Origin of the sequence: Microcoleus sp. B9-D4, assembly GCF_036705105.1 — a bacterium.
GTDB lineage: Bacteria > Cyanobacteriota > Cyanobacteriia > Cyanobacteriales > Microcoleaceae > Microcoleus.
On sequence record NZ_JAUBTS010000007.1, the window covers coordinates 57672 to 115342 of the forward strand.

Below are 57671 nucleotides of genomic sequence, written 5' to 3' on the forward strand. Positions count from 1 at the left end.
GGATTGTCAGCAAGCCAGTCACAAGTAGCATCAAAAATATTGTTCTCAATACTCCGCATCATCATAATGTTGAGCATCGAGTAATTAGTAATTAGAATATCCGGCGGACTATCTTGCATATCCCACCGAGACCACATTTCACCGCCATCAAGTAGCGGTTTGTAGTAAGGCAAATCGGGCATATCCTGAAGCCAAGACGGATTGTTTTGGATATCCGTATCTCTCTGTCGGCGCTGCTGTTCTAGTTCCCTTAATTCATTTTTCAGTCGTCTGATACTATCGTCTTTCTGTATGCCTGAAACTGGTGTTTGTCCGGTGTAGCGTCCAAAGGTAATTCTATTTCCCCCTCTGTTTTGATTTAACCACTGGTGTACTGATGGCGCTTCTAGCGCTTTTCTCAGCCGTCGCAACTGGTCTTCAACTAGCGCGTTAAGAGGATAGAGAATCAAGGCACGGAGGGCTTTTGGTCGGGGTGTATGCGCCCATTGAGAGATACGGTCGCCATTAGAATTTACATTGTTATCCCACCAACGATGATTTGATGGCGGTTGGCGATTAGCCCCCCAAGTTTGGGATTCCCTTGCTAACTGTGCCAAAAGCGGTAAGAGGAAACATTCGGTTTTACCGGAACCCGTACCAGTAGTCACGACTAAATCTCGCTGGTTAACCAACACTTCCCGCAGGCTTTCCCATTGGTGTTGGTAAAGCTGGACTCCCGGATCGAAAATCATTTGCCCAAGTTGTGCCAAATTGTGGTATTCGGAGGGCAGTTGATTGGCTGCGGCTGACAAATTCATCCCCGATGATGGATAAATCGGGACAGGCTCAACTAAGGGAGGCTGACTCAAGATACCTGGTTGCTGGAGGAGGCGATCGCGTTCATCAGCCAAAGCGCGGTAACGCAGGGGAAAGGCACTTTTGATATATAGCTGATAAATGCGATCAAGTCTTTGATATGCGCCAACTAAGTCATGCACTGGCAGGTACCTCTTCGCACTTTACATTAAGTTTATCAGTTAGCAGAGAAATTACTTCCATCGGCACGTTCTCGTAGAGCAACCAGGATTTTTGATAAGTTGGGAGTTGTCCAGATGCTAGCACTAGCGCACGTTCGTAAATTTCAGGCCAACGCTGGGAGACAGGTATTGCTAAACGCCAGCTAGCGCGATCGTAACGTGCAATACATTCAAAGCCACTGTGCTGCAATGCTAAAAATCGTAGACCATACCAGTCGCCCTGTCGCCAACTAGCGCTTTCTTGGTCATAAAAGAGTGTATAGCCAGGACGATCGCTCTCCTCTATCCTCCACATCTGGTACATACCTGTTTGATTGGGAGAGATACAGCTAATAAAATCATTACCATCAAAGCGCTTCCACTCGTATATACTCGGCACAATTCCCTGCAAGCTTCTGAGATTCTGCTTCCAAATGTCAAGATTTGGTATAATTTCAGCAAGTCGGCTCGATACTTCCCCAGCGTAAAGGATAGAAAACTGGCTTGTAATTATATTAAAGTCACTCAAATTGAGACGAATGCAAGGCGGTGCGTCTCTTCTTGATTGATGACTGGAAATTATATCTGTATATTTTTCCAACTCCTTCAGCAACTTGATGCTGCGTTGACCGCAAAGAAGAAATTCTGGAGAGTCTGATTTAATCTTAACGAGGGCTGTAGGAGCCATAGACCATCGTGTACCGTCTGAAGAAGACTCAATATGCCCAAGCAACCTAAGCCTCCGTAAAATGCGTTTTGGTTCCTCAAGTCTCAGAGTATCGCAGGCTTTTTTGAAGGATTCCCACGTTCCGCTACCAAGGGTAGATAGCCAGTAGAGAAGGTGTTCGTAACGCTGGGAAAGTGCCTCAATATCTGGTGACGATTGATTGATAGGCGATGAGGCGCTCGCCTCAAATGGGTTATCATAGGTAACTTTCTCTACAGGCTGATAAGGAATAGGGTTCGTGTAATCGTAAACTTCATGGGCTGCCCCAACCATAGATTTTATTTGTTCATAGGTGAAGCTCTTATTGCCGGGAACTGCCGAAGTTTTAAAACAGGGAAATTTGAGCAAATTAGAGTTTACAATTTCTTGAGGTATTTCTCCTAGGGTACTACTTTCAATTGCTAGAAAAAAATAAAAGCTTTTTCTAGAAGTAGCTCCTTTTTCCAGTCGCAGAAGTGGCACATATTGACTGATATTTTGGTGTTGTATGTGTTTGGAAACTTCCTGGATAAGTTGTTTTGGGTTCCCTTTGTATGAAAATCCTCTGTACCAACGTTGAATTTTGGTCATTTTACTTTTGAATTTATTTAACTTTATTGAGCCAATGACTGAAGGACGCTGCCACAAATATTATGACTTGAACCGATCGGCATCACTTCACAACTTGATGGTTCTACTATTGACAGACCACTCCAATCAACAATTCTGACAAAGCGCTCGCTAGATTCACCTCCACAAGTAGCTTTTACGAGATAGTCACCTACACTAGGAAAGTTAACTACAATGGGAATATTTGTACTTTGCTGTAACTTTTCCCAAATTTGGGAATCATCCGATAATCGAGTTACTTGTAACTCAACTGTGGGATGGAAACCAAAGATAGTTACTAGAGGGCTATGTCCCTCTAGCCATGCACCCAATTGAGGTACGCGCAAACCACCTGAAAAGCTAATAGATAAACGGACACTGGGTTGCAAAGCATCTTTAAGTTCTTGACTTTTGATAAAGACTGCATCCCAAGCTTGGGAAACAACCATGCAGGTGTGAATTTCAAACCAGGTAGAATTTTTAAATACTGGTTGTGCTCCACCCTGCCATTTCAATAGCTGCTCATCTTGCAACCGTTGAATATCTGAGAGCAGTTCTTTTTTGTAGAGTAGGATAAATGGCGTACCGAGGGATGGCGTTCCCCAAGAAGCATAGGCTCCTGAATCTGGGTTATCGGGATCTGGAATTAATATCCAAAAGTTACGCTCGGGCAAAATTAGGGAATCCAGGTCTGTAGAACAACTAATTTGGTATCTTGCACCGCGATCCAATTCATTCATATTTATTGGATTTTTTAGAGGGAAATACCATCCAGCGCGTTCGTCCCGAAGCTGGTGAACGTTATCTCTGTACTGAACTTGTACCGATTCTACTGGTCGCCCTTTTAGCTGTTTCGGGTAGAGATAGTAATCAATCTGGCCCAAGAATGGATCTTCAGTGCGATATAAACCTGCAAAAAGGTAGCGGCTCCAGGTGCGTACTCCTTGTTTTAGTGTTACTGGTTTCCCCTCATTTTGCCATTGTTCGTAAACTTCGTGAATTGCTTCGGCAACGGCTTCATAGCGCTGCCTGTTGTCCGTCAGTAACTCTTTTAAGTGTTGGCAAAGCCTCGGCGTCTCGCGGCGGACATGAGTAAATAAAGTTTGGGCATCCCATTGGGCTGTCCATTGCTTTTCGTTAAATATATCTAGAAGTCGGTTTTTATCAGCGTGGCGTAGAAGAGATTGCGAAATTGGATAATTTATATAGGTAGTTGGACCACCGCGACCCCGAACTGCTGAAGGTAAAAATCCCTGTTGCCTTAGCCAAAGATTCCATTCTTTCCATAGCGGTTCTTCAGCAGCGGAACCAGATTCCATGCCCGGTGGACGACGAGCGTCGGACAGACCTAAAATTTTCTGCAATCGCCGGAAGTAGTTTAGTTCTGATATTTTTTCTTCCTCAGCCATCTGATAGGCGGCTAGGACTGTGGCACTGAGAAAGGCAATACTTTTGGGTAAACCGTCAGAATCACACCCTCGCAAGTTGCTCAAATTAACTTGTTGGTCAATGATGACTCTTTTCCTTACGGCAATCAAAAAGTCATCGCGACCGTTGTTGACGCCCGTATCCTTTCCAAATTCTAGACCAATACGCTCGAGTACATCGTCGTCAACGCTTACGTAAAGTTTAGTACCGCGCGGTACGCCACTGGTAAAGTAAGACACTAATGCTTGGTTCCATTCTCTGTAGCTTGCCATTGCTGTTTTCGCTTCTTTGGCTTACCATCTGAGCCGTTTGTTTAAATTATCCCAGGTTTGTGTGACTATTGGTAGTTAATGAGATTCAGCCTGGCGTTGCTGAATACAGGTATAAATTCAAGATTTCGGAATGGGTATAAGCTAAGTAGGGTGAGTTTTGTAACATCAAGCGAAAAGTTGATTCATACCATGAATGAGCAACGCCTAGAAACCATTAACTCGATAGGTTTCGATTACCAGAGTAATCACCAACCCAATACAAATAAAACCCCTCACCTGATTTTATGATTAAAAAGCTCTTCTTACTTCTTGTTTGCTTATTTGTAGTCATGATTGGCTTCGGAGTAAGCCTGCCTGTACTTCCTTTCTACGCCCAACATTTACATATAGCAGTTGTTCCGCGTGAGACGATCGCCATTCACATTACCTTATTAACCAGCATTTACGCCTTCGCTCAGTTAATTACAGCACCGTTTTGGGGGCAATTGTCAGATCGAGTCGGCAGGCGACCCTTAATTTTGATCGGAATTGCCGGTTCCGCGATCGCTCAACTACTATTTGGGTTTGCCTCTTCCCTCGCAATGCTTTATGTTGCTCGAGCAGTCGGTGGGGTTCTAGCCGCTGCGATGCTGCCTGCTGCTGCCGCTTATGTTTCGGATGTAACGACTGAGCGCGATCGCACCCAAGGAATGGCTTGGCTCGGTACAGCAGTGAGTCTTGGAGCAATTGCTGGACCAGCTTTTGGTGGTTTGACAACTCGTGAAGACTTACATTTTACCCTCGGTTTTTTCGATCTCAAAATTGAAAATTATGCTCCTCCCTTTTTTCTAGCTGCGGGTTTGATGTTCTTAACGCTGCTAGTCGCTCTCCGCTGGTTGCCAGAATCGTTACCATCGAGATCCGCAACTGTAGTCCCTCGTCAGCCAGCACTAGATTGGAAAAGGCTGGGTAAACCACTATTACTGCTGTTGGGTTTAGCCACGATCGCCCAGTTTGGACTCACGATGTTTGAAGCCGTTTTTGCATTATATGCTCAAGAAATATTGGGATACGGGCCCGTCCAAACAGGCTTTGTATTTATGATGTGTGGCTCAGTGATGGCAGTCTTTCAAATCATTGCAGTGAGCTTTTTGTCTCGATATATGAATGAGATCGCCCAAGTTGCTCTGGGATTTGCACTCATGGGAAGCGGCATTTTCCTGCTACTAATGGCGCGATCGCTTCCCATTGTGCTGGGAGTTGTCGCTATATTGGCATTCGGTATGGCATTGATTACCCCAAATGTAGCTGCTTTGATTTCAAAACGGGGCGGTCAACACACGGGAACGGTGTTAGGAATTCAAAATGCCGCTAATAGCCTCGGACAAGTTGGGGGATCGATGTTAGGGGGCGTTCTGTTTGCATGGCAGGTAAGCGCCCCTTATAGCTTTGCTGGTGTTTTACTAATGGGAACTGGCTTAATGCTGGGTTGGATGCAGAAACATCAGCATTGATGATTCAGGCACAACACTACCTCACGTCTGGCATCAAGCTTGAGTTAGTGAGAAAAATTCAGGTTCAGGGTTACTGACTAAACTCCCGCTTTGGAACCTCAGAGCGGAACAAAGAAATTGCCGCGACGGTGGCTAACACCTGAACCGCGACAAAAATTCTTAGATTCTTGACTGCTTGTTTGAAGCCTTCTGGGGTGAATAGATTTATATTAGGATGCTGCAACCACCAACAAAGCAGTAAACAGAGCAGTAAAACTGTTAGGGCGACACCGTTTTTCTGATTCCAAAGAACGCCTTGTCTGTTAGTTCTTTTCACAGCATCCTAAATATTTCCCAAAAGGCGATCGCATGGCGATCGCAATAACTGTCTATCTGGAGGGGTTGCTTTGATTTCCTCTCATCCCAGGCATATTGTTCATACCAGGCATATTGTTCATCATATTCTTGCAACAGCTACATCCGCCTTCAGTAGGCTGCTGCGGAGCCTGATTGGTTTGCGCTATTGTTGGAGTAAGACGCTCTTGAGCTACGGGTGCTTCATTGGTAGAGCTAGAAGCTGTAGTTGGGCTAGCAGTCGGGTTGTGAGTGTCTGCAAACGAGGGATTAGCTGTCAAAGCTAACAACGTTAAGCCAGCTATAGTTCCACCGATTACTGTTTTAGCAAGTGTGAGCATACTCATCTTTATCCTCAATTGAGTGATTAATTTCTTAGAACTAAGTCCATACTAAACTCTCCACCAGACTAGAGAGTCAAGGCCTAAATTCAGAAATTCGAGTAAATATGCCTGAAGAATGATGTTGACTTCTCTACTTGACTCTCTACTCGACTAAAGAGTTTAAGATAATAGAACAGAAATTTTGGTAAAGATAATGAAAAAACGGCGTTGCTGATTGACGGTATGAATCAACTTTTCTGGGAAGTTACAAAACTCATTTAAACGCTTTGATTAAAGCCTCAAACTGCACTCGCAGTGACTTATCATGAGGCGAAACGGGCGGGATTTGGCGGTTAATACCTAAAAATTCATAAACTGCCATTTGAGCAACTCGCACCGAATACTCAACCGTGAAGACAACATCATCAGGAATTTCGACAAACTGGCTGATGAAAGCAAGGTTCTTCGAGCTGCGAGGAATCGGCAACGGTCGATCCGTGCCTAAACGAGGCATAAACATACTTGTGATGTACGGCATCCTGCAAGGAATGCAGTTTGCCGATTCCACAGTATCCAGATCGAATCGTAGATGACCGCAGAGTTCTCGCAGAATTTCTTCACCGTTACACTCGCTCATCGGCTTGGGCACAAAATCACCCACGCGATCGGGGAAAAGAGCGTATCCCCAGAAGACCTGTATATCAACAGGTTGATTTATAAAGTGGGGTTGATAGGCGAGCACGATGGACATCAGCCAGTTGGAGTCTTTAAACGTGACAAGCCCACCAGTTCCCGGTTGATTGCTGCTAAATTCAAGCATTTTGTTGAAGAATGCAGGGGTTTTTAGTGTGACTGTAAAAGACTCCCACAGTGACTCGGCAATGCTGTTGTTAAAAGCAGAAGGATTACCGAAATCTGGGCGTTCTGCCGCCAGCTTTTCCCACAAATTCCAACTGTCGCTGTCCTGTTTGGTCAGCTTCTTGGGCGCACTTGTCATAGAACCCAAACTTGAGGCATCAGTCATCGATCCGTTTTGCAGAAAAACCAGGTCGCCGTCTTTAAGCGCGATCGCTTTACTTTCACCCTTCTGCTGATAATGAATGCCTGTCACCACAAACTTGCCTTCTTCGGTGTTGCGATCGAGATCTGTGACCTTGCAATCGACGATGAAATTGACACCTTGATCTGCGAGCCAACTCTGAAGTGGACGAACCAATGAATCGTACTGATTGTAAATGGTTCGCTTCACCCCAGCAAGGGTTTCAATCCGAGAGAATTCGAGCATGAAGCGATGCAAGTAACGGTTGAATTCAACGGCACTGTGCCACGGCTGGAAGGCGAATGTAGTTGCCCACATAAACCAGAATTCAGTCTTGAAGAATTCTGGAGAAAGCCAATCAGTGATACGACTAGCAGCCAATTCGTCTTCATCAGCTTGGCTAAGCTTCAGCAACTCTTGACGATCTTGCATGGAAAAGCCCATTGAACTCACAGGGACTTTTGCTCGGCGGCTGTCAACGAGACGCGCCATAGAATTTGACTTATGCCGTTCATTAAACTCCATAGTTTCGTCAAACACTGTTTTACCGGGCGAACTTAGGGAGGGGATGGACTTGTAAAGATCCCAAGTGCATTCATAATTGTCAGTCGTCAACATCCGTCCCCCCCGCATCGAATAACCGTCTACAGGGTTCCCGGCTCCATCCAAACTCCCGCCCAAGATGGGCTTTACTTCTAGGATAAAAATATTTCTGCCAGGGAGTCCGCCGTCGCGAATTATGAAGGCTGCGGCTGCTAAAGAGCCGATACCACCACCCAACAGATAGGCATTAAATTCCTTGTCCATGTCGATTAATTAGCTCCGCTTTTCGAGATAACCCAACATATGACGGCGAGCCAGATAAAGGATGAATGGTGGTAAAACGATCCACTGAATTACGGCCAGTAAACTCATCCCTAGAATGGGTACTGCCAGCACCGGAACCCCATAGACTTTAGAAACATTAACTCGATAGGTTTCTATTACCAGAGTAATCACCAACCCAATACTGGTAAACAGGAACGCCAGCTTCGAGGTGGGATAAAGCACCCAATTCCGCGAACGAACTAACACACTCACCGCCCAACTACTAAATAGAATGATGACCCCATCGCCGAAGGAGCAGTGAGTCAAATCTTTGATTTTGTCGGCTAAAGAGGGACTTCGGTAGAACTCGTAATAGGGAGCCTGCCAAACTTCGTAAACAAAATTGAGCAAAAAGGCAAAGAGAAACAGGTTGGTTTCTGGTGCCGCTAGAATTTGGACGATTTTCTTGGACACAAACCCTTACTCCTCCAATATATGCAATTAATCATTCAAACGAACGCGACGTAACAACATTGCATTAACTGAAACAACGACCGTCGAAACGCTCATCAATATTGCTCCCAATGCTGGCGTTAATAGAATGCCGAAGGGAGCCCCAATTCCTGCCGCTAAAGGAATTGCAACGACGTTGTACCCAGTTGCCCAAAGCAAGTTCTGAGTCATTTTGTTGTAGGTCGCTTTCGCAAGTTTAAGCGCGTAGGTTGCATCAAGCGGATCGCTTTTAACCAAGATTAAATCAGCCGACTCGATCGCCACATTGGTTCCAGCGCCGATCGCCAGTCCTAAATCCGACTCGGTTAAAGCCGGTGCATCATTGATTCCATCGCCCACAAAGGCGGTTGGCTTCTCAGCTTTGAGCTTACGAATCAATGCAGCTTTATCCTGTGGTAGGACACGAGCATAGTAGCGATCGATCTTCAAATCCCCAGCAACCGCCTTGGCAACGGCTTCGGCATCGCCTGTAATCATGACCACCTGCACGTCCATTTCCTGTAATTTTACAACCGCTTCTCGTGCAGATTCGCGCACTTGATCGGCTAACCCGAATAGGGCGAGAACTTGCTTGTCGTCCATCAGCACGATCGCACTTTCACCACGAGATTCACGTTCTTGTAGTCCTTTTTGCAATGCTGGCGGAAACTGCAATTTCAACTCTTGAACCCATTCGGGTCTGCCAACCCGATAGCGCTGACCGTTTACCACGCCTTCAACGCCCTGACCGGGAACTGCTTTGAAGTCACTGGCTTTTGAAAGCTCGATTTTGCGATGGCTGGCTTCTTCTACGATCGATTGTCCAAGCGGGTGTTCTGATAAAGATTCGAGAGAAGCAGAAATGCCCAAAGCTTTTAACTCATCTATACTATCTGTATAAATTCGTTGCACGCCAAAATGTCCGGTTGTCAATGTCCCCGTCTTATCAAATGCGATTGTTTTAATGTCTTTTGCTCGTTCAAACGCTTCTCGATTTCGTACCAGAATGCCGTTTTTAGCGGACATTGCAGTTGCGTTGACCAGCACTAAGGGGATCGCTAAACCTAACGCATGAGGACAAGCAATCACCAATACAGTAACGGCGCGATTAATTGCAAATGTTAAACCATCTGGTTTAACAGATAGCCAAATGATGAACGCTAGCGTAGCGATCGCGATCGCTGTATAAGTTAGCCAATAGGCCAGTCGATCGGCTAGTGTTTGAAATTTACTTTTAGATGCCTGCGCTTCCTCAACTAAGCGCATAATTTGGCTCAAGGTTGTTTGATCTCCGGTGCGAGTGACTTTGATTGTCAAAGCGCCTTCTCCATTGACCGCTCCGGCGATCGCCTCATCATTGGCTTTTTTGACCACCGGGCGCGACTCCCCAGTGAGAAAAGCTTCGTTGACGTTGGAAGTACCCTCGATGACCTCACCATCAATTGGGACTTGTTCACCGGGACGAATCAGAATTAGATCGCCCTCAACTAATGCGCTTACTTGGACATCTTCTATCTGCCCATTCGCCTGCTTCTTGTGAGCGACAGAAGGCACTAACTTGGCAAGTTCTTGTAGAGCATTGCTGGCTCCCAGCACAGAAGCCATTTCCATCCAGTGACCGAGCAGCATGATATCGACTAAGGTTGCCAGTTCCCAATAGAAAGAATCTCCCGCCAATCCAAGAGTCACTGCCACACTGTAGACAAACGCCACGGTGATTGCTAGAGCAACCAGAGTCATCATGCCAATTTTACTGCGGAGTTCGTAGTAAGCTCCCTTCAGAAAAACCCAGCCACCATAGAAATAAATAATCGTTGAGAAAATGGGAATCACCCAATTCGCACCTGAAAACTGGATGGCTTGATAACTAAACCAATCCTGAAACATGGGCGCAAAATAGAGGACGGGCAGCGTTAGCAAGAGGCAAATAAAGAAGCGTCGTTTGAAAATCTCTGGGCTGTGTCCAGCGTGTTTGTCGTGACCTGCGTGTTGAGCGTGATTAGGCTGTTTACCGTGAGCACTATGATTGCTGTGTGGGTCAGGCAGATTCCTTTCAACTTGCTGTTTGTGTTCGTGGTGCCCAGCGTGTCCCGGCTTGGGTTGGGTTTGTCCATGTTGATGGCGATCGTGGTTCATAAATTAATCCTCCTAATTTAATGTGATGCCCTGGTTGGCAGATTTACAGAGAAGGAAGCTAGGGCGAAATTTTAGAGAGGCGATCGCCGAATTAAAATCAGCCTTCTAAAATAAGTTTGTCCAAATTTTTCGATTTCACTGACTGCTAACTCCATCAGTCGTGCGTCCGCTCATTTCATTCTCGTGAATGCGGTAGATTGCAATCACCTCTGCTCGTCCCCAAGCATCGATCCAGGTTCGATTGATCGCAGGCGAAAGTGTTGGATTCTGCGTTTTGACAAATTGCATCACCCGATCGATGTCTTGCTGCTCAGTGAGGCGTTCAGCGCGACCATTCACAACAACGCTGCGCCAGTGCACCAGATCGTGAACTTCTTCGATCTGTAAGCAAACTTTTGGATTTGCATCCATATACTCAGTCTTCATTCCCACCGTTGTGAAGATATATATTTCTGAGTCTTTGAGGTAATAGTGCATAGGCACAATATATGGATACCCTTCGCCTATGCAGCCGAGGTGTCCATATCCTACTTTATGTAGCAGTTCGTGTATTTCTTTTTGTCCCATTTCATCGATATCTAACATTACTGTTCTCCACTGCTAATTTCAAAATCATCGATCGCTACTAAAACTCTCTGATATACAAAACCTTCCCCAATGCCAGAATGCGCGCGATCGGAGGTAATTGTATGCAACAGTCCTTGCATACCCACTTTGACTGTAAGAAAACAATCTGAGGAACTTATGAGGAGTTAAGAAAAGTTTGAGGTTGAGAATGTTAATAATGAATTAAGACTTCGTTTATTGGAGAATAGCCCTAGAGTCTCCCGCCGAAAAAATACAAGCACACCCAGCAACTTTAGACTGATGCAAGGCTTCGGATGCGGCTTGATAAAGAGAAGGCAAATCCGTTCCATTATCTGGATATTGAGCAATTCCAGCGCTAAATGTGATCCGAAATTGAGTTTGCTCGGGAGCAACAAATTTTCTGTGGTGGAGCGTTGCTAATAATTGAGTGAGTCTTTGAATACCATCTGCCTTAATCATGCTAGATAAGGCAACCACAAATTCATCGCTCTCCCAGCGAGCAACGACTGCATTTTGCCTAAAAGTTTGCCGGAGCAATTGTCCCCACTGACGCATCACCATGTCGCCAGTATTGTACCCGTGACGATCGTTGATCTGTTTGAGATTGTCTAAGTCCAGAACTGCTAGACAGAGCGGCTGCTCCTGTTGATTTGCAAGTTGAAGGTATTTGTTTAAGTCTTGGGTTGACTTATTGCGGTTAGAGAGTTTGGTCAAATAATCTGTCTCAGCAGCATTCTGAAGGAGTTTGATCCGTTCTAGGCGATTGATGATGCGACTGACCAATTCTGGCCCTACGATCGGCTTGCTCACAAAGTCATCTGCACCCACTGAAAACATTTGATTGACGATCGCAGCATCGGTATGCGCCGTCAAAAAAATGATCGGCAAGCGCCCCCAGCGCGAATTGTTGCGGATAATTTTGCAAAGCTCAACGCCACTCACAGCAGGCATTTTCACATCTAAAATTAGCAGATCCGGTGAGCATGATTTCAACGTTTCCCAAAATCGTTGAGGATCGTTCAGCGTTGTTACGCTCAATCCCCAGGGTTCTAGGAACTCCTTCAGAGTTACAAGAATCTGGGGATCAGCATCGACGACCATCACCCGTTGCTTTGCTGTCTCTGCTTGTTGTGCCGCTTGTGCGATCGCTTTCAGCACTTGAGCCGGGGGCAAGGGTTTGTGTAAAAAACTATGTCCGCCGAGTTGGGCAACTTCTAGGCGATCGGTTAATTGATCGTGACTGGTAAAAACTAGAACTGGCACAGAAGGAGTTTGATGACTGAGCTTTGCCAGCAGCCTTAAACTCTCTGTTGTGGGATGAGTAATATCGGGATCGAGTAGCACAACGGTAGGCGCATCCTGCTCAATTTTCGTTTCGGCTTCGGAAAGTGTTGTGGCGATCGCGCTCCGAAATCCCCAGTCCACCGCTTCATTCATCAACTGTTGGGCCAGTTGGCGATCGGGATCGACGATCAATAACAAAGGACGCTCATCCGCAAACAAAGACTCTTCCGGCTCGCTCCCTTTTGTGGTTAAGTCGTTTGATGCGCGGTCAATTTCTGGACGTTTGGATAAGGCGCTGAGGGTTTGTGGTTGAATCGGTTGAGTCGCTTCATGAGACGTGAGTTGAGCCGTCTTGGTTGAATCAGCGATCGCTTCCAAGGGTTTAAGCCGATAACCCAGTCCATAAACCGTTTCAATCAAATCTGTGGGAGCGCCGACCCCTCTAAGTTTCTGTCGTAGCCCTTTAATATGAGTTCTCACGGCATCTTCGCTAGGAGTGTCTCCATAAGCCCAGATTTGATCCAAAATTACGCTGTAGGTAAATACTTGACGACCATTCCGCAAAAAGAACTCTAGGATCGAAAACTCCTTGGGACTCAAGGATAGAAGTTGCCCTGCGTAAGTAACTTCACGACTTGTTGGGTCGAGCCGCAAATTACCCTTCTCCAGCACAGATTGAAAAGTCGTGCCTGTGCGACGCAGCAAGGCTCGAATTCGAGCAATCAATAACTCCTGATCGAGCGGTTTCACCATGTACCCATCGGCACCTGCATCTAGCCCGATCGCTTGATCGTGACCACTGCCTCGCCCTGTTACCACCAGAATTGGCATTTTATAGTCGTGCGCTCTGACTCTACGACAGAGACTTATTCCGTCTAAACGAGGGAGCGTAATATCTATCAGCAGTAAATCATAGTTATAAACAACAATCAGTTCCCAAGCTGCCTCACCATCGTTAGCAACTTCAACCACGTAATTTTGGTTGGAGAGAATGCAAGTAAGTAGGTCGGCAATTGCCTCATCATCTTCTACCACCAAAATTTTCATCAGTCTAACTCCTTTACAGGCTGGTTGCGGTGTCAGGTGAGCGGAATCCTCCAATAATGATGGGAAAGAATGAAATCAGGATGAAATGAATTGCTCATCGCCAAAAAGCTGGAAAAATCTTCCTAAAGACGTAAACCTTGAATCGCTCATAGGTTTCTCATAGTCTGAGCGTAGCTTGAGAGATATAAGAACTTAGTCATCCCCTAACCAAGGTGAAGGGCATAACAATCCGTTCTTCGTTGTGTTGATTCTTTAGGAGCTTAAAACCATGACTACTACTACTACTAAATCTCATCAATCTCTGCTAGAAACCTGCATTCAGAATTGCCTCGACTGTCTTCGTGAGTGTGAGCAATGCGGAACCGCTTGCTTAACCAGTGACATGGTGCAGATGATGGCTCAATGTATTCAGCTATGCCGCGATTGCGCTGATACCTGTGCTCTCTGCGCTCGGTTCATGGCTCGTAATTCTGACCTGCACGCTCAAATGTGTGCGGTTTGTGCAGAAGCGTGCGATCGCTGTGCGACTGAGTGTGAGAAGCACGACCACGATCAGTGTAAAAAGTGCGCTCAAGCCTGCCGTCGTTGTGCTGAATCTTGCCGTCAGATGGCTAAAGCAACAGCATAAAACCTATTTATTTACCGCGTTGGCTGTTGCATGAGCGATCGCGCTCAACCATTATCCTACGCAACAGCCATCAGTGCAGAATCAGTACCCGCTTTAGCTGAGTTTTATCAAATGGAGCCATGCAAAATTGTTTTTATTGCTCCGATAAACTTCTCCGACACATCCAAGGTGGATCTATCCACTGGTTTTGTCGAAGTTGCTGGCAAAAAATGCCCGTTCCTACATCAAAAGCTGGACAAGCAAAAAGTTCTCTCTCTAGCTTTACATCGCTCATAAGTTTCTCACAATCTAAGCGTAGTTTAAAAAGTATAAGAACGTGATCATCCCTTAGCCAAGGTAAGTTTATGAATAAGAAGTTTTTGGTGTACAGCTTAGTCGGGTTACTTAGTAGTGGTGCTATTACTGGATTTGTCCTTATCAACAGCGAACAAGTTCAGTCATTACCTGCACCAAGAAATCCTCAACAACCCAGATCAGTCCGAGTCGATCAGCATTTTATCGAAATGATGATCCCTCATCACCAAGACGCGATCGCAATGGCTGATCTTGCTTTTAGTCGCGCCAAACGCCCAGAAGTTAAAAAATTAGCCCAAGCGATTAAAAAAGACCAAACTCGTGAAATTCAAGAGATGCGTAGCTGGTACAAACAGTGGTTCGGCAAAGAAGTCCCTGCACCTTCAATGAATGACATGGGCATGATGGGAGAGCACCACAACCAAGGGCAGGGCACAGGCTCAGGCATGATGGGTGAGGGCATGATGAGCATGAAAACTGACCTCGACGCGCTCAAGAAAGCCCCGGACTTTGACAAAGAATTTGTGCGACAAATGATTCCCCATCATCAAATGGCGGTGAAGATGGCGAAGATGGCATCTGAGCGTGCTTCTCATCCAGAAATCCGTACTTTGGCTCAGTCAATCATCACATCTCAGAGCGCTGAAATCGCACAGATGCAAGGATGGTAACAAGCCTGGAATCGCGAGTTGTTCTATTCACAAGGAGGTCTTTATGCACCAACATGGTTCATCAAATCAGTCCCAGCCCGATCGTCAGCCAACTCGTCTCAGCTTGCCAATTAAGGTTGTGCTGTATGTCTCGATCGGGATTATTGCGTACTTTTTGATTACAGAACATTGGGCGCATTTAGCGGGCTTTTTACCGTTCTCTTTACTGTTCATCTGTATATTCATGCACCTATTTATGCACGGAGCACATGGGGGACATGGAGGCGGTAACAGTGGCAATAGCCAATCTCGCTGAAGGAAATTATTCGGACTCTGTAAATAAATCTATTTCAAGGAGATCGAACCATGAGAGATATGAGTAACGTTCCTGCTTACGGACTGTGGGGATTAGTGATTATTAATTCCCTGATATTTATTATCTTTGCCTTTAGTTTCACCAAGCCGCGTAACCCAAGAGATTGGCGATCGTTCGGGGCGTTCTCAGCATTCATTGTGGCATTGTTCACAGAAATGTATGGGTTCCCCTTAACGCTTTACTTATTCTCAGGCTGGCTGCAAACCCGCTATCCAGGATTGAACATTTTTTCCCATGATGCTGGGCATCTGTGGTGGACATTCCTGGGGTGGAAAGGCGATCCTCATTGGAATCCGATTCACCTTCTGAGTAATGTACTAATTTTTGGTGGACTGATTTATTTAGGAAATGCTTGGGAAGTTCTCTACAAAGCTCAACGAAGTCATACATTGGCGGTTTCAGGGCCATATTCAACCATTCGCCATCCGCAGTATGTCGGCTTCATTGTCATCATGTTGGGCTTTTTGCTGGAATGGCCTACTCTCGTGACGTTGCTCATGTTCCCCATTTTGGTCGCGATGTATATCCGATTAGCTCACCAAGAAGAACGGGATGCCTTAGCAGAATTTGGTGAGGAGTATGCCCGTTATGCCGCACTGACACCTGCATTTGTCCCCTGGGGTCATCGCAACACTCAGAAAAAACTAGCTCATTCACAGGAGTCTCACCATGATCCATAGTATTCACCCGAACGAAGAAACCCGTATACGTAGTCATTCAGCGCTGAAGCTAAGTGTGCGATCGCTATTTCTTGCCACAGCGATTATTACAGGAATTGCTTATTTGATTTGCATTCTGTTTCTAACAGTGGCACCTGAGATAACGATGGGATTCTTTAGCTATGTTCTTCACGCTAATTTATCTGGTATTACCCGAAGCATTACCTGGGGAAGCTTTATTGTAGGTCTTGTGGTTTGGTCTGTGGGTACTGGTCTGTACGCTGCTTTCGTTGCTCGCCTCTACAATAAGCTTCCGGTGAGATAGAAAACAATGGTGTTCCTACCTTTTTTTGGGGACTAGGAACTGTGATTATCTTCGTGCAATTTTTTCCTTTTCAAAGCTGAGTGTTCATTTTAACAGGTAGAAAAATATGAGTGATCTAATTGTGATTGGCTTTCCTGATGAATTTAAGGCAGATGAAGTGTTGCTCGATCTCAGAAAAATGGAGCGGGAATATCTGATCGATCTAGAAGATGCAGCGATCGTGGTCAAAAAGAAAGATGGCAAAGTCAAGATTAAACAAACTCAAGAACTCGTCACCGGTGGCGCGTTAAGTGGCGGCTTCTGGGGACTGTTAATCGGCTTGATGTTTTTTGAACCCATACTGGGAATTTTGGGTGCAGCAGTGGGTGCGCTTTCCGGTGCCTTAACGGATATCGGCATTGATGATAATTTCATTCAAGAACTAGGCAACACGATCGAACCTGGAACCTCTGCCATTTTTGTTTTGGTGAGAAAGTCTACACCTGACAAGGTTTTGGACGACTTGAGCAAATTTGAGGGAAAAGTCCTACGAACTTCGTTATCTCACGAAGATGAGGCACAACTTCAGGCAGTTCTTACGAAAACCGAAGCAGGGTAAGTCGTAGCTCCAAGAAATCTCGAAGTTACCACTTATCATTCTGAAAGGAGATTCTATGTTTCACAAAATTCTAGTGGCGATCGATCAATCCGATCTGACCGATCATGTTGTTGAAATCGCGATCGCTCAGGCAAAAACGACCGGAGGCAGTTTGCTCCTGCTCCATATTATCCATATGCAGGAGAAAGGGTTTCCCCAGATCGAAGGACTTATCAGCGGAAGTTACAATCCTGAGTATTTTAATACAGAAGTACAGTTCTACGAACAGCATTGGAAAACCTACAAACAGATGGGCTTGAAGTTACTGCAAGCCTCTAGTGAACGGGCGATCGCAGCGGGTGTAGGTGCAGAATCTATGCAAAAAACTGGCGACTTTGTGGATAACCCCGGTGAAACCATCTGTGCGATCGCCCAAGACTGGGAAGCGGATCTGATCGTCATCGGGCATCGGGGACTGTCCGGTGTCAAAGAGTTAATTCAGGGGAGCGTCAGTAACTATGTGTTTCACCATGCACCCTGTTCTGTTTTGAGTGTGCAACATCCCATCACGATAAAAACTGAAAAAACTGAACCTACTCTCGCTCACACATAGGTCAGAGACTTACAGCAAATGGAAGAAAAATCGAATCAAGCCAACCTCATGTTGGTGCATATTATGTCACCCGGTGAGAAGGGTGTCCAGACATTAGCAGCAGCTACTAGCATTATTACTCCATATCAATGAGGTTTCACAATGGAATGGACGGTTGGATGGTGGCAGGTTTCAGTTCAACGAGTTTATCCAACAACTACACAACTGTCTCAAACCTATAACAAAGCTGCCATCTGGTGGCATCAACTTGTTCGTCTTCTGGGTTATCGTCATGCTTATCGAGAGCTATGGCGATCGCTAAAAAACGCTGATATTTTGCTTGACTGGCAAGATAACCTGAACATTTGTGATTGTGGTATTGGCACAGCGGACTTCAGTCTGGCATTTGCTCAAACTATTAATCCAACAATACAGATTACTGGAGTCGATGTCTCATCGGAGATGCTCAAAATAGCCGATCAACAACTCAGTCAGGCAAATATTCGTCATCAAATCTGTCAAAGTGATGTGAATACGTTGCCATTTGCAGACCATTCTTTTGATGGTGTCATGAGTGCCTATATGCTTGAACATTTACTGAATCCAGCACAGGGATTACAAGAAATGGTCAGAGTTTTGCGTCCGGGCGCACCATTAGTTCTTGTGGTGACTCGATCGGGACTACTCGGCTCACTCATTCAGTGGCATTGGGGCACTCGATGTTTCACCCAGGAAAAACTCTCAGCGCTGATACGTGAAGCCGGGTTAAATCGCGTTCAGTTTTTCTCGTTCCCAATAGGATTAGCTCGCTTCACCAGTATGGCTTGTATCGGCTTTAAGAAATCATGATATTTCTAAAAATCTGGTGTTTGGCGATCGCCTTTCCCCTGATCTATTTTATGCGGCTCAAATCTGTCAGTGAAACTATCCTTGAACTGGATGCAGGCTTCCTAATTATTATTAGCTTTGTGGTACTCGTACTCACCCAACAAGCATAAGTGTACAGATTACTGCCCGCACAGTGAAGCTGAACTGGTTGAAAAGTGGAGAAAAGCATTGCTGATTGTCCAAAACGTTTTTCTTGACTGAACCACACAAAAATAAGGATTTGACATTATGAAACTCCAATTAAAAGTTCCCAATATGACCTGTGGTGGTTGTGTAAACACCATTACTAAAGCGATTAGAACAGTCGATGCTAAAGCTACCGTTCAGGGCGATCCAAAAACCAAGATTGTATCAGTGGAAACTCAAGCCTCAGAAGCTGCAATCAAGGATGTAATTACGGCGGCTGGCTACCAAGTGGCTTAACAAAGTTCTGAAGGGACAAGACAAGCTTATTGACGTATTCAGAAATGAGAGCGATATGCCCATTAAAACCACTTACCAACATCCCCTAACCCGCCGAAACTTTCTTCGAGGGACTGGATTTGCAGGCGGACTTGTCATCGGAAGCGGAATTCACAGCCTGCTATCGAGTTGTTCGCCTCAATCTTCCACCACAGAAATGGCTCAGGGGAACACCGTAGCCCGTGGGCCGAATGCAAAATTTATTCCCGATATTGAAATCAACCTGAAGGCTGCACCGACAACGGTTCCAATCTTGCCGGGACAAATGACCCAAGTTTGGTCTTACGCAGCACAACTGGTCAAGGGCGACCCAAACAGCTTACAAACCATTCCCGATAGTTATTTAGGCCCCATTATTCGCGTTCGCAAAGGTCAGCGCGTGCGGGTCAACTTCCAAAATAACCTTCCTCAAGGGCAAGCCAGCATTGTGCATTGGCATGGATTGATTTTACCAGAGGAGATGGATGGACATCCTCGCTTTGCGATTCAGCCAGGACAGACCTATATCTACGAGTTTGAGGTGATTAATCGGGCAGGTATGAACTGGTTTCATCCTCATCCAGACGGGCTTACAGGGCAGCAAGCCTATGCTGGCTTGGCGGGGCTATTTATAGTGACGGATCAAGAAGAAGCGACCCTTAATCTACCCACCGGGGCTTATGAGATACCGATTGTGCTGCAAGATCGTACCTTAGATGCCAATAATCAACTCCTCTATCTCGGCAGCAAAATAGGTACCCCCCGTAATAGCAACATGGGTGGGATGCAACAGGATAACTCAGGTCAATCCAGCAATGACATGAGCAGCATGATGGGCTTTTTGGGTCAAAAGATATTCGTGAATGGTAAGCCCAACTTCACACTTTCTGCGGCGACACGAGTCTACCGCCTTCGCCTCTTAAATGGATCTAATTCACGTATCTACAAGCTTGCGTGGAGCAGTGGCGATCCACTGACCATCATTGGCACTGATGGTAGCTTACTGCCTCGACCTACCGAACGAAAGTATGTCATGTTAGCGCCAGGTGAGCGGATTGATGTTTGGGCAGATTTCAGTAAGTTGAAAGTTGGTACAGAAGTATCTCTAAATAGTCTGGCTTTTTCAGGAGCAGAAAATGTAGGAGGTAGCAGCATGAGCGGCATGATGAGTTCTGACAATGCCCCGGAACTTGGTTCAGCGATGATGCTATTCAACGTCAAGATTGAGCGCAAAGAAAAAGAAACTCTGCGACTCCCCACTCAACTAGCAGCCCTACCACTATTGCGTCCAGAAGATGCCGTTAATGCCACCCAGCCACGACCTATTGAGCTTTCTCTCAAAGGTATGAAATGGGTGATTAATGGGCAGCCCTTTGAAATGAATACTGCATTACCGCAAGAAACCGTAAAGCTAAATTCGATCGAACAGTGGGAGATTATCAATAAACTCAACCCCGGAGCCATGATGGATGCGAAGGGGATGGCGCACCCTATCCATCTACACGGCGTGCAGTTTCAAGTTATTAGTCGGGAAGTGCTGCCAGAACTTGCCGCAGGATGGCAAACTGTCAAGGATGGCTATGTAGACGAGGGCTTGAAGGATACTGTAATGGTAATGCCGGGTGAGCGAGTGAAGCTGCTCATGAAATTTGAGAAATACAGCGGCTTATATACATACCACTGTCATACCTTAGAGCACGAAGACGCTGGCATGATGAGAAATTATCGAGTCAAGGAATAATCAGGCATCTATCAGGCTAGTTAACCCGCTGTAATTGGTTCTAACTTCAATTTCAAAGCCTTTCACTGGATGTCTAATTCTGAGGCTACAGGCGCTACAGCGATCTTGTAAAGATGTTTATTGTTCGAGGGACTCTCTTATGAAACCGGATTACCTGATTATCGGCAGTGGTTTATCAGCATTGACCTTTGGTGCTTTGATGGCAAACTCCGGCAAGACTGTGCAAATCCTCGAAGCTCACGAGCATCCAGGGGGATTTGGGCATACGTTTACAATGGCTAAAAAGTATACATTCAATGCTCAATTTCACTACGTCTGGAACTGTGGTGAAGGGCAAACTGTCAATCAAGTGCTCAAAAAACTGGGCTTGGATAAGGAAGTAACTTTTGAACGTTATGACCCGGACGGCTTTGACCATATGCGAATGCCAGGGTATGCGATTGATATTCCGTCAGAGCCAGAAGAACTGATCCAGCGATTATCGGCTCTATTTCCGGCACATGGCGATCGCATTCGCCAATTCGTTAACGAAGTAGAAAAGACTGGCGTAGGCTTGAAAATAATTGCTCCTCCAATTAAGCCGATTAAATTACTCAAACACCCAAGTGAAGCATTATGTGCTTTCCAGCATCTCAACAGCACACTTCAAGATGTATTTGACAAGTTTCAGCTACCCCAAGCCGCTCAAACCCTATTGGCTCTGCAATGGCTTGATTTTTTATTACCTCCAAATCAACTCTCGTTTTATGCTTGGGTGGCATTGTTCCGAGGCTATCAAGCAGGTGCATTTTACCCAACCCAGCATTTTGAGGATGTGATTAATTCCTTAGTCAAGGTGATTGAATCACATGGGGGAGAGGTGTTGCTAAACCATGAAATCACGAATTTTAGAGTCACAGACAGAACGGTTACGGGAGTTCAGGCAATGGATCTCACCAATAATCAAACCTCCGAATTTACGGGTGATACGGTGATTTGCAATATTGACCCTCAAAGAGCCGCCAAGATGATCGGTGAGGAAAAGTTCTCCAAAACTGTGCGTCGAAAACTTAACTATGAATATTCGGCATCTAACTACATGGCGTATTGCGTCGTCAAGGATATCGACCTGCGAGACTATGGATTTGGCAAGTGGAACCTCGCCCATAGCGGGCATCAAGACCTGAATGAATCCTTCGCACAGATGTACGATCGCCATGACTTTTCTAATCCTAGTTTTGCGATCACAACGCCTACTTTACTGACGGAAGCGAGTCGAGATTGCCCAGAAGATTGCCAAATTGTGGAATTTCTCACAGTTGCCAATTACGGCTATTTCAAGCAATTGCGGGAGAGCGATCGCAAAGCTTACAACCAGAAGAAGCAAGAAATCTTGGATTCCATCCTGGATGTTGTGGAAAAACACTATGTGCCGAACTTTAGAAAGCACATGGTCTTCCATATTACGGGCAGCCCGACCACCAATGAACGCTTTTGCTGGTGTCCCAGTGGGAATTCTTACGGCTCCATTCTGACACCGCGCAATGTGGGTCTAGGGCGACTGAATCATGAAACCTCACTCAAGCAGTTCTATTTCTGTAATGCCTCATCTGGCTATCCAGGCTTTGCTGGCACAGTTTGGACGGGAGCATTGCTCTATCAACGATTATCGGGCGACGTGCTTTTAGACGACTAAACAGATGATGTCTACGACGAACTACGCCTACGCGCATTATCCATTTCATAAACTTAGAGGTCAATTATGAGAATCGCTGTTATTGGTGGCGGAGCTAGCGGCATGGCTACAGCCTACCTGCTTGATAAAGAAGGGCATCATGTCACCGTGTTTGAGCGGCAGCCCATGTTAGGAGGGCACATTCGGACATTGAACAAGAACGTGCAGCCGAACCAGTCCGATTGCGATGAAATTTTGGAAAGTGGAGTGCTCGAATTCCCGACTGTCTTTTACAACTTCATCGCGCTGATGCAAGAACTAGGGGTAGAACTAGAACCCGTCGATATTGGTTCAGCCATGTTTCTTAAAGATGGCAGCCACTTTCTATCGGCAGTCACGATCGAGAAGAACTTTGTAGGTGTCCACGGGCTGATCGAACAGTTACGCCTCGATACCATCTATGCCCGTTCTGCGGGATTATGGCTGAGAACGAAATTTGCTAACTTGCAAAATTTGTCCAATCGTCCGCTGTCGGAATATTTGCCAGGCTCCGGTAGCCGCGATACCTGGCTAAAGTTGTTGGTTATGTATAGCTATTCAATCCCATTTGAACTGATTGATGATTTTCCAGCAGAGTTGGCGATTCCGATGTTACGCGACTATCTCGCAGTCAACTGGGTCAGGGTTAAGGGCGGCGTGTATGCTTACATTGAAAAAATCCTGGAACGCTTTAAGGGTGAGATTTTGCTGAATGTAGAGATTGACCGTATTTCCAGAAGCTCGGATGCTGTGAAAATTGTGCGCTCGACGGGTGAAATTCAGGAGTTTGATAAAGTCGTGTTTGCTACGCCCCCTGACCAGGTGATGGCGCTGTTAGCTGACCCGACCGACGCTGAAACTAAACAGTTTTCCGGCTGGAAAGCCCACTATGCAACGACCTTAGTTCATAGAGATATTTCCATGTACGCCCGACATGGCGTTACACAACCCTCAGAATTTGATTTCTTCCAAAAGCCAGACAGTCGCTGGGGCTATAACGCCTGCCTAAATCAGCTTTGCGGTATCTCGTCGCCACAGCATAATTTTTTATCGTTCCAACTAGAGGAGTTGATTGCACCCGATCGCATCATTCACACTCAGGAACATCACACCCCACTCTACACCACGGAGTCGTTCCGCTATCGGGATGAAGTAGTTGCCACCAATGGCGAGAACAATACCTACCATGCGGGAGCCTACCTTGGCGATGGCTTGCATGAAGGAGCGATCGCTTCTGCCTTTCGAGTCGCTCAACTGATTGGGTCAAGCCTTGAGTCAGCTCCTTGACCCAAAACAAGGAACTAAATTTTTATTGAAGTGAGTAACTATGCGTTTCTCAATTCTGCCGACTCCTGCCAATTCTGAACTTTCGATCGCACAAGTCCGGGCGGCTCATCAGGCAGAGCTAGACGCGATCGCGCATTATTGTCGCCTAACGAGTTACCTTGCGGCGGCTCAAAATGCGCTCGATCTAAATGTTGATCTTTATGGCTCGCTCGATTGGGCATATCGAGAGATGGCCTTGCTTAATCAGGGTATGAAAAAATAACTTTAAAATCGAGAAGCTTTGTGATACTGGTTTCTATGATTTGCATATTTAGCCTTTCATACCGTAAATCAGCAACGCCCGATTAAAAAGTTTCTTTTTTCCAGAAAGTTGAAGTTGAGTCAGGACTTCAGGCCAATTCGAGGCGTGTGGCTCCAGTTCAGACCGATCGCATCCGACTCAACATCACTCAACACTTTTGCTTCCATCCCGTACAAATCATTCAGCACCGCCTTGACGTTCGGAAACGCAAAATACTCTGTCAGCTTGCCAATGCGATAATTAAAAGCTTTGTACCGGTGCTTGAAGTACAGCTCCACATTCCCCCGGTGTTCCCACAGTCCCAGCAAATTGACGGTCACATCCGAGTAATGCGCTTTCACATCCCGCTGCACTTCCGCGATGCGTTCCTCGATCGATCGAGTTGTTACCCCAATTTTATAGAAGCAGCTTTCGTCAGCTTTTACCTCAAGGAAGTAGAGCGAGTTCACCAGAATCCGACGAAGCTGTGCTCGATAAATCAGCAAATCAGCCCGCCGTTCATCCAAACAAGATAAACCCGCAGCTTCAGCAATCTCTACAGAGCCTTCCAACGAAGCCAGCTCCGACAGCAGCAAAGGTTCCTGGACTTTGTTGAACAGCGCCAGGGGAAGCGCGCCAACGGGGATTTTACCCAAGTCGGTAAAGTGATAAGTGCGATCGCCCGACGACTCCACCAATCCTTTGAGTTCCCACCGAAAGTTTACCAAGTCTTTGGGAATGGCGTAATTTTGTGCGCCGTACTCTTTCCACAGCACTTTCAATTGCTCTAATTCCTCACCTTTAAGTCGCACGTTGAAGTTATCGTAGAGGGGAAGCGATGGAAACGCTTTGGTTTTAATCCGCTGCGAAACGGGCTTGCAAGTTTCCCCGGTGTGCGCGAAGTGATGTTCTTTCACGGAACCCTTTTTCGCTGTGAGGGAGCCTCCGCAGTAGAGGCAAGCGAGGTTAGTTTTTCCGCGCACAACCTCATCAATGCTCGCCAGTTCTCCGCTGGGAGCAACACCAAATTTAAGCCACATAGTCAAAAGTTCTCCTAAAAGCAGGTTTTCGTAGATGCACCTGCTCCACACGATCGAGAATTGTAACAAATCCAGGGGTGAGAACTTCTGGCGGGCGTGAGTAAAGCGATCAGCACTCGATGCTGTTGATGCGTGACTTTAATCCTTGCATCCACCAAAATCTAAAATCTAAAATCTAAAATCTAAAATTGCTCGTCACCAATCGGGAATTTCTTCAGTCCGAGGCTGATAGGTATTGTGAGAGTTGCTCTCTCGCTAACGGCACAGCGGGCAATTCATGCTCTAATCCGCTACTTGGTTCAAGACGGGACTGGACAAAATTAGCCCGTTCCTTCGCTGACCGTCATACAGCGCGATCGCACAAATTTGTCTGGTAAGCACGATTATGCTTTGCTTCGGCTGCTGTGGGGTAATGCTTTGAGACGAAACAACCGGGGCCGCCACCAACAAGACGTTACCGAAATGCTTGCCTCTATGTTTTGAATGTTTTTACTGGCTTGGATCAGTAATTCGTTGATTAGAGCTTGTTTTTGCCTGCGAGCAAGTCCTAGATTTTGCGGCATTGGCGACGATAGAGTATTGGCTGTCAGTGGTTTTACGTTTGAGGTGGCTAGAGAAGTTCTAAAAACTCTCCAGGAGAAGTATCCGGGGCTTTTGAGCGATCGGGAGCCAAACCGGTTAATTTTTGTCAAGGAGTCGCAGGCAGGAGATTATAAGCTGGTAGAGTTCGATGTGGAAAATTAGTAGCTGCTTGGGCTGAGGGTAAGTTTGTAGTACCGGTGTGGTTAGATGTGATTTATGGGCGGTTGCGTGAGAGAGTGAAGGTGTAAAGTGCGATCGCTTAAACTGGTAGAGTTTGATTGGGAGAGTGCGATCGCATCCTTAGATGAAGGTAAAGCTGTGATTCCTGTGTGGTTGGATGTTATTTATCAGAGGTTAATTAGTAGAGTGGGTGATTAATACTAAAGTCGCACGATATTGTATATTGTGATCATCACTTGCTTTTAATGAAAGTGTGTTGACTCTAAATAAACTTCTATGAACTCTATTTAAATATTATTGCAACAGTGAATAATATCCTTCTACTCTTGAAGAAAATCAATCAATATCATAACAAGGTGATGGTTGAAATGCGAAATTATACATACTTTAATGCAGCGTAAAAAACGGAATGTCACAGTCTGGACTACTTGAACTAGCACATAAAAACCTTCACTGGCCGACTCCACAACAAATTTTGGAGCCATCTGGTGCTGGACCTAGTATTTATGCACGAAAGGCTAAGGAAAAATTAGGAAGGACTATAAGCAGACTTCCAGATGGTGATGGTGTACAAATAGGAGTGCTGGCCGCAAATCCTCAAGGTGACTCAACAGAAGCCCCCATTGCTTTGGTGTGCGATTTTCCTAGAGAAGTATCAGAGGACACACTGAGAAAAACTTATAGACTTGCTTGGAGTTTTTCTCGTACACCATCATTAATCACAATAGAACCTAACCGATTAAGAATTTGGACGTGCTACGAAGAACCACCAAAAGCAGAAGATGCTATCAAGCCAGTAATTCATGTTTCCAGACAGGAACTTGAATTATTGAATCAGCCTTCTCTTTCTGCTCAAGCTGCTCAAACTTTGCGTTTACACTGGGCTGATTTATTATCAGGTCAATTTTTCCAAGAACATAGCGAACGATTTAAACGAAGCCAGGCTGCTGACCAAATGCTATTGAAAAACCTGAAAAGTGTTCGGGAGAGACTTCAAGAAGAACAACTTGACGATAACACTATTCATGATTTACTAGCAAGAATTATATTTATTCAATTCCTTTTTGATCGCCAAGATTCTGAAGGAGATCCCACTCTAAATACAAACTTACTGGATTATTTATATAGAATTGAAGAATTATCAGTTAAATATTCTAGCTTGCCTCACATACTAACAAATCATAGGGATAGTTATAAATTTTTCCGTTGGCTCAATGGTAAGTTTAATGGTGATTTATTCCCAGGTAAAGCATCTACAGCAGAAGAACGTGAAGCTGAATGGAAAACAGAAGAAAACAAAGTTAAAAAAACTCACTTAAATATACTTGCTTATTTTGTCAGTGGTCGTGTAGACATTGAAAGTGGACAAATGAGTCTATGGCCCTACTATCACTTTGACGTTATACCTTTAGATTTTATTAGCAGTATATATGAAGAATTTGTGAGTAAAGAATCTGGTAAAGGAGTTCATTACACACCAGAACATATAGTTGATTTTGTACTAGATGGTGTTTTACCTTGGGATAGTCAAGAATGGGATATTAAGATTCTTGATCCTGCTTGTGGTTCAGGAATTTTTCTGGTTAAAGCATTCCAGCGCTTAATTTATAGATGGGAACAAGCTCATCTTAATAGGACAATTCAGCCAAGTGATTTAAAGTCTTTACTAGAAAATAGTTTATTCGGAGTTGATGTAGATGCTCAAGCGGTAAGAGTAGCATCTTTTAGTCTTTATTTAACCATGCTTGATAAAGTTGAACCTCAATACTATTGGGAAAATGAGTTTCGCTTTCCAAGATTGCGTGAATGCCAATTAGTTACTGCTGATTTTTTTGAAGAAAATAAAGAAGGTTTTCGTTCTGTCCAAGATGCTGGTAAATATGATTTAGTTATTGGTAATGCACCGTGGGGTAAAAATTCTGAAAAGAAATCTTTATACATAGATTCTTGGAAAAAAAATCACACTCAATGGACTACTAGCACTTATGGTAATATTGGGCTTTTCTTTTTACCAAAAGCTGCTGCTTTGACAAAGGAAAGTGGACAAATATCAATGATACAGCCTGCTATGCCACTGCTTTTTAATCAAAGTGGCCCTGCTAGGGAATTCCGTAACACTCTCTTTTCAGAGTTCAAAATTGAAGAGATAGTTAACTTGTCTGCATTACGTTTTGGAATTTTCAAAGATGCTATTTCTCCAGCTTGTATTATCACAATGTCAGTCACACCTCCTGACGGTGAGCCTTTGACATACATTTGTCCTAAGCCAGTAATGACTAATGAAGATGACTATCATATAGTAATTGAGCCACATGATATTAATACAATTGACCCACAAGAGGCAATCGCAAACCCATTAGTTTGGACAGCTTTAATGTGGGGAGGGAGACGTGATCTCTCCTTGGTAAGAAGATTGAATCAAGAATTAAGTATTGAAAAGCTTAAAGCTCGTGGCATTGCTGAAACCCGTCAAGGGGTAACAAAAGGTAATAGAAAAAAATTGCAAGATAATTTAAGAAATAAACGAATTCTGAGAGAAATTGATTTCCTGGACAAAAGTTTTCTCTACCTAAATGCGGAACAACTTCCTATTAATGATGATCCATATATTGACTCCGGTACAGGTTTGAGTAGCCTATCTGCATTTCAACTGCCACAAATGATTTTAAAGCTCAGTTGGCAGAAAAAGAGCGCCAGATTCCGTTCAGTAATAATTGATACTGATAATACAAATGAAGGAATTATCTGCTCTAAAAGTTATGTAAGCATACATATTCCTGAAAAGCATATTTCACAATTGAATGCTGCTTGTCTAGCATACAACAGTAAGTTAGCTGTCTACTATCTACTACTTTCTAGTGGTCGTTTTGCCTCTTATATCCCAGAAGTTAATGTAGATGATTTACTGCGTGTGCCAATACCTGAATTATCGGTAGGAGAATTGCATAATATAAAAACAGTTGAGGATATAGATGAGCGCATACGACAAGCTTTTGAATTTAAAGATAGTGAATGGGTGCTAATTAATGATCTATTCAATTATACTCTGCAAGACTTTCAAGGAGATAGTGCTTCTCCAGGAAGACAAAGAACCCTTCGTAGAAATAATAGTCAATCTCAAAATAATAGTGAACCTGAACTTACAGCATACTGCGAGTATTTTTTGCGAGTTATTAAAGCAGGATTTGGACAAGATAAACAAGTTTGCGCCACCATATTTCAGGAAATAACTAACACTCTTCTTCCTATTCGTTTAGTTGCCATTTATCTTAATAGACCTGACTGTGAAGGAGTACATATCGAACCTATTGATTCCCCTGATTTACTGGAACTATTGCAGAAATTAAATCAGTTGTATCTGAAGAGAGGAAATATAGAAGACGGTAGCATCTTTTATCAGCGAGTTGCCAGGATTTATGATTCTGTCGAATTGAGTGGGGTGAAAATTCCTACTATTTATTTGATCAAACCTGACAAAATTCGTTATTGGACTCGCTCTATGGCTTTAAGAGATGCTGATCAAGTAGCAGCAGATATTATGACTTAGATATATAGTCATATTAATTAACTAATTGAAACGCAAAATTATTAGTGGTATAGGAGTTAAATTATGGTTAAAAGACGGCAGACAATTTCAGAATTAAGATGGCCAGATACAGATGAATTCATGGCCATTTCCAAGCACTGGTGTGAAACGGCATCAACTAATATACTTACTTTCGTGTGGGAAGGATATGATTTATTAGTAAAGGAGGTATTATCAGAAATTGATTGTAGTCAAGCTAAAGATGACATTGAACGAGACATCACTCAATTGCTTGAGCCAGAAATTCGCAAAGTTATGACAGGGGATGAGCCATATTATGTTCAACATGGTTCTTATGAAAGGGAGACTCGTCAACCTGCGCCAGCACAACCAAAAGAGTATGACATTGCATTTATTCTTAGTGCTAATAGAAGGATTATATGGCCTTTAGAAGCTAAAGTATTAAAAACAGATGGGGATGTAGGAGAATATATAAAAGAAATAAATGAAAATTTTATCCCCTGCCTATATGCACCCTTTTCTTATCAAGGAGGAATGCTGGGCTATCTTTTTTCCGGTGATTCAAACAAAGCTTTTACGAATATTGCAACCAAAGTACCATGTACATTAAGCGATCATCCAAATTTTCTAAACCGTGACCACAAAACCTCAGATCACCAAAGGATAGTTCCCGCCGAAAAAGAAAAATCATATCCTGCGGAATTTTGCTGTCACCATTTACTATTAAAAATAATTGCTTCAGTTCCTACTAATACATCTTCAGTATAGATCCAAAACTCGCAATTACTTCATCAGTATCTATACTAGATTAACTAAGTTTAGCTTGTAAAGTAATTGCAAAACAGCTTCATCTAAATTGGCAGATTTATCCTCAGCATTACTAAATATTTATTCTTTTAATATTTCTCTAGGCTTCTGATACTTTGCCCTCTCAGCAAATGTCATAAAACACCTCGGACACCACCCATCAACCCACAATGCTGGAATCTTAAACCTCGCCACACAGTGGGGACATTCTGACAGCAAGCGTAACTGATGCCGTAGCTTGCGGGGCGGAACGCCATCGCACCCCTGCATCCTTTTAAACTGCTAGATGAATTATTTTCTATTCTTGAAGAAGTTTCTACACGGGCTGCTGCATAAGGCACAGCAGTAAAACCTGGGGCGTTACAAATAATCTGGGTTGAAGCCCAATTGTGATGGTACTGAAACCTGGCTTTTGGTGTTAAGGAACGCGGGAAGTGGCAGTTTTCCTCGCTCTTGAATGTTTAAACCGAAGACAGCCAGCGTTCTTCTTGCCAGTATCGAGAATAACCGCCGTTGCTAAAACCAACACCCACCGGATTTTTAGTATCGCAGTCTAAAAAAGTGTACGTCCAAGTTCACCCCCACCCTGCCACTTTTCCTGAGTCGGAGCAAAAACGCGCCACAGTCCAATCCCTCCACCGCCCACAAGGAGCAACACGAGCAATAACCAAGGGGACGATCGCCGACAAGAAGCAGACTCTGAATGGATTTGAAGATTGGTGTTTGAAGAAGGTTGTAATTCCGATGATTCCAGAGTTTACTCATGATTTATCGCCAAGGAGTTTTGCTATCAGCCACCAGTAGTTAGCTGATAGCAAAATGTTTATAAATCAAGCATTTGAAACAAAAATCTGTTTCTCGGCTTCAGAAACAAAAAATGCGAGTATAACTATTCCACCTTTACCCAAAAATCAGCCGTGACAATTTGACCATTACGATTGAACTGCCCCCAAAGCTTATATTTTCCTGGTTGGGGGAAACTGGTCATAAAGTGAACCTCCCCTGCTGGAGTATCTTTCAAGGCATGAGCATGAATATAGTCGGCTTTTGTCAACGGTGATGACTGCTTGAGGATAACTAAGTGTCCTCTTTCCCCTAAATAGGGCTGTAAATCCTTCAGCGGTTGGTTGCTACTAGCATCTTGCAAATTGAAAATTAAGTTAACTCCTTGTCCAGCTTTTATTTGACGTTGAGAAAACGTGAGGTTAGCCTTAGTATTTCCCGAAGTTTTGGTGGTAGCCATGTCAACTTTGGACAGAGCTAAAGCTTGACCCGGAACTTGCATTTTTAAGACAGAAACTTGTTCTGATTTTTCGGCTGGTTTGTAATCACTGAACAACGTGTAACCACCTGAGCCGGGAAAATCCGTTTGAACTTCAAAGCGTCCATTTCCTTTATAGGTGGGGTGAATATGATTGAAATATTGGAGGTCATCGCTAACGACAATCAGGTGCATTAATTGTTCTTGGAATTTATCAAAATCAGCAATAGACTTTCCCTCTTTGTTTTGGACTTCAATTACCAAAGGTACGGGAGTTTTGGGCGCGATATTGGAGGGAACTGTCAGCTTAGCGATAGCATTCGCAGGTTCGGCATCTGAATGTCCCGAATGACCACCATCATGATGTTGTTCTCCAGCGTCATGGGTTTTGGAATCCTCCATATTATGACCCTCATGAAGATTTTTATTAGCTCCTGATGTCTGGGAATTATCCATTACATGACCCTCATGAGAACTTGTATTTGCCACTTGTGAGGCAGAAGAAGTTGATGTTTCGCCAGATTTCGTGCTTGAGGGTGAGGAGCAAGCTTGAGCTAGGATGAGAGTTGAAGTGATAGCAATTGCAGTTAAAAATGGGTTCATTGTTTTCTCCAGTTAGTAAACTTGAGGTTGTCGATTTATCAGGGGTTCAGACTTTGCTGTTCTCGTTTGGAGTTTTTAGTTAAGGGCATTCTTGTAAATGAATCCTCTAAACTACTGATAAACTCCAGAGTTAAGATGAATATTTAGGATTGGCGGCTAGCCAAAAGCTAACCGCTGGCAGGAAAAAAAACTAAAAGGTTTACACGGATGGATAGCCAGCCGCAGCTATTGCTTCTTTGATTGCTGTTTCGGAGGCTTGAGTTTCTATGCTGACAAGTTTGGTTTTTGGATTGGCTTGAACCGAGGCAGTAGAATCAAGTGTTTGAATAACTTTGGTGATAGCATTCACGCAAGCAGAACAAGCCAGTTTAGGAACAGTTAGTTGCAGTACCATAGCCTTCAATTTCTAATCGATGGTGATTGATGGGTGAACTTTGTTGAGTAAATCAATCGTGAACTTACTCAACCTACTAATAACAGCTTAAATTCTCTATTCGACTGGAGAGTCAAGGGGGTAGCGAAAAAATATTGACAAATTTTTCCAGAATAAATCGACATATAAGTAGGTAGGCGGGAAAAATTATCTTTATGTAACGAAAAGCCTAGTGTAGTGATTGGATTTAAATTTAACACGTTGGGTACGGTAGTTTTTTCTTTCTCCTCTATCTAACTTCTACTCCCTGAATTACGGCGTAGGCAAGCTCTAGCTCATTGTCAAATATTTGCCCTGCTAATTCATCTTTTTTAATGTGTTGCAACTCTAATATTTAGGCAGGCAGAAAATATATAAACCCTGATTTTTTCACTTTGACCATAACTGTTGGACTTGCCTTAATCAGTGTATGGGGCCGTTGTCTTGAGCGATATTATTTTTTGATAAAAAACCAGTGTGTCAACTTCTATAACCTCCGTTGACACACCGATCGAAACAATTAAGTTATAGAAGAATTTACTTTTTTTGAATCAGAGGACAAATGATGGAATCAACCTTTTCTAGTAAGGTGGGCGAACCTGAAAGTAATCCTTCCAACTCTAGTTTGAGGATAAGTAGTTGCTGCATTTGTAGATCGATAGCGAGCAGTTTATCTTGCAACTGGACTTTGATGTGTTCACAAGGCAACTCTCCCCCATCGTGAACCGTCAATAATTCTTGAATCTCGGCTAAAGTTAATCCCAAAGTTTGGGCGCGTTTAATAAACCTTAGCCGAGTCAAAATATCAGAATTAAATAATCTATATTTCCCTTCGGTTCTGCCTGATGCCTTGATTAAACCGAGTTCCTCATAGTAGCGAATGGTTTTGATCGGTACGCCGCTTTCCTTCGCAACTAAACCAATGAGTTTTTGCTTTTCTTGAACTAACATACTCATTTCCTCTACTGAATCCAACTCTAAGCTTATGATAAACTATCCAGTGGGATGGAGAGTCAAGAGGGGCTAGAAATTTTTTTGAATGCCTGAGTGGCGATCGCCTGAATGTCGCAACTTTGGGTAGCAGTAGGCGTTTGGACAAACCATTCGAGCGATCGCACTTGGTTGACGGTCAGTTATTTAAGGCTTGAGCAGCCATTTCATCTGGGTCAGAGACGTTAGCGGCTTGCACTTCTATGGTACCGCGAAACATATTCATGCCACAACTAAAAGTGTGGTTTCCTACGTCTTCGGGAGTGAATTCAATGGTTGTTACTTGATTCAAAGACAAATCGGTAGCAATGCCAAAATCGGGAATCAGCACTTTCGCTAAACAAGCACTAGAAGTTTCACGTAAAAAGTGGAGTTGAACGGGTTTACCTGCTTTAACTACCAGATGATTGGGCGTGTAGCCTTTGTTAACAATGATACTCACTTTCTGGATGCCCTGGTCAACAGTTGGATTGATTTGCATAGCTTCAGCGTCAATTATTGTTTCAGGCTGATGTGTTGACATGGATGAATTGAACTGGGATTCTGTTAGTGTTTGAGGTTCCTCGAACCCCGTTGATTCAAGTTGTGGGTCTTCGGTGGCGATAATTTCGCCTCGAAACATATTCATGCCACAGCTAAAGACATAACTGCCAGCTTTTTTAGGTGTGAATTCAACAGAGGTTACTTGATTCAGATGCAAATCTGCTGCAATATGAAAATCTGGAATTAAGACTTGTTCCAAACAACTGCTAGGATCTTGGCGGTGAAAGTTAAGACGCACGGGTTGTCCAGCTTGCACAACAATGCGGCTGGGTTCATAGCCACCATCAACGGTGACGGTTACTTCTTGAATTCCTCCACTGGCTGTAACTGCTTTCTGAGATTTGGGTTTGCTAAGGAGAAACCACCAAAGTTCTAAACTAATTAACCCGATTCCAGCCAAAGTAACTAAAATCTTGTTACTTAAGGGTTGTTCAATGCGCTGAAACTGACTTTTTTGCTGTGTTTGAGTTTGGTGTGTTTCATGGGTATTTTGCGCTATTCCTTCACCAGATAACATTCCTAGTACAACCCCCAGACTAGCAATAGTACCGATAATTGTTGTTTTGCCGATCATTTGAAAACCTCCTAAAAAATACACAAGATTATGGGAGTAAGAGCGGGTTTTGAACAAAGGTATTTAGTGAATTTCCTTCGTGATTGACTAAACCCGCGCTATCGTTCGATGTTTCATTCATCAGAGTGCAAAAATAGGCTACGTTAACACTCCAAAAATTGAACCGGAAATTACCCCAAGCAGAAATCCAAATCCTGCTAATGTTCCTAGAAATGTAAGTTGCTTGTTCATCATTATTCCCTCTTAAGCACGAATCAAATTAGCCAACATTTTTGGGTCGAAAGTTACGGAGACGCAACGCATTTGTTACTACAGAAACGGAACTAAATGCCATTGCTGCCCCGGCAATAATTGGATTGAGGAGCCATCCAAAAATCGGGAAAAGAATTCCGGCGGCGATCGGAATGCCTGCCACATTGTAGACAAAGGCAAAAAACAGATTTTGTTTGATGTTTTGGATCGTAGCGCGAGACAGTTGGATGGCAGTAACAATGCCTTGTAAGTCACCAGAAATTAGAGTGATATCGCTAGCTGCGATCGCGACATCTGTTCCTGTGCCAATTGCCATGCCTACGTCAGCTTGAGCAAGTGCAGGTGCATCATTGATTCCATCCCCCACCATTGCGACAATTTTTCCCTCTGCCTGAAGATTTTCGATTTGAGCGACTTTTTGATCGGGACGAACTTCTGCAATAACTCGTTTGATGCCGACTTCCTGCGCTATGACTTCTGCCGTGCGACGGTTATCACCTGTTAGCATTACCACTTCTAATCCCATCTTTTGTAAAGTGCGAATTGCGACAACAGAAGATGGTTTTACGGCATCGGCAATGCCCATAATTCCTTCTACTTTGCCATTTATGGCAATCCAGATAACCGTCTTACCGAGATATTCCAATCGATCCCACGGTGGCTGCAAACTACTGGTATCAATTCCCAATTCGTTCATCCAACGATGAGTTCCAATTTGCACCGATTGATTGGATACATACCCTTGCACACCACTGCCTGCGTGAGCCTCGAACTCCCGTGAATCCGTCAACTCCACTCCTTGAGATTGGGCATATTGCACCACCGCTTCTGCCAGAGGATGTTCTGAATTCCGTTCGACGGATGCAGCGAGGCGCAGAAGTTTTAGCTCGTTACCATTGGCGGTACCATTAACCGTTATAAAGTCCGTTACAGTGGGTTTACCTTGGGTAATCGTGCCTGTTTTGTCTAAAACAACAGTTTGCAGTTTGTGCGCCAGTTCTAAACTATCTGCACCTTTAATCAAAATTCCGTTTTCTGCCCCTTTACCTGTACCCACCATGATCGAGGTTGGCGTGGCTAAGCCAAGCGCACAGGGACAAGCAATAATCAGCACGCCCACGGTGGTAATCAATGCCATTGTGACGTTGCCCATGATGTTGTACCAAATGATGAAGGTAGCGATCGCAATGGCAATCACAACAGGGACAAACCATCCCGTAACGCGATCGGCTAATCGCTGAATCGGTGCCTTGGAGCCTTGCGCTTGCTGCACCAGTTTAACGATTTGCGCCAAAAACGTATCTTTACCCACTCGTGTGGCTCGGAATTTGAAGCTTCCAGTCTTGTTAATAGTCGCTCCAATCACTTCATCACCAGGCTGCTTTTTCACGGGTACACTTTCACCCGTCACCATTGCCTCATCAATCGTTGAGGAGCCATCAATAATCTCGCCATCCACGGGAATCTTTTCACCCGGACGAACTAGAATGACATCTTCCAACACTACCTCAGCGATGGGAATGTCCACTTCTCGTCCATTACGAATTACCCGCGCCGTTTTTGCCTGCAAACCCATAAGAGAACGAATTGCTTCTGAGGTTTGTCCCTTAGCGCGGTTTTCCAACAGTCGTCCTAGCAAGAGCAATGCAATAATTACAGATGCCGCTTCAAAGTACACATCTGGTTTAAGACCCTGACTGATAAACCACTGGGGAGAGAAGGTGGGAAATAGAGAATAGAGGTAAGCTGCCCCTGTCCCGATCGCTACTAGCGTATCCATTGTCGCGGTATGACGCTTCAAGGCTTTCCAGGCATTGATGTAGAAAGACCTACCCGCCCAAAACAATACTGGAGTAGTGAGTACAAGTTGTAGCCAGGGATGGTGCAGCCACATGGGAATCAAGGGAATAGGCAATCCCGTCATCGCAGGCAGCGAGCCAATCACGATAACGGCGCTGATAATACCGCTAACCCACACCTTGCGGGTCAAGTCCTGATTTTCACTTTGCCGCGCCTGCCGTTCTGCATCATCTTCTGGGGCAAGTACATCATCTTGCATCGGCAGAGCAGAATATCCAGCCGCATCCACGGCATCCTGAATCGCTGCTACATCAGTTTGGCTGGGATTATAGGTAACGCTGGCTTGTTCAGCTCCAAAATTAACATTGCACGTCTCAACTCCCGGAACTGAGCGGATTGCCTCTTCGATGTTACTTGCACAAGAGGCACAACTCATGCCTCGCAGTTTCATAGTGGCGTTTTCCATACAAAATCTCCTTATTTTCATCCTTAAAATGGGTCTGAGAAATCTTTAGTGACAGGTAACGGGATAACCTGCCACTGTAATTGCCTCTGTAATGGCGGCTTCAGATGCTTGAGTTTGGATATTGACCAGTTTGGTTTTGGGATCTGCCTGAACATTTGCGGCGGCATCTACTGTCTTGATGGCTTTGGTAATGGTTTCGCCACAAGCTGAACACGCCATGTTAGGGACTTTTAGCTGTAGTGTCATGGTTGTATTTTTCCTTTCCTTTGAGGGGTTAATCCTATCTTGCAGTATCCAGTCCACTGGAGTGTCAAGGGGGAATGAAAAGAAATTTTTGAGAACCTCTAAAAAGGAGAAATCAACACCCTGGACACCATGATCTGCTGTCTCTTGAATCCCTAGGGCGTGTTTTCAAAGTCGGTGTATCCTAGATTGGGGCGCCGATCGCACGCAGGGAGTCATGCTTCCCTTCAATCAAGGCCAAGTGTGGACCTGTCCCTTCTGCGCCAATACGGTTCAGTTAAGGGCTATGCAGTGCTTAAAACAATAAATACAGGAGGATTCATTATTATTCCAGTACCTCTGTGTTTAACTTGTTTAGAGCGAAATTTTGAGACAGGCTTTTTCACAACTCTTGGGTTGTTTCTATGAACCATTTCAGGTAGAAGTTGGTCAAGTATCTCTAAAGTTAACCAATTCAAAAGAAGAGAATTTCTTGTGGTTGTAACCGCTGGAATTTTGGCAGAGCACGACGAATCACTCGTAATGTTCCAGTAAAAGACAGACGCAATGGTGAAACACCGGCACTGCTTGCAGCTTGAAAAATTAATGACCGTACAGCTCTTCGGTCCTAGTAGTAAACCATAAATTTCTTGTACCACTTCTTTCGGTCTTTGAGAACGAATATGAGTTTTTCTTCCCAATAAATGTACTTTGACTTCATCAATAGTATTCTCGACTTCCCAACGTTGATGATATTCACAAGCAAGTGACTGGGCTGGAAATTTTTCAGCGTCCAACAAGCTCGTAATTAAACGATATCTAATTTGTGTGACTGGGTGTTCGGGAGCCTCAATTGTGTACTCAATTACTCTTACCTGTATGGGCTTAAATCTTTTTTTTCTTAGTTTGCCTGATGGATAAATCTTTCCTCAAATATGAACCATCATCTAATAGTGTTTGGTTTAAGAATTTAACGTTGGATGGAATTCGCACTCTTCTACTCACAACCTTTACTGACTGTAGCTTCTACCATCGCATAAGAATGTAAGCCTCTATCCCACATCAATAGCATTCCTGGCGTTACTGAGCGTAACAACTTTAACGCTCTTACTCTTTCTCCCATTTTATATGGACACATTAAGGCATCAAATATTAAATGTGTTCCTGCCTCTACCGCAATCGCAGATTACTAGAAAATAGTCTGCAATAACAGCCAACTATTTAATCCTACTATAATACTAGCCACTAACCAAGCTAAGGCTTTCAGCCAAAATGGATTCACAAACTCTCCCATTAAGTTGCGGTTTGAGGTAAACATTACCAAGGGAATTACTGCAAAGGGTAATTGCAAACTGAGAATCACTTGACTGAAAACCAGTAAATTAGTTGTACTGCCTTCACCAAACAAGATAATTACGATCAAAGCCGGCACAATTGCAATCAGTCGAGTCAGCAAGCGCCGCAACCAAGGTCGCAGCCGAAAATTTAGAAACCCTTCCATCACAATCTGTCCTGCTAAAGTTGCTGTCAAGGTTGAGTTCTGCCCCGAAGCCAATAAAGCAAAGGCAAAAATTGCACTAGCAGAACCCACACCCAGTACCGGAGAAAGCAGTTTGTAAGCATCTTGAATTTCTGCTACTTCTTGATACCCGGAAAAATGAAAGCTTGCAGCCGACAATATCAGAATTGCTGAATTAATAAACAAAGCTATTGACAGCGCTACGGTGGAATCAATTGTGCCAAATTTAATTGCTTCCCATTTTTTATCAGCAGTTTCTTCCCAAGAGCGAGTTTGCACGATCGACGAATGCAAGTAAAGATTGTGCGGCATCACAGTTGCCCCCAAAATACCCACCGCAATATAAAGCATTGCCTGATTTTGCAAAATCTCTAGGCTGGGAACATAACCGAGTAAAACTCCTCCGGCATCAGGTTTTGCAAAAATCATTTCTGCAATAAAACAACCGCCAATAATTGCAATAATCGTAATCACCAAAGCTTCGATATAACGAAAGCCTTTTCCTTGTAAAAATAATACCATTATTACATCTAGCGCAGTGATGCACACTCCCCAAACTAAGGGAATACCAAATAGCAATTGCAGTCCGATCGCACTTCCAACAAGTTCAGCTAAATCGCAAGCAGAAATAGCAATTTCACAAAGTATCCACAGCAAAAAACTGACTCGCGGACTGAAATAATCTCGACAAGCTTGTGCCAAATCTCGTCCCGTTGCCACTCCCAAACGCACGCAGAGTGATTGCAGCAAAATTGCCATCAAATTAGATAGCAAAATCACACTTAATAGCGCATAGCCAAACTTGGCTCCCCCCGCTAAGTCAGTCGCCCAGTTTCCGGGGTCCATGTAACCCACTGAAACCAAATATCCCGGCCCTGCGTAGGCCAGCATTTTACGCCAGAAACCTTTGCTGTTGGGAACGGGGACGCTGCGGTGGACTTCAGGAAGGCTGGGTCTGTTTTCGGGGTGAGTCATTGGTTTTATTGTTAAATAATTTTCATATTATTTTCATAATCTCACAAATTCTGTTAAATTTCATCAGTCGTATTGCTCAAAATCCGCCAAAGTTGCAAGAAATATGAAGTTGTGTATTTTTTATCTAACACTCCAGGTAATGTGAATGCAGCAACAGAATGTGTGATATGCTCTGAATATCAAATCGGTTCTGGTGAGGAACAGCCACCAGAGGTAACGGGGAAAGTTCGGTGTAAGTCCGGCACTGTCCCGCAACTGTGAAGGAGACAAGTTCTCCAAGTCAGGATGCCCGCCGATGCCCAAATTTACTTTATTCATCTGCGAGGTACATGATGACTACTCAATCTTCTTCTTCTTCGGTTTGGCAACAAACGGCACGGTTGACGCTTTCAACACCCGTGCAAGCGACGCTCTACATCTCCCTATGCGCTTTGACTGTCTGGACTGTTTACTTTACAACTTATCCCGCCGTCCATAACAAGGTACACTCTCTGCGCCACCACACTTTGATGGTTAGTTGTCACTAAACAAGATTGTTTTTATTTGAGATATTGCAGTGCGATTCGTTTAACCTGTTGGGGCGGGTAAACCTGCGAGCTTTCTCAGAGTGCAGACAGGTTAAATAAACCCGCCCCCACCCCGCGCGAGATTCCTTAAAAGTCCAGAATTAAAATGTCAAAATTAAAGTTTTCTGCGCTCATCAGTGCTGTCTGCATGATGAGTATCTTTTTCTATGGTTGGGTAGGGTTTTCGCAGTCTCCACAATCAACTGTGCGACTGACTTCTGAACCCCCAATCAGCCAGATTTTACCCTTTGAAGCCGAGGCAACTACACCTTTATCTCCAGTGTCGTTAAAGCTGCAAGCTTTAGATGCAGCGGGGATTCCTTTAGAGAATGCTCGAATTAGTTTGACAATTTTAACTCCGCCTAAAAATCATTGGTTTACCACCGATTTTCCGATCGTGGAGGGAACAAAGTTGCTGGATATAGAGGCTGTTGCAGCTAAAGGTGAGTTACAAATCCAGCAAATGCTGCCCATTAGGGGAAATTATCAATTGTTAGCAAAGGTGACTCCGATCGCAGAAAATGCTTTTACTCCTATTCAGCAAACTTTAACACTATCCGTGCCGGAAAACGGGGTGAAGTATCGCAATTTTGGGATTTTAGCTGTGATTTTGTTGGTTGTTGGGCTAGGTGGCGGCTTGGCGATTGGAGGAAAGCCCAAAATCCAAGCAGGAGAAATAGCGCCTGAAAGAGTGCGATTGCTGTTAAGTGGGGCGATAATAATTGCGATCGCTACCTTGTTATATGTTAATGTCAGTGCTGAAATTGCCCAGTCTGAGATGTCGATGCCAATGTCTCACATGACAGAATCTAAACCGACAGAAAAAACTAGCCCCATTGTGCAATCTCAGGGTTTACAGGTGCGACTTTCTGGAGATGTTAGTGCGACAGTAGGGAAAGCTGCTAATTTACAAGTTCAAGTCACCGATACCAAAACAAATCAGCCAGTCACAGATGTATTGTTCAATGTTAAAGTCACCCAACTCGAAAATGATTGGATTGCTTTTGCCTACAAAGGTGTCCCGGATGCAGCCGGAAAACTGATATGGCAAGAGCAGTTTTTTGATGGCGCACCTCACAAAGTAGAGGTAGAAGTTTCTCCCCAACCCAACGGGGCCCGTCAGTTTTCACCATTCCAGGTTTTACAAAGTATTGAAGTTGAGGGAGTCGCGCCTCCTCTTTCAGTGCGGTTGACTGTTTTAGCTTACTTTACAGGCATTGTAATCGCGGGGATGGCGATCGGATTTGGATTGCAGCGCCGTTTGCTTGGGCTGCGGGTGAGAGTAGGGCGCATTTAACCGGATTTCGGATAATTTAATTTAAGTGCGATCGACTATGATTAAGTCGATCGCCAGAAATCACTCTTGTCAACGTTCCTGATTTGAGAGCTCTTTAAATTCGCGAGTTCCCTGATAGCCAGATAAATCCGCTAACTCCTGCAAAGATTTTTGCCCTTGGTAAAACTTACCGTTAATTTCCCAAGTGGGAGTCCCTTGAATCTTCGCAGCTTCGCAAAGATCCCGCCGAGCATTTTTCCCTTGAGGATTGCACTCAATATAATTGATAATGCCCGCCGCTTCTTTGCCGAAACTTGCTTTCTGTGCTTGACAATGATCGCAGGTAAAAGAGCCGTACATTTTAGCACCCACTATTTTTAAATGCTGCGCTAAAGCAATTTCTGAAGTACCGGAAGATGTCGTAGTCTTGATGCTAGTCTCGTTAGCTGTACCGAGATTATTCACATCGGCATAAAGAGCCAGAGAGGAAATCAGCACTAACATAGACACCACAATTCCTATAAAAAATAGTTGCCCGATATCATCCCATTCGCGACCTATTAATGCTAAGACAAACAAGCTAGTTGCAAACAAAGCAGATGCAATACAGTAAATACAAGCTGCTTTAATATCAACAGCCAGTACATACATCAGATAGCCGCTGAAAATCGTCATAGCTGTGCTACCAGCAAACAGAAATAGTCCCGTCCAAGACTCTAACTTAGAGCGGAGACTCTTCTGTTCTGCGGGATTGACCAATAGGGGAGCTACGGCAAAAACTATCATGCTCAAATAGCCCAAAAAACCGAACAAAGAAAGAGGCAAACCAAAGACATAGGCATAAGGACTCGAAAGCACGATATCGCAGCCTTCGATCGGACAAACTGCCGTTCCGTTGGATAACTTAACCACTGTTAGATAAGCAGTGATCGCAGCCCCTATCGAGGCAATTCCTGCCGTGAGCGGACGAGAATAGCGGTGAATCCAAGGCATGGAACGTTGACGACGCATAATATTTTTTCCTGTGCTGGATATTTCCCAAGACTAAATTGTATTACCAACCATTTTACACTTTGATGAAATAAGCCACAATTCCTAGAAGGATTAATACTGCTCCGGTTAATCCTTGTTCGTGAGCCTCGAAAAAATGCAGCTTTTCTTCTAAAGCATTAACTCCTTTCATTCCCAAGTCTACTAGCAAAACCATTCCCAAAACTGTCACAACTAAGTAGACCACAGAAACTACAAGTATGCCGCTCAAACCAATCGTTCCTGCTGAAAAAAAATAGGCTTCTATTTCGATGCAAGGCGAGAAAAACATTCCTGTTCCTAAAACAGCTAGGATTTGAAATTGCGATCGCTTGGTAGTTAAATTAACTGTTTCCGCGTGATGGTGGTGGTGCCTGCGAGAACTATCTAACTCTGCCAAAAGATAGATAATTCCTAAAACTAATAAAACTAAAGGCGCAATTATTTCAGCGGCCTCTACATAGGTAGCAGCGAACTTGTAACCGAATAAGCCGACGACAATTCCAATTAGGATAATGCTGAGGGTATGAGCAACTCCTGTAATTACTGTAGCCCGCAAAGTTTCGCTGCGAGACCAATTTTCAGTTTTACCAATCGCAATTAAAGGCATCCAGTGGTTGGGAATTAATGCGTGAATAATACTAAGAGCTAGACTTCCCAACAGAATTTTGAGCATACTTTCCATTTGCTTTCCTCTACAAATTGCTACAAGGAGGAAGGAATTGCCCGCCCTCCTGGAGTTGTCAGCCGACTACTTTAAAACTCTAGTCGCATTGAAAATAGCTGCTAAAGCCACCCCAACATCAGCAAAAACTGCTTCCCACATTGTCGCTAAACCAAAAACACCCAAACCAATAAATATCGCTTTAATTGACAGGGCAAAAATGATATTTTGCCAAACAATATTGTGAGTTTTTCTGGCAATTTGGATGGCTTCAGCCACCTTGGAGGGTGCATCTGACATAATTACAACATCGGCAGTTTCGATCGCCGCATCCGAACCCAAACCTCCCATTGCTATGCCCACATCAGCTCTAGCAAGTACGGGTGCATCATTAATTCCATCCCCGACGAAGATAATTTTATCGCCTTTTTTAGATTGGGAGATCAGTTTTTCGATCGCCTCTACTTTTCCTTCAGGTAATAACTCAGCTAAGTAGGAATCTAAACCGAGCTTTTTCGCAACACTCTCAGCTACAGCTTGATTATCTCCTGTGAGCATCACGATTCGCTCAACACCCAGTTTCTTGAGGTCGCGAATAGCCTGTACAGCGTCTTCCTTAAGCTCGTCAGCAATCAAAATATACCCAGCGTAGCGGTTGTCTACCCCTAAATGTACGATCGTACCTTCAGCATTGCAGACATCGTGAGGGATATTTTCTCGGTGCAGCAAACGGTCATTTCCGGCAAGCACAATTTGATTATTTACTTTCGCCCGAATGCCGTGCCCCGCTATTTCTTCGTAATCTTTCACATCCGATGAATCTATTTTTCCGCCGTAAGCTTCCATAATAGATTTCGCGACTGGGTGATTGGATTGAGATTCTACTTTAGCCGCTATTGCCATCAACTCTGTTTGGGAAAAACCATTTTTAGGCACAATTTGTGCTACTTTAAAAACTCCTTTTGTCAAAGTTCCTGTTTTATCCAAAACAACTGTCTTGACTGCTGTCAGAGTATCTAGAAAAGTCGAGCCTTTAACCAAAATCCCGCGCTTGGCTGCACCGCCAATTCCCCCAAAGTATCCCAGAGGAATGCTAATCACCAATCCGCAAGGGCAGGAAATAACTAACAAGACTAGGGCGCGGTAAACCCACAAAAATCTGTCTGCATTAGTTGCTCCTGAAATGAACAAAGGCGGAATTAAAGCCACTGCTAGCGATGCAAAGACTACAAAGGGCGTGTAGTAACTGGCAAATTTGCTGATCATCTTCTCAGTCTCAGCTTTTTTGCTTCTGGCATTTTCTACTAATTCCAGAATTCGGGAGATTGAAGATTCACCGAAGAGTTTAGTAACTTTGACGGTGAGAACTCCTGTCTGGTTAATTGTTCCTGCTAAAACTGTTTCTCCAACTTTCACGGTTCGAGGTACTGATTCTCCAGTTAGTGCAGACGTGTCAAGCTGAGAATTGCCGTCTATAATTTCACCGTCTAAGGGAATTTTTTCTCCCGGTTTGACAAGGATGATATCGCCGATGACTACTGTTTCTGGTGCAACTTTTTTAATGTCGCCGTTGTCCTTGAGGTTGGCATAATCTGGGCGAATTTCTAAAAGCGATTTGATCGATTGACGCGATCGCCCTACAGCAAATTCTTGAAAAAGTTCTCCGATTTTGAAAAACAACATCACCCCGACTGCTTCAGGGAGTTTGTGAATGGCTACAGCGCCGAGTGTTGCTATAGTCATTAAGAAATTTTCATCAAAAAATCGACCTCGCAGAATGTTGCGACCCGCACTGGTTAAAACATTCCATCCGCTTAAAAGATAGGCTGGGATGAAAACCAGATATTCACCTATAGAATAGGGCGTGTTGTGCAGTTTTTCTTCAAAAATTAAACCGCCAACAAATAGGACAACAACCGATATCACAGGAATCAATTCTTGCTTCAGGTTAAAATCTCCGTTCCCGTGGTTGTGGCTGTGGTCATGGTTATGATTCTCATTACTGAGATCGGGGCGATCGTCGTGACTGCAACTACAGCAGCCGGAATCTGATGCTTTTGTCTTTTTCATGATGCCTCCTAGATGGAAAAACATAATTAACTTATGAACATATATTCATACTATATCTCCAAAGCTAACAATTTGGTAAATTATTGAGTTAAAAGTTTGGCTGCTAGTTAGCTCAAGTTTGCGGTCACAAGTTGCGATCGAGAGTAAGAATTATTATCGTTTTGCTCATGTTAAGTAAAAATTATTGACTCATATTATTTGCTTGCCTGTGTCACATCCCATTGCTTGGTTTACCATTGCTGCATTTTTGACGCTTTGACTATCCACGATGGCTTCAGACGGACTCACCGCTCGGTTGTGGCTAACTTTAACCCAGGCTCTAAGTCGGTCATGTAGCCTCAGCAAAGTTCCGTCTTTACGCCAGGTGCAGAAGTAGCGATAGACGCTCTGCCAAAGTGGGAAGTCTCCCGATAAGTCACGCCAAGTACAGCCTTGGGTTAACAGGTAAAAGATTGCATTCAGGACATTCCACACCTCAACCTTGGGTGACGATCCCTAGATGTTGGAGGTGAAATAAAAGGTTCAATCAACTCCCATTGTTCCAAAGTAAAGTTGCTGGAGTACATTTTACTCATAGCTATTTTTGGTACTGTTTCTATGTCTCGGCGATGAAAAAACTAAAACGAAGCGAGAAACGTTCAAATCGTTGCTGCAAAACCTGTTAAGCGGTATTACTACAGCCGTTGTTGCTTCATTCTGTCACGTTGTGTATCTCGAATAATACTGATTCCACCCCAAACGACTAGGCTTGCGATTCCCAATCCAACAATTAAATCAGGAAACCGAGAATTAAATAGAGTGACTAGGAAACCTGCGACGATCACACTAAAATTTGCAATTACATCATTCTGCGTAAATATCCAACTTGCCCGCATATGTACCTCACCCTTACGATGCTTTGAGAGAAGGTACAAACCATAACTGTTAGCAATCAGGGCCAAAAAAGCCATTGCCATCATCCAACCTGATTCCGGTGAACTTCCCCAAACAAACCGTCGAATCACATCGACGACAACCATCACGGCTAACGTGATCTGAAAAATACCACTTAGAGTCGCTGCACGATTCTTGTGATGCGCCGATTTGCCAACTGCATACAGCGACATCGTGTAAACTGAAGCATCTGCAAACATATCTAATGAGTCTGCAACTAAGGCAGTTGAATCCGCTAAAACTCCTGCCACAATTCCGACGACAAACATTGTGCCATTGATAAGTAACAGAATTCGCAACGTTTTACGCTCGGCTGCGTTCTTGGCTTCCATGTGACATCCACAGTCTGACATCGTGCCTCCTGTTTAGCTTGTTGTTATTCGTTCTCTGAGCAGTTGTAGCGGGTACATTCATAAACTCCTTTTGCTACATCAGCCAGTAACTCTTCAACCATTTCCAAAATCTCAGCAACTCGTGCATCGGCGAGTTGATAACTGGTGTACCGTCCTTGCTGCAGGGTGTTTACCAGACCGCAATCACGGAGACAGCCCAAGTGGTTTGAGGTGTTAGATTGCGATAGCCCGGTTGCTTCAACAATTTCACTCACGGTCATTGGACGCGATCGCAGCACGTCCAAAATCGCCAATCGTGATGGATCGGAAAACCCACGAAAGAGTTTTGCTTTCAAGCGAGTGGACTGGGATTGAGCAGAGACAATCATATGCTTAGCTTCAATACAAAGCTCTTTTATATCATCATATCAGCAACTAATGATATGTCAACACCTGAAAGCTTATTTATACCCTTACGTGAGCAGCGTCGCAGTTCCCACATCCGCTATTGCCCAAGCCGGAGCATCGTTAATCCCATCTCCCAGCATCGCTACAATTTTCCCTGGTGCTTGCAGTGTTTAGATTTGAGCTGCTTTTGGGTCTAGTCCAACTTCAGCAAAAACGCGCTGGATACCAGCAGAAGGGGCCATCGACTCAACTCATGCCTTGGAGTTTGACTGTGAGGTGATCCATATATGCACTCTGAAATTGGGAATGGGTAATATTCTGACTTCTGTCTTCAAGCGCCTGGATAGCCAACAGATGCGATCGCTTCCCTAACTTCATTTTCCGGTTTCACAGTTTGAATTGTCACCAACTTCGTCTTGAGATCGGCTTAAACAACGGCGGCTGAGTCAACTGCTTGGACTTCTCTAGTCCACTGGAGAGTTAATGGGGGATTGCGAAATTAATCAGGAATTATGGAAAAAGTGGTTTGACAGCCTACCCATAGGGTAAGGCGCGCACTGTGTACCCTACATAATTAGGTTATGAGTCCTGTAAATCTTAAATTTGAGTTCGATCGACGGCACAGCAATAATTTTTTACAATTCCCAGTCGAAAATTTCATCCTAATTTCATTTATATGTGGAAAGCTGAAGATAAATAGTCGTTTTAAGCATATAAAATCGATGAAGCCAATTTCATTAAAAACAGGCTTTGTAGCCCTGATATTGACCGCCACAGCCGCTTTAACCAGCGGAGTGCTTGCAGCTTGTTCAAAAGCCTCTTCCAGCGAAACTCAAGCCCCAAATGTTACGGCTGCAACCGAAGCAAACAACAAGCAAGACATGGCACAAGGCGGCGGCATGGGTGGCATGAATCATGGCATGAATCACAATATGTCAATGGATTTAGGCCCGGCTGATGCCGAGTACGATTTGCGATTTATTGATGGCATGACACTGCACCATCAAGGTGCAGTAAACATGGCAAAAGAGGTACTCAATAAATCCAAACGCCCGGAAATGAAAAAAATAGCAAATGAGATGATTGCCGCTCAGAACCGCGAAATCAATCAAATGAAAGAGTGGCGAAAAGCTTGGTATGCCAAAGCCAGCAGTACGCCAATGGCTTATCACGCTCCAATGAGTCACACGATGGCAATGACTCCCGAACAAATGCAAAGCATGATGATGAGCATGGATTTAGGGGCCGCTGACGACCAATTTGACTTGCGATTTCTCAATGCGATGATTCCCCACCACGAAGGAGCTTTAGTGATGGCCCAAGATGCTTTGAAGAAGTCGAAGCGGCCGGAAATAAACAAATTGTCCCAAGAGATTGTGACTTCGCAAAAGCAAGAAATCGAGCAAATGAAAGAGTGGCGACAAGCTTGGTACAAACAGTAACACCATATTTCACCCGGATTTCATTTTTATCTGCAAAACTGATCTTTGAGTTCAGATTCTCCCCTACTCAATCATGCAATACTACCGCCGTGTCCGCTCCTCAGCACCGATAGTTCACTTTTCGGGAATACTCCTGACTCTTTTGTTATTCATCGAGTCCACCCCCGTTTTTGCCCACGCGGGACACGGAGATGAATTTAAGCACAGTGGCGAAACAACTGAAACTCCTACTGCTATTTCTGTCGATGCCGAAACAGCAAAACGATTAGGAATTAAAGTCTCCCCTGCCGCTCGCCAGCGACTAGATATCGGCATCAAAACCACAGGACAAATTGAAACTTTACCCAACGAAAAAGTAGAAGTTACGGCTCCGGTTGCTGGCAAAGTAGTAGAGTTGCTGGTTAAGCCTGGGGACAAAGTATCAAAAGGTCAACTGGTTGCGGTTTTATCGAGTTCAGAATTAGGACAATTGCGGGTTGAATCTCTCTCGAAACGTGCCGAAGCTGAGGCAGATTTGCAGCAAGCACAAGGAGATCTAAAACTAGCACGAGAAAATTACGATCGCCAACTTCAAATATCCGCAGCAGAAATCGCCCAAGCCAAAACCCAATTGACGGCGGTAACTAAGCAGTACCAGCAAGAACAAGAATTAGTAAACAAGCGTTCAGTTGTGCAAGCCGCTAAAGAAAACTATCAGCGCCAAGTTGAAATAGCGCAAGCCGAAATAGCGCGGGCAGAAACTGAATTAACTGTGGCAAAAGAACAGTTCGAGCGCGACAAAGAATTAGTGGCATCTGGGGCGATCGCGCGGCGCACAATGCTGGAATCGCAAGCGCACTTCGCCGAAGCACAAGCCACTGTTGCTAAGGCAAAAAGCCGTCCTGAAGTTATCAAAGCCCAAACCGAAATTAAACAAGCCGAAGTAGACCTCCCAATGCGGGAATTGCGGGAATCTCAAGGCAGAGTAGCAGAAGCCAAAGCTCAACTTACCAGAGCTCAGAGTCGCCGGGAAGTCCTAGAAGCCGAGAACCAACTCAAACGCGGCAAAACAGCCGTCGAAGTCGCTCAGTCGCGCATTCGCTTGGCTGACGCAGCCTATCAAGCCCGGCTGCAACAATTAGGAACTGTTGCCAACGATCGAGGACTCGTTACCGTAGTTGCTTCGATTTCGGGGACGGTAGCCGATCGCGAAATCACTCCAGGAGAGTCAGTAAACGCTGAAAAACCGTTGATGAGTCTCTTAAATGACAGCCGTGTTTTTGCCACCGCCAATATTTACGAAAAAGACCTAAATAAAGTAAAACAGGGTCAGGTAGTCAGGGTAAAAGTCGCTAATTTACCCGATCGCACTTTCAATGGAAAAATCGCCTTAATTGGGTCATCCGTGTCAGGAGAAACGCGGGTTGTGCCTGTGAAAGCAGAACTAGATAATATTAACGGCGAATTAAAGCCAGGACTATTTGCTGAGTTGGAGATTTTAACCAACAAAACTGCCACAAATATTTTAGCAATTCCGAGTGCGGCGGTAGTGGATGTTAGCGGTAAAAAAACCGTTTACCTCCAAAATGGCAATGCTTATCAAGCTGTTGAAATTGAACTCGGTCAAACTGCCGGAGATTTAGTTGAAGTTAAGAGTGGTTTATTTGAGGGAGATTTGATAGTAACGCAGCGAGCACCTCAACTTTACGCACAATCTTTGCGGGGCGGCAGCAAGCCCTCAAAAGACGAGGCAAAGAAAGAGGCAACTCCAAAGGCAACAGAGGTTAATTTTAATAATTTACCCGTGTCTTTCTGGTGGACGGGAATAGGGGGAGCAGTTGCGATCGTATCCCTGACTTTCACAGCCGGCGTGTTGTTGGGAAATCGGCGCAAATTGCCAGCATTAGCAGCGGATTCTGGAAACAATGCCGGAAACAATAGTTTTTCCGACTCTGCATCGCCGTTGCACAATGAACTGCTGTTACACAATAACAACCATCACGTTAAAGCTCAAGAGAAAGAAGTCAAGAGTTTGAAGTAAACAATTGCGTGAATATAGCAATTTAGTTTGCAGAAGTATCTATCTATAGCCTTTCTCAGTAAAATGAGGTGCTCATAGGGCATAGGGCATAGGCATAAGACTCGCCCCCATACCTCACCACGCTTGAGAACCGCTATATTAACTCCAAAATAATAAAATGTTCAGCACTATTCTCAGATGGGTAATTAACCGCCGCTGGCTAGTTGTTATCGCTACCATTATTGTTAGTCTTTGGACATTGTATATCATCCCCCAAATGTCCCTTGATGTCTTTCCTCCTTTTGCACCCCCGCAAGTCGAAATTCAGACGGAAGCACCGGGGCTGGCGCCGGAAGAAATCGAGTCTTTAGTAACACTGCCGATCGAAAGTGCAATTAACGGAACTCCTGGGGTGACAGCAGTGCGATCGTCTTCCGCTGTAGGGCTTTCTGCCGTTAAGGTAATCTTTGATTGGGGAACTGAAATTTACCAAGCCCGCCAGTTGATAACAGAAAGGTTGCAGCAAGCTCAAAGCAAGCTTCCCGCAGGAGTAGAAGCACCACAAATTTCTCCGACAACTTCACCGGTAGGCCTTGTTATTACCTATGCTTTTACCTCGGAAACTACTCCTTTGATGGAAGTGCGCCGTCTGGTTGATTGGCAAGTCACAAATCGCCTTCTAGCTGTGACTGGCGTTGCTCAAGTGGTGGCTTACGGCGGCGATCAGAGGCAGTATCAAGTATTAGTAGAACCTGCAAAGTTGAAAGCTTTTAATGTGTCGTTGCAGGAAGTTGCCGAAGCGACAGCGGCTGCGAATGTTAACGCGCCGGGGGGGTATTTAATTACGCCGGATCGAGAAACTTTAATCCGGGGGGTGGGGCGGATTGCGTCTGTGGAAGATTTGCAGCAATCTGCGATCGCCTCTCGCAACGGAACACCCGTCAGAATTGCTGATGTCGCTGATGTCAAGATTGGTGCTGCAATCAAGCGGGGAGATGGCAGTTTTAACGGCAAAAAAGCTGTGATTGTGATGGTAAACAGACAGCCAGTTGCTGATACTCCGACGGTAACTAAAGCGGTTGAGGCAGCAATGGCTGAGGTGCAGCAAGCTCTGCCAAAAGATATTAAAGTTACTGTGACTTTTCGACAGGAAGAATATATTAATTCCTCGGTGGAGAATGTGCGATCGGCTTTAGTTGAAGGCAGCATCATTGTTACCATCATCCTGATCCCGTTTTTGATGAATTGGCGCACTCTCGCGGTTGTTTTGCTGGATTTCTTTCTGACTTGGCTGTTCGCGCTGCTGGCGATGTATTGGCTGGGGCTGGGGCTGAATACGATGACTTTAGGGGGTTTGTCGGTGGCGATCGGCACTGCGATCGACGATGCGATCGTCTATGCCGAAAATACCTACCGCAACTTGAGAGAAAATAGGTCTTCTCTTAATCCGCGTCCGGTAATGGATGTGATTTTTGACGGCAGTCAAGAGGTGCGCGATTCGTTAATTGGAGCGACTGTTATTGGGATTGTTGTGTTTTCTCCTATTTTTACTTTGCCCGGTGTAGAAGGTCGAATTTTTACGCCGATGGGGATTACTTATTTGGTAGTTGTGGTGATTTCTAGTCTGGAATCGCTGTTAATATCTCCAGCCCTTTGTGCTATCTTGTTGCCTGCCAAACGCATGAGTTCCGAGGAACCTTGGCTGCCGAGATTTTGCAAGCGTATCTATCATTTTTTTATAGAATTGTCAATGCGCTATTCGGCGATAATTTTAGCTTTAGCTGCTGCTAGTATGGTGGCTGCATTAATTATTTTGCCATCTTTTGGACGGGTGTTTTTACCCGAGTTTCAGGAGCAAACTTTGGTAAATACTATTCTGCTTTATCCGGGGGTGTCTTTGGAAACAACAGATAGCGCGGCTTTTGCGATCGAAGATGCACTTAAGGATGATACCAGGTTTGAATACGTGCAAGTGCGATCGGGCAGAGCTCCGGGAGATGCTGATGCTGCGGGAGTCAATTTAGCTCACATTGATATCGGTTTGAGCGAGGAGGGCATGGAACACAGGCCGAAAACTTTGGAGGCGTTGCGGCAGGAATTTGCTAAATTGCCGGGAGTTGCACCAAATATCGGCGGTTTTATTTCTCACCGGATGGATGAGGTTTTATCTGGTGTCAGAAGTCAGATTGCTGTCAAAATCTTTGGCCCGGATTTGGATCAGCTTCGCAGCATCGGTGCCAAAGTTGAAGAGCAAATGAAAACTGTTGAAGGAATTGTAGACTTGCAACTCGAACCCCAGGTGCCAGTGCAACAAATTCAAATTAATTTTAACCGTCAAGCTGCGGGTAGATACGGTTTAAAAATTGGAGAGCTTTCTGAATTAATTGAGACAGCTTTAAACGGCAAAGTTGTTTCTCAAGTTTTGGAGGTGCAGCAAACTTTTGACTTAGTTGTTTGGTTGCAGCCTGAAGCCCGAAATAACTTAGAAACTATTCAGAATTTGTTGGTTGATACTCCAAGTGGCAACAAGATTCCCCTCGCCCAAGTTGCTACTGTAAAATACGGTACTGGCCCAAATACGATTAACCGCGAGAATGTTTCTCGGTTGATTGTGGCAGCGGCTAATGCTAAAGGTCGAGATTTGCGATCGGTTGTGAATGAAATTCAAGCTAAAGTCAAACGAGAGGTACAGTTGCCTTTTGGCTATTTTATCCAGTACGGCGGTCAATTTGAAGCAGAACAAAGAGCTTCCCAAAATATTATGATATTTAGTGCGATCTCTTTTCTTGTAATTACAGTATTGATGTACTTGTCCGTCAAGTCAATTCCTTCAACTGCGATGATTATGATTAATTTACCGCTCGGATTAGTGGGAGGAGTAATTTCTGTAGCTTTGACTGGCGGCATCATCTCTGTAGCTTCTTTAGTGGGTTTTGTCACTTTATTTGGCGTTGCCACCCGCAATGGCTTGTTATTAGTAGACAACTACAACACTAAATTTGCCGAGGGAATGCCTTTTAAGGAAGCAATTATTAAAGGCTCGATGGAACGGCTCAATGCTATTTTGATGACGGCTTCAACTTCAGCTTTAGGTTTAGCACCTTTAGTCTTAGAAGGCGGCCCCGGAAAGGAAATTTTGCAACCTTTGTCAGTAGTAGTTTTAGGAGGATTGTTTACTTCTACTGCCTTGACTCTGTTAGTTTTGCCAGCTTTGTATGCTAAATTTGGTAAAATTTTACGACCTCAACAACCTCAGCCAGTTATTGAAGACGGGAAGGTAATTAAAGCTGAAATAGCGAACTGATCAATCCTACTTAACTCCCTCAATCAAAGTGCAAAGTTCCTCGCTATCGGGATTGTCTGAAGTTCGATTTGTCCAAAGTTTTTTATAAGCTTCCAACTCAGCTTTGAACGCACTCATGCGCTGAATTTCCTCCTCAAAGAAATCTATTTTGCGACTTAATAAGTCTTGCACTAGCGGACAAGCTGTTATTCCTTGACGGCGAGAGGCCAAAATTTGCTGAATTTCTTGAAGAGAAAAGTTGAGTCTTTGAGCTTTCTTGATAAATTGCACTTGTCTGGCAGCATCGGCTGTGTAGTAACGATAACCGCTACTGTTGCGTAAGGCAGGTTCCAGTAACCCTAGGCTTTCATAGTATCGCAGGGTGCCTACAGTAACACCAGTTTGCTTTGCTAGTTTTCCTATTTTTAGTAGGTGCTGTTCTAGGCATTCTGTTTCAAATTTTGTCATAGCAGTTCTAGGTAAATTGGAACCCTATCATTATAGCGATAGCCAGTTTCACTTTTTTGTGCTGTTTATACTTACCCAATTTGGGCGGATAAAATATTTTATTTTGTCCATAATTCTAGTGACTCAAAAAGCAGCAGTAACTCTGTTTTGAGTTACTGCTGCTGTCGGATATTCTCTTGCTTATCCCTGAAATATAAAAACCACTTATACCTGCGCTCTTTCCTATAATTTTTTAAATCAATGAACCTGACTTATTTCACCCCAATTTCATTCTGGCGTTGCAAGCTTGTAATTAGGCAAAGATGCCCTCTGGCTAATTGATGAGCATAATCTCGCGCTCAAATGCTGAAATTTCTCGCAGGCAAGGAAGATAGATGACCATGACTAACTACCGTGTATTTTGAAGGATCTAATTTTCCACCTATAGCGCTTTTGTCTCTACTCAGAAGCTATACATGGGAATTTAGAAATTAGATGCGTTTACCCTGATTGTGGCGTTGCAAGCTTGTAATTAGGCAAAGAGGGCTTCTGGCTTATTGATAAGCATGATCTCGCGCTCGGATACTAAAGTTTTCCGCAGGCAAGCAAGATAGATGACCAGGACTAACTACCGTGTATTTTGAAGGATCTAAATCAATGATTCAACTTCTACAAACAGCGCTGAAATCATCCCTAGCTGGCGATATCACCCAGGCAATTGGAAAGGTTCCCATTGTTCGTCTCAATCGCGTGAGCGAACTCTGTCAGCATCACGAATTTTATCTCAAATTAGAATCCTGTAATCCCGGTGGCAGCATTAAAGAGAAAAATGCTGTATGTCTGGTTCAACACGCAGAACGTACCAGGTTACTCGCCCCCGGCGGCACAATTGTTGAATCTAGTTCGGGTAATTTCGGCATTGGTTTAGCAATGATTGGTGCAGCGCGAGGCTATCGCGTGATGATTGTCATCGATGGTAAAACACCGCCCCCGATTCGGCGAATGCTGGCTGCCTATGGAGCAGAATTGGTAGATGTCCCCCTGAGTGCGGCAGATGCCAATGGATCGATGCAAGTTGCGAGGATGAAAAAAGCCAAAGAACTCGCCGAAACCATTCCTGGTGCCTGGTATCCTTGCCAGCACCGCAATCCCGAAAACCCAACTGCCCACGAGCAATTTACTGCTCGCGAAATCGAACAGGCTTTTCCCGTAGCACCAGATGTTATCGTTATTGGCGTTAGTACGGCGGGACAATTGGCGGGAATTAGCCGATATTTTAAACAGCGTCATCCCCAAACTCGAATTGTCGGCGTAGATGTGGCAGGTTCGGCTATTTTTGGCACGCCGTCTCACCCCTATAAAATGACAGGATTGGGGTTATCTTTTGTACCGCCCAATTTTGATCCAATGGCACTGGATGCAGCGTATTCTGTGAACGATCGCATTGCCTTTTCTGTTTGTCATGCCCTGGCACGTCGAGAAGGCTTGTTGTTAGGAGCATCCACAGGCGCTATCGTTGCCGCTGCCCTAGCTTACAGCCAGCAGCATCGCCATTCTCAACGCATGGTACTGTTGAACCCGGATCGGGGCGATCGCTATCTCGAAACAGTCTACAATCCAGAATGGCTGTCCGAGCAAGGGATTGAAATCTTGGAACAAAAAGCCCTCACCGCTACAATTAACGCCCTTCAAAGCGTCCCTCTTACCCTCGTGCGACAGCAACAACCTGTATAAACAATGACCTTAAAGGCTTCTCCAAGTCCGTCTAAAATCGGTCTGCTAGATTTATGGCGGCAATTTATTCCCCTCTCCCTCAGCGATGTGGCAATGGCTTTTGGCGATCCGATGATGACGGCTGCCCTAGCTCATTTACCCGATGCACGGGTGAATTTGGCAGCCGTGGGCATTGCCAAAGCCCTCGCGGTCTTTTTTGAAAGTCCGATTATTATGATTCTGCACGCCTCGAATGCCCTTGCACCGAATGGGCGATCGCGTCGCGCCTTGTGGCGATTTACGCTTTTAGCAGGCGGCGGACTGAGTGCGTTACTGTTGCTGCTGACGCTGCCGTTTATTTTCGCCACGCTGGGGGGGACGCTGTTAGGAATTCCACCCCAATTGCGGCAGACGGTGCAGACTGTGTTGACGTTAATGTTTCTCTGGCCTTTGGCGATCGCGTGGCGGCGTTATTTTCAAGGATTGCTCATCCACACAGGTCATTCTCAGGCGGTTGCCAAAGCTAGCATGGTTCGTTTGTTAATTGTAGCCCTAACGTTATGGGGCGGATTTGTGTTGAAAATGTCAGGCGCAGTGCTGGCGGGGACTGCTTTGATCGCGGGGGTTCTCTCAGAGGCGCTGGTTGTAACCATTGCGGCGCACCGGCTAGGAGCCACTCGTCTGCCTCGACCCATTGATTCTGAGTTAAAGCTACCCACCAATCTCAAAAGTGTGTGGAATTTCTACTGGCCTTTAGGCTCTTCAATGTTAGTAGTCTGGGGTGGACGTGCTGTCCTGGTGGGAATTATTGCCCGCGCCCAAGACGCTAATATTGCATTGGCGGCTTGGCCTGCGGCTTGGGGATTGGTTTTGGTGATTGCCAATGCGACTCGCATGGTGCAACAGGTGATTATCAAAAATCGAGATCGAGTGAGCGATCGCCAATTAATTGCATTTGCTCTCAGTGTGGGTGGATTTTGTTCGCTACTGTTGTTTTTAGGTAGTACAACGCCATTTGGGTTGCAGGTTGTGCAAAGTTTTATCGGCAACGATGAAGCCCTGGTTGAGAGTATCCGTCCCGTATTGCTGTTGTGCGCGTTTGTACCCCTTCTGGTGGCGGTGCAAAATGCTACTCAAGGTTTTTTGGTCGGGGCAGGTCAAACCAAAGGTCTGAATTATGCAACTTGGATTGGCACGACTATATTGCTTTTAGTTGCGTTCGGTGCAGTTCAGCTTGGGGCATCGGGTGCAATTGCGGCTGCGAGCGCGATGATTATTTCTTTAACAATAGAAGTATCCTGTCTCGCGTTCAATTTACGCAAACAATTATAGCAACCGCCAAGGCTGCGCCGGACGCAAGGCGTAAGACATCCTCGATCGCATGGAGTAAACCATCAAAATTTTGAGAGATCGCTAATCAGTATTTACTTCTTGGCATCATCATTAGTTTCTCCATCGCCGTCCCTTTAATTGTCGATTACAGTTGGCGGGGTTGTCACCCCGCCAGGGTGTTATACTATCTCAGCACTTACTTGTGTGCACACTATATGTAGTGTGCACACAAGCAAGATCGCACTATTCGAGAAGCAGGGTAAAAGAGCAATTAGAAAACTAGCTACCAGATTTGATGTGAGTAAGTATAATTGTTGAACGACTTTTTAGTAGCTGCTGTTCTAAGGATTCTGTTCCAAATTTTTTCATAGCAGTTTTAGGCAAGTTTGAACCCAATCATTATAGTGATAGCCACTTTCAG

The 57671-nt window shown here is 44.5% G+C and carries 55 protein-coding genes, 2 pseudogenes and 1 riboswitch (1 of these 58 only partly in view); of the genes and pseudogenes, 27 read left to right on the forward strand and 30 right to left on the reverse strand.

What is annotated here, in order from left to right; genetic code table 11:
• The 3 genes in view from QUB24_RS06280 to QUB24_RS06290 are tightly spaced (at most 23 nt apart) and all read right to left on the reverse strand, a layout consistent with a single transcriptional unit that may run on beyond the window.
• Nucleotides 1-977, reverse strand: the beginning of a protein-coding gene (locus QUB24_RS06280; RefSeq protein ID WP_333142805.1) for a DEAD/DEAH box helicase. The gene continues 4822 nt to the left of window position 1, outside the view; 977 of the gene's 5799 nt are visible here — the first part of the coding sequence; the start codon lies at nt 975-977; its stop codon lies beyond the left edge, outside the window.
• Nucleotides 970-2292: a hypothetical protein gene (locus QUB24_RS06285; RefSeq protein WP_333142804.1), complete on the reverse strand. Its 1323-nt coding sequence runs from the start codon at nt 2290-2292 to the stop codon at nt 970-972. The genes QUB24_RS06280 and QUB24_RS06285 overlap by 8 nt, the downstream gene beginning before the upstream one ends.
• 23 nt (nt 2293-2315) lie before the next feature.
• Complete coding sequence (locus tag QUB24_RS06290; protein ID WP_333142803.1) at nt 2316-4010, reverse strand: hypothetical protein; 1695 nt, start codon at nt 4008-4010, stop codon at nt 2316-2318.
• A gap of 284 nt (nt 4011-4294) precedes the next feature.
• Between QUB24_RS06290 and QUB24_RS06295 the strand changes: the two genes are divergently transcribed.
• Nucleotides 4295-5503, forward strand: a complete 1209-nt coding sequence (locus QUB24_RS06295) for an MFS transporter (RefSeq protein WP_333142802.1) — start codon at nt 4295-4297, stop codon at nt 5501-5503.
• Nucleotides 5504-5573: 70 nt separating this feature from the next.
• Here QUB24_RS06295 and QUB24_RS06300 read toward each other — a convergent pair whose 3' ends face one another.
• From QUB24_RS06300 to QUB24_RS06335, 8 genes are all read right to left on the reverse strand, one after another.
• A complete protein-coding gene (locus QUB24_RS06300; RefSeq protein WP_333142801.1) occupies nt 5574-5819 on the reverse strand; it encodes a hypothetical protein in 246 nt (81 codons plus the stop codon).
• Between the two features lie 52 nt (nt 5820-5871).
• Nucleotides 5872-6183 carry a hypothetical protein gene (locus tag QUB24_RS06305; protein WP_333142800.1) on the reverse strand — a complete coding sequence of 104 codons (312 nt, stop codon included), beginning with the start codon at nt 6181-6183 and terminating at the stop codon, nt 5872-5874.
• Nucleotides 6184-6433: 250 nt separating this feature from the next.
• Nucleotides 6434-8005 (reverse strand): oleate hydratase, encoded by a 1572-nt coding sequence (locus QUB24_RS06310; RefSeq protein WP_333142799.1) that lies wholly within the window; start codon nt 8003-8005, stop codon nt 6434-6436.
• Nucleotides 8006-8014: 9 nt separating this feature from the next.
• Nucleotides 8015-8479, reverse strand: coding sequence for a hypothetical protein (locus QUB24_RS06315; RefSeq protein WP_333142798.1), 465 nt, complete (start codon nt 8477-8479; stop codon nt 8015-8017).
• Between the two features lie 27 nt (nt 8480-8506).
• Nucleotides 8507-10633, reverse strand: a complete 2127-nt coding sequence (locus QUB24_RS06320) for a heavy metal translocating P-type ATPase (protein WP_333142797.1) — start codon at nt 10631-10633, stop codon at nt 8507-8509.
• Between the two features lie 135 nt (nt 10634-10768).
• A complete protein-coding gene (locus QUB24_RS06325) occupies nt 10769-11218 on the reverse strand; it encodes a pyridoxamine 5'-phosphate oxidase family protein (protein WP_333142796.1) in 450 nt (149 codons plus the stop codon).
• The gene (locus QUB24_RS06330) at nt 11218-11340 is read right to left on the reverse strand and encodes a hypothetical protein (protein ID WP_333151715.1); all 123 of its coding nucleotides are present in this window, start codon (nt 11338-11340) and stop codon (nt 11218-11220) included. Before QUB24_RS06330 ends, QUB24_RS06325 begins: the two co-directional genes overlap by 1 nt.
• A 94-nt stretch (nt 11341-11434) precedes the next feature.
• Entirely contained in the window at nt 11435-13552 is a 2118-nt protein-coding gene (locus QUB24_RS06335; RefSeq protein ID WP_333142794.1) for a response regulator, read from the reverse strand.
• Nucleotides 13553-13820: 268 nt separating this feature from the next.
• On the opposite strand from QUB24_RS06335, the gene QUB24_RS06340 reads away from it, so the two are divergent.
• Nucleotides 13821-14180: a four-helix bundle copper-binding protein gene (locus tag QUB24_RS06340; RefSeq protein ID WP_333142793.1), complete on the forward strand. Its 360-nt coding sequence runs from the start codon at nt 13821-13823 to the stop codon at nt 14178-14180.
• A gap of 133 nt (nt 14181-14313) precedes the next feature.
• Here QUB24_RS06340 and QUB24_RS06345 read toward each other — a convergent pair whose 3' ends face one another.
• Entirely contained in the window at nt 14314-14454 is a 141-nt protein-coding gene (locus QUB24_RS06345) for a hypothetical protein (RefSeq protein WP_333151717.1), read from the reverse strand.
• 70 nt (nt 14455-14524) lie between these two features.
• Between QUB24_RS06345 and QUB24_RS06350 the strand changes: the two genes are divergently transcribed.
• The 13 genes from QUB24_RS06350 (at nt 14525) to QUB24_RS06405 (ending at nt 23965) form a co-directional block, all read left to right on the forward strand.
• Nucleotides 14525-15145: a DUF305 domain-containing protein gene (locus QUB24_RS06350; protein ID WP_333142791.1), complete on the forward strand. Its 621-nt coding sequence runs from the start codon at nt 14525-14527 to the stop codon at nt 15143-15145.
• 43 nt (nt 15146-15188) lie between these two features.
• Nucleotides 15189-15440, forward strand: coding sequence for a DUF2933 domain-containing protein (locus QUB24_RS06355; RefSeq protein WP_333142790.1), 252 nt, complete (start codon nt 15189-15191; stop codon nt 15438-15440).
• A 50-nt stretch (nt 15441-15490) separates the two neighbouring features.
• On the forward strand, nt 15491-16180 hold the full coding sequence (locus tag QUB24_RS06360) for an isoprenylcysteine carboxylmethyltransferase family protein (protein ID WP_333142789.1): 690 nt from the start codon (nt 15491-15493) through the stop codon (nt 16178-16180).
• Nucleotides 16170-16484, forward strand: a complete 315-nt coding sequence (locus tag QUB24_RS33555) for a DUF5676 family membrane protein (protein ID WP_445251356.1) — start codon at nt 16170-16172, stop codon at nt 16482-16484. The genes QUB24_RS06360 and QUB24_RS33555 overlap by 11 nt, the downstream gene beginning before the upstream one ends.
• A 106-nt stretch (nt 16485-16590) precedes the next feature.
• Nucleotides 16591-17082 (forward strand): DUF1269 domain-containing protein, encoded by a 492-nt coding sequence (locus QUB24_RS06365; protein ID WP_333142788.1) that lies wholly within the window; start codon nt 16591-16593, stop codon nt 17080-17082.
• A 55-nt stretch (nt 17083-17137) separates the two neighbouring features.
• Nucleotides 17138-17674 carry a universal stress protein gene (locus QUB24_RS06370; RefSeq protein WP_333142787.1) on the forward strand — a complete coding sequence of 179 codons (537 nt, stop codon included), beginning with the start codon at nt 17138-17140 and terminating at the stop codon, nt 17672-17674.
• Between the two features lie 141 nt (nt 17675-17815).
• On the forward strand, nt 17816-18502 hold the full coding sequence (locus QUB24_RS06375; RefSeq protein WP_333142786.1) for a methyltransferase domain-containing protein: 687 nt from the start codon (nt 17816-17818) through the stop codon (nt 18500-18502).
• Nucleotides 18499-18651 carry a hypothetical protein gene (locus QUB24_RS06380; RefSeq protein WP_333142785.1) on the forward strand — a complete coding sequence of 51 codons (153 nt, stop codon included), beginning with the start codon at nt 18499-18501 and terminating at the stop codon, nt 18649-18651. Before QUB24_RS06375 ends, QUB24_RS06380 begins: the two co-directional genes overlap by 4 nt.
• Nucleotides 18652-18769: 118 nt before the next feature.
• Nucleotides 18770-18964 carry a heavy-metal-associated domain-containing protein gene (locus QUB24_RS06385; RefSeq protein ID WP_333142784.1) on the forward strand — a complete coding sequence of 65 codons (195 nt, stop codon included), beginning with the start codon at nt 18770-18772 and terminating at the stop codon, nt 18962-18964.
• 55 nt (nt 18965-19019) lie between these two features.
• A complete protein-coding gene (locus QUB24_RS06390; RefSeq protein WP_333142783.1) occupies nt 19020-20723 on the forward strand; it encodes a multicopper oxidase domain-containing protein in 1704 nt (567 codons plus the stop codon).
• A gap of 139 nt (nt 20724-20862) precedes the next feature.
• Complete coding sequence (locus tag QUB24_RS06395) at nt 20863-22398, forward strand: NAD(P)/FAD-dependent oxidoreductase (RefSeq protein ID WP_333142782.1); 1536 nt, start codon at nt 20863-20865, stop codon at nt 22396-22398.
• Between the two features lie 66 nt (nt 22399-22464).
• Complete coding sequence (locus QUB24_RS06400) at nt 22465-23703, forward strand: FAD-dependent oxidoreductase (protein ID WP_333142781.1); 1239 nt, start codon at nt 22465-22467, stop codon at nt 23701-23703.
• A 40-nt stretch (nt 23704-23743) separates the two neighbouring features.
• Nucleotides 23744-23965: a hypothetical protein gene (locus QUB24_RS06405; RefSeq protein WP_333142780.1), complete on the forward strand. Its 222-nt coding sequence runs from the start codon at nt 23744-23746 to the stop codon at nt 23963-23965.
• Between the two features lie 119 nt (nt 23966-24084).
• On the opposite strand, the gene QUB24_RS06410 is transcribed toward QUB24_RS06405, so the two are convergent.
• Nucleotides 24085-25023, reverse strand: coding sequence for a GIY-YIG nuclease family protein (locus QUB24_RS06410; RefSeq protein WP_333142779.1), 939 nt, complete (start codon nt 25021-25023; stop codon nt 24085-24087).
• Nucleotides 25024-25602: 579 nt separating this feature from the next.
• Here QUB24_RS06410 and QUB24_RS06415 point away from each other — a divergent pair.
• The 4 genes from QUB24_RS06415 (at nt 25603) to QUB24_RS06430 (ending at nt 30100) form a co-directional block, all read left to right on the forward strand.
• Nucleotides 25603-25767: a hypothetical protein gene (locus QUB24_RS06415; RefSeq protein ID WP_333151719.1), complete on the forward strand. Its 165-nt coding sequence runs from the start codon at nt 25603-25605 to the stop codon at nt 25765-25767.
• Between the two features lie 87 nt (nt 25768-25854).
• Nucleotides 25855-25983: a hypothetical protein gene (locus tag QUB24_RS06420; RefSeq protein WP_333151721.1), complete on the forward strand. Its 129-nt coding sequence runs from the start codon at nt 25855-25857 to the stop codon at nt 25981-25983.
• A 211-nt stretch (nt 25984-26194) separates the two neighbouring features.
• Nucleotides 26195-29332: an Eco57I restriction-modification methylase domain-containing protein gene (locus QUB24_RS06425; RefSeq protein ID WP_333151723.1), complete on the forward strand. Its 3138-nt coding sequence runs from the start codon at nt 26195-26197 to the stop codon at nt 29330-29332.
• Nucleotides 29333-29395: 63 nt separating this feature from the next.
• Nucleotides 29396-30100, forward strand: coding sequence for a hypothetical protein (locus tag QUB24_RS06430; protein ID WP_333151725.1), 705 nt, complete (start codon nt 29396-29398; stop codon nt 30098-30100).
• Between the two features lie 173 nt (nt 30101-30273).
• Here the strand turns inward: QUB24_RS06430 and QUB24_RS06435 are convergent, their stop codons facing one another.
• Entirely contained in the window at nt 30274-30480 is a 207-nt protein-coding gene (locus QUB24_RS06435) for a hypothetical protein (protein WP_333151727.1), read from the reverse strand.
• Between the two features lie 172 nt (nt 30481-30652).
• Between QUB24_RS06435 and QUB24_RS06440 the strand changes: the two genes are divergently transcribed.
• Nucleotides 30653-30943: a hypothetical protein gene (locus QUB24_RS06440; protein ID WP_333151729.1), complete on the forward strand. Its 291-nt coding sequence runs from the start codon at nt 30653-30655 to the stop codon at nt 30941-30943.
• An 85-nt stretch (nt 30944-31028) separates the two neighbouring features.
• Here the strand turns inward: QUB24_RS06440 and QUB24_RS06445 are convergent, their stop codons facing one another.
• From QUB24_RS06445 to QUB24_RS06480, 8 genes and pseudogenes are all read right to left on the reverse strand, one after another.
• Nucleotides 31029-32003: a hypothetical protein gene (locus tag QUB24_RS06445; protein ID WP_333151731.1), complete on the reverse strand. Its 975-nt coding sequence runs from the start codon at nt 32001-32003 to the stop codon at nt 31029-31031.
• 199 nt (nt 32004-32202) lie between these two features.
• Entirely contained in the window at nt 32203-32397 is a 195-nt protein-coding gene (locus QUB24_RS06450; protein WP_015211780.1) for a heavy-metal-associated domain-containing protein, read from the reverse strand.
• Between the two features lie 555 nt (nt 32398-32952).
• The gene (locus QUB24_RS06455) at nt 32953-33366 is read right to left on the reverse strand and encodes a heavy metal-responsive transcriptional regulator (RefSeq protein WP_333151733.1); all 414 of its coding nucleotides are present in this window, start codon (nt 33364-33366) and stop codon (nt 32953-32955) included.
• A gap of 178 nt (nt 33367-33544) precedes the next feature.
• Nucleotides 33545-34522 carry a cupredoxin domain-containing protein gene (locus tag QUB24_RS06460; protein ID WP_333151735.1) on the reverse strand — a complete coding sequence of 326 codons (978 nt, stop codon included), beginning with the start codon at nt 34520-34522 and terminating at the stop codon, nt 33545-33547.
• 259 nt (nt 34523-34781) lie between these two features.
• Nucleotides 34782-37040 carry a heavy metal translocating P-type ATPase gene (locus tag QUB24_RS06465; RefSeq protein ID WP_333151737.1) on the reverse strand — a complete coding sequence of 753 codons (2259 nt, stop codon included), beginning with the start codon at nt 37038-37040 and terminating at the stop codon, nt 34782-34784.
• 45 nt (nt 37041-37085) lie between these two features.
• The gene (locus tag QUB24_RS06470) at nt 37086-37286 is read right to left on the reverse strand and encodes a heavy-metal-associated domain-containing protein (RefSeq protein WP_333151738.1); all 201 of its coding nucleotides are present in this window, start codon (nt 37284-37286) and stop codon (nt 37086-37088) included.
• Between the two features lie 451 nt (nt 37287-37737).
• Nucleotides 37738-38442: pseudogene (locus QUB24_RS06475) on the reverse strand (transposase); the annotation flags it as partial.
• A gap of 9 nt (nt 38443-38451) precedes the next feature.
• Nucleotides 38452-39756, reverse strand: coding sequence for an Nramp family divalent metal transporter (locus QUB24_RS06480; RefSeq protein ID WP_333151740.1), 1305 nt, complete (start codon nt 39754-39756; stop codon nt 38452-38454).
• A 168-nt stretch (nt 39757-39924) separates the two neighbouring features.
• Nucleotides 39925-40067, forward strand: a riboswitch (cobalamin riboswitch).
• 18 nt (nt 40068-40085) lie between these two features.
• On the opposite strand from QUB24_RS06480, the gene QUB24_RS06485 reads away from it, so the two are divergent.
• A complete protein-coding gene (locus tag QUB24_RS06485; RefSeq protein ID WP_333151742.1) occupies nt 40086-40283 on the forward strand; it encodes a CbtB-domain containing protein in 198 nt (65 codons plus the stop codon).
• Between the two features lie 145 nt (nt 40284-40428).
• Nucleotides 40429-41619 carry a hypothetical protein gene (locus QUB24_RS06490; protein ID WP_333151745.1) on the forward strand — a complete coding sequence of 397 codons (1191 nt, stop codon included), beginning with the start codon at nt 40429-40431 and terminating at the stop codon, nt 41617-41619.
• 69 nt (nt 41620-41688) lie between these two features.
• On the opposite strand, the gene QUB24_RS06495 is transcribed toward QUB24_RS06490, so the two are convergent.
• The 7 genes and pseudogenes from QUB24_RS06495 to QUB24_RS06525 form a co-directional block, all read right to left on the reverse strand.
• The gene (locus QUB24_RS06495) at nt 41689-42609 is read right to left on the reverse strand and encodes a vitamin K epoxide reductase family protein (protein ID WP_333151747.1); all 921 of its coding nucleotides are present in this window, start codon (nt 42607-42609) and stop codon (nt 41689-41691) included.
• A 55-nt stretch (nt 42610-42664) separates the two neighbouring features.
• Nucleotides 42665-43312 (reverse strand): hypothetical protein, encoded by a 648-nt coding sequence (locus tag QUB24_RS06500; RefSeq protein ID WP_333151749.1) that lies wholly within the window; start codon nt 43310-43312, stop codon nt 42665-42667.
• Nucleotides 43313-43378: 66 nt separating this feature from the next.
• Nucleotides 43379-45361: a heavy metal translocating P-type ATPase gene (locus QUB24_RS06505; RefSeq protein WP_333151751.1), complete on the reverse strand. Its 1983-nt coding sequence runs from the start codon at nt 45359-45361 to the stop codon at nt 43379-43381.
• 189 nt (nt 45362-45550) lie between these two features.
• Nucleotides 45551-45844 (reverse strand): annotated as a pseudogene (locus QUB24_RS06510) (transposase); the annotation flags it as partial.
• A 191-nt stretch (nt 45845-46035) separates the two neighbouring features.
• The gene (locus QUB24_RS06515; protein WP_333151753.1) at nt 46036-46626 is read right to left on the reverse strand and encodes a cation transporter; all 591 of its coding nucleotides are present in this window, start codon (nt 46624-46626) and stop codon (nt 46036-46038) included.
• A 44-nt stretch (nt 46627-46670) separates the two neighbouring features.
• Entirely contained in the window at nt 46671-47015 is a 345-nt protein-coding gene (locus QUB24_RS06520; RefSeq protein WP_333151755.1) for a metalloregulator ArsR/SmtB family transcription factor, read from the reverse strand.
• A 265-nt stretch (nt 47016-47280) separates the two neighbouring features.
• Nucleotides 47281-47412 carry a hypothetical protein gene (locus tag QUB24_RS06525; RefSeq protein WP_333151757.1) on the reverse strand — a complete coding sequence of 44 codons (132 nt, stop codon included), beginning with the start codon at nt 47410-47412 and terminating at the stop codon, nt 47281-47283.
• 344 nt (nt 47413-47756) lie between these two features.
• Between QUB24_RS06525 and QUB24_RS06530 the strand changes: the two genes are divergently transcribed.
• The 3 genes from QUB24_RS06530 (at nt 47757) to QUB24_RS06540 (ending at nt 53779) form a co-directional block, all read left to right on the forward strand.
• Nucleotides 47757-48476 (forward strand): DUF305 domain-containing protein, encoded by a 720-nt coding sequence (locus tag QUB24_RS06530; protein WP_333151759.1) that lies wholly within the window; start codon nt 47757-47759, stop codon nt 48474-48476.
• Between the two features lie 73 nt (nt 48477-48549).
• On the forward strand, nt 48550-50496 hold the full coding sequence (locus tag QUB24_RS06535; protein WP_333151762.1) for an efflux RND transporter periplasmic adaptor subunit: 1947 nt from the start codon (nt 48550-48552) through the stop codon (nt 50494-50496).
• Between the two features lie 157 nt (nt 50497-50653).
• Nucleotides 50654-53779: an efflux RND transporter permease subunit gene (locus QUB24_RS06540; protein WP_333142762.1), complete on the forward strand. Its 3126-nt coding sequence runs from the start codon at nt 50654-50656 to the stop codon at nt 53777-53779.
• A 6-nt stretch (nt 53780-53785) separates the two neighbouring features.
• On the opposite strand, the gene QUB24_RS06545 is transcribed toward QUB24_RS06540, so the two are convergent.
• Entirely contained in the window at nt 53786-54226 is a 441-nt protein-coding gene (locus tag QUB24_RS06545; protein WP_333142761.1) for a heavy metal-responsive transcriptional regulator, read from the reverse strand.
• 636 nt (nt 54227-54862) lie between these two features.
• Between QUB24_RS06545 and QUB24_RS06550 the strand changes: the two genes are divergently transcribed.
• Together QUB24_RS06550 and QUB24_RS06555 are read left to right on the forward strand one after the other, a co-directional pair.
• Nucleotides 54863-55939: a cysteine synthase family protein gene (locus QUB24_RS06550; RefSeq protein ID WP_333142760.1), complete on the forward strand. Its 1077-nt coding sequence runs from the start codon at nt 54863-54865 to the stop codon at nt 55937-55939.
• Nucleotides 55940-55942: 3 nt separating this feature from the next.
• A complete protein-coding gene (locus QUB24_RS06555; protein ID WP_333142759.1) occupies nt 55943-57250 on the forward strand; it encodes a hypothetical protein in 1308 nt (435 codons plus the stop codon).
• Nucleotides 57251-57671 lie beyond the last annotated feature (421 nt).

What these genes read in the sequence shown, in the direction of transcription:
- QUB24_RS06525 (WP_333151757.1), bottom strand. Translation starts at nt 47,412, where the DNA reads ATGAAGTTAGGGAAGCGATCGCATCTGTTGGCTATCCAGGCGCTTGAA.
- QUB24_RS06350 (WP_333142791.1), top strand. Translation starts at nt 14,525, where the DNA reads ATGAATAAGAAGTTTTTGGTGTACAGCTTAGTCGGGTTACTTAGTAGT.
- QUB24_RS06545 (WP_333142761.1), bottom strand. Translation starts at nt 54,226, where the DNA reads ATGACAAAATTTGAAACAGAATGCCTAGAACAGCACCTACTAAAAATA.
- QUB24_RS06500 (WP_333151749.1), bottom strand. Translation starts at nt 43,312, where the DNA reads ATGGAAAGTATGCTCAAAATTCTGTTGGGAAGTCTAGCTCTTAGTATT.
- QUB24_RS06290 (WP_333142803.1), bottom strand. Translation starts at nt 4,010, where the DNA reads ATGGCAAGCTACAGAGAATGGAACCAAGCATTAGTGTCTTACTTTACC.
- QUB24_RS06535 (WP_333151762.1), top strand. Translation starts at nt 48,550, where the DNA reads ATGCAATACTACCGCCGTGTCCGCTCCTCAGCACCGATAGTTCACTTT.
- QUB24_RS06385 (WP_333142784.1), top strand. Translation starts at nt 18,770, where the DNA reads ATGAAACTCCAATTAAAAGTTCCCAATATGACCTGTGGTGGTTGTGTA.
- QUB24_RS06400 (WP_333142781.1), top strand. Translation starts at nt 22,465, where the DNA reads ATGAGAATCGCTGTTATTGGTGGCGGAGCTAGCGGCATGGCTACAGCC.
- QUB24_RS06405 (WP_333142780.1), top strand. Translation starts at nt 23,744, where the DNA reads ATGCGTTTCTCAATTCTGCCGACTCCTGCCAATTCTGAACTTTCGATC.
- QUB24_RS06520 (WP_333151755.1), bottom strand. Translation starts at nt 47,015, where the DNA reads ATGATTGTCTCTGCTCAATCCCAGTCCACTCGCTTGAAAGCAAAACTC.
- QUB24_RS06455 (WP_333151733.1), bottom strand. Translation starts at nt 33,366, where the DNA reads ATGTTAGTTCAAGAAAAGCAAAAACTCATTGGTTTAGTTGCGAAGGAA.
- QUB24_RS06390 (WP_333142783.1), top strand. Translation starts at nt 19,020, where the DNA reads ATGCCCATTAAAACCACTTACCAACATCCCCTAACCCGCCGAAACTTT.
- QUB24_RS06555 (WP_333142759.1), top strand. Translation starts at nt 55,943, where the DNA reads ATGACCTTAAAGGCTTCTCCAAGTCCGTCTAAAATCGGTCTGCTAGAT.
- QUB24_RS06540 (WP_333142762.1), top strand. Translation starts at nt 50,654, where the DNA reads ATGTTCAGCACTATTCTCAGATGGGTAATTAACCGCCGCTGGCTAGTT.
- QUB24_RS06340 (WP_333142793.1), top strand. Translation starts at nt 13,821, where the DNA reads ATGACTACTACTACTACTAAATCTCATCAATCTCTGCTAGAAACCTGC.
- QUB24_RS06410 (WP_333142779.1), bottom strand. Translation starts at nt 25,023, where the DNA reads ATGTGGCTTAAATTTGGTGTTGCTCCCAGCGGAGAACTGGCGAGCATT.
- QUB24_RS06550 (WP_333142760.1), top strand. Translation starts at nt 54,863, where the DNA reads ATGATTCAACTTCTACAAACAGCGCTGAAATCATCCCTAGCTGGCGAT.
- QUB24_RS06495 (WP_333151747.1), bottom strand. Translation starts at nt 42,609, where the DNA reads ATGCGTCGTCAACGTTCCATGCCTTGGATTCACCGCTATTCTCGTCCG.
- QUB24_RS06445 (WP_333151731.1), bottom strand. Translation starts at nt 32,003, where the DNA reads ATGAACCCATTTTTAACTGCAATTGCTATCACTTCAACTCTCATCCTA.
- QUB24_RS06330 (WP_333151715.1), bottom strand. Translation starts at nt 11,340, where the DNA reads ATGCAAGGACTGTTGCATACAATTACCTCCGATCGCGCGCATTCTGGC.
- QUB24_RS06460 (WP_333151735.1), bottom strand. Translation starts at nt 34,522, where the DNA reads ATGATCGGCAAAACAACAATTATCGGTACTATTGCTAGTCTGGGGGTT.
- QUB24_RS06360 (WP_333142789.1), top strand. Translation starts at nt 15,491, where the DNA reads ATGAGAGATATGAGTAACGTTCCTGCTTACGGACTGTGGGGATTAGTG.
- QUB24_RS06320 (WP_333142797.1), bottom strand. Translation starts at nt 10,633, where the DNA reads ATGAACCACGATCGCCATCAACATGGACAAACCCAACCCAAGCCGGGA.
- QUB24_RS06395 (WP_333142782.1), top strand. Translation starts at nt 20,863, where the DNA reads ATGAAACCGGATTACCTGATTATCGGCAGTGGTTTATCAGCATTGACC.
- QUB24_RS06370 (WP_333142787.1), top strand. Translation starts at nt 17,138, where the DNA reads ATGTTTCACAAAATTCTAGTGGCGATCGATCAATCCGATCTGACCGAT.
- QUB24_RS06485 (WP_333151742.1), top strand. Translation starts at nt 40,086, where the DNA reads ATGATGACTACTCAATCTTCTTCTTCTTCGGTTTGGCAACAAACGGCA.
- QUB24_RS06325 (WP_333142796.1), bottom strand. Translation starts at nt 11,218, where the DNA reads ATGTTAGATATCGATGAAATGGGACAAAAAGAAATACACGAACTGCTA.
- QUB24_RS06305 (WP_333142800.1), bottom strand. Translation starts at nt 6,183, where the DNA reads ATGAGTATGCTCACACTTGCTAAAACAGTAATCGGTGGAACTATAGCT.
- QUB24_RS06425 (WP_333151723.1), top strand. Translation starts at nt 26,195, where the DNA reads ATGTCACAGTCTGGACTACTTGAACTAGCACATAAAAACCTTCACTGG.
- QUB24_RS06365 (WP_333142788.1), top strand. Translation starts at nt 16,591, where the DNA reads ATGAGTGATCTAATTGTGATTGGCTTTCCTGATGAATTTAAGGCAGAT.
- QUB24_RS06515 (WP_333151753.1), bottom strand. Translation starts at nt 46,626, where the DNA reads ATGGAAGCCAAGAACGCAGCCGAGCGTAAAACGTTGCGAATTCTGTTA.
- QUB24_RS06335 (WP_333142794.1), bottom strand. Translation starts at nt 13,552, where the DNA reads ATGAAAATTTTGGTGGTAGAAGATGATGAGGCAATTGCCGACCTACTT.
- QUB24_RS06310 (WP_333142799.1), bottom strand. Translation starts at nt 8,005, where the DNA reads ATGGACAAGGAATTTAATGCCTATCTGTTGGGTGGTGGTATCGGCTCT.
- QUB24_RS06345 (WP_333151717.1), bottom strand. Translation starts at nt 14,454, where the DNA reads ATGAGCGATGTAAAGCTAGAGAGAGAACTTTTTGCTTGTCCAGCTTTT.
- QUB24_RS06450 (WP_015211780.1), bottom strand. Translation starts at nt 32,397, where the DNA reads ATGGTACTGCAACTAACTGTTCCTAAACTGGCTTGTTCTGCTTGCGTG.
- QUB24_RS06295 (WP_333142802.1), top strand. Translation starts at nt 4,295, where the DNA reads ATGATTAAAAAGCTCTTCTTACTTCTTGTTTGCTTATTTGTAGTCATG.
- QUB24_RS06465 (WP_333151737.1), bottom strand. Translation starts at nt 37,040, where the DNA reads ATGGAAAACGCCACTATGAAACTGCGAGGCATGAGTTGTGCCTCTTGT.
- QUB24_RS06505 (WP_333151751.1), bottom strand. Translation starts at nt 45,361, where the DNA reads ATGAAAAAGACAAAAGCATCAGATTCCGGCTGCTGTAGTTGCAGTCAC.
- QUB24_RS06285 (WP_333142804.1), bottom strand. Translation starts at nt 2,292, where the DNA reads ATGACCAAAATTCAACGTTGGTACAGAGGATTTTCATACAAAGGGAAC.
- QUB24_RS33555 (WP_445251356.1), top strand. Translation starts at nt 16,170, where the DNA reads ATGATCCATAGTATTCACCCGAACGAAGAAACCCGTATACGTAGTCAT.
- QUB24_RS06470 (WP_333151738.1), bottom strand. Translation starts at nt 37,286, where the DNA reads ATGACACTACAGCTAAAAGTCCCTAACATGGCGTGTTCAGCTTGTGGC.
- QUB24_RS06355 (WP_333142790.1), top strand. Translation starts at nt 15,189, where the DNA reads ATGCACCAACATGGTTCATCAAATCAGTCCCAGCCCGATCGTCAGCCA.
- QUB24_RS06490 (WP_333151745.1), top strand. Translation starts at nt 40,429, where the DNA reads ATGTCAAAATTAAAGTTTTCTGCGCTCATCAGTGCTGTCTGCATGATG.
- QUB24_RS06375 (WP_333142786.1), top strand. Translation starts at nt 17,816, where the DNA reads ATGGAATGGACGGTTGGATGGTGGCAGGTTTCAGTTCAACGAGTTTAT.
- QUB24_RS06480 (WP_333151740.1), bottom strand. Translation starts at nt 39,756, where the DNA reads ATGACTCACCCCGAAAACAGACCCAGCCTTCCTGAAGTCCACCGCAGC.
- QUB24_RS06380 (WP_333142785.1), top strand. Translation starts at nt 18,499, where the DNA reads ATGATATTTCTAAAAATCTGGTGTTTGGCGATCGCCTTTCCCCTGATC.
- QUB24_RS06430 (WP_333151725.1), top strand. Translation starts at nt 29,396, where the DNA reads ATGGTTAAAAGACGGCAGACAATTTCAGAATTAAGATGGCCAGATACA.
- QUB24_RS06530 (WP_333151759.1), top strand. Translation starts at nt 47,757, where the DNA reads ATGAAGCCAATTTCATTAAAAACAGGCTTTGTAGCCCTGATATTGACC.